The following is a 56,689-nucleotide window of genomic DNA, read 5'->3' on the forward strand; positions in this document are numbered from 1 at the left end:
CGGGCTGCTGGTTGGCACCACGTCGGGCTATTTCGGCGGCTGGCTCGATATCGTCCTGATGCGGATCACAGATATTTTCCTGGCCTTTCCGAGACTGATCCTGGCGCTGGCCTTTGTCGCAGCCCTTGGACCAGGCATCGAAAACGCCATCATCGCAATTGCCATCACGTCGTGGCCGCCCTACGCCCGGCTGGCGCGCGCCGAAACGCTGACCATCCGCAATGCCGAGCACATTGATGCGATCCGGCTTCAGGGCGCCTCGCCGGCGCGGATCATCTGGGGTCATGTCACGCCGCTGTGCCTGTCATCGGTGATCATCCGGGTTACGCTCGACATGGCAGGCATCATCCTGACCGCCGCCGGGCTCGGCTTCCTCGGTCTGGGGGCGCAACCGCCGCAACCTGAATGGGGTGCGATGATTGCCGGCGGACGCCGCTTCCTCATCGATTACTGGTGGGTCGCCACCATGCCCGGTGCTGCGATTTTCCTGGTTTCGCTCGGCTTCAACCTGCTCGGCGACGGCTTGCGCGATGTGCTCGATCCGAAGGCCGCGAAATGAAGCCGCTGCTGTCCGTCGAGAACCTGCGTATCGCATTTCCCTCGCGGCAGGGCCCGGTCGAGGTGGTGCGCGGCGTTTCCTTCAACCTCGGCCGCGAGCGGCTGGGCATTGTCGGTGAAAGCGGCTCCGGCAAATCCCAGACCGGACGCGCCCTGCTTGGCCTCACGCCCGTCTCGGGAACCGCGACGGCGGACCGGCTGGAGTTCGACGGCGTGGATCTCCGCAATGCGACTGCGAAACAGTGGCGAAGCTTGCGCGGCGCCCGCATGTCGATGGTGATGCAGGATCCCAAATTCTCGCTCAATCCGGTGATGACCATCGGCAAACAGCTGATGGAGGCGGTCAAGCTGCATGGCGGCAAGTCGGAAGCGCGCGACAAATCGCTGGCCATGCTCGAGGCGGTCCAGATCCGTGATCCCGACCGCGTGATGGCGGCCTATCCGCACGAACTCTCCGGTGGCATGGGCCAGCGCGCCATGATCGCCATGATGCTGGTGACCGAGCCTGACCTGCTGATCGCCGACGAACCCACCTCGGCGCTCGATGTGACCGTGCAGATCGAGGTGCTGCGCATTCTGGACAATCTGGTCACCCAGCGTGGCATGAGCCTGATTTTCATCAGCCATGATCTCAAGCTGGTTTCGACCTTCTGTGACCGGGTGCTGGTCATGTATGCCGGACGGGTGGTCGAGGAGCTTGATGCCAGCAGAATGAGTGAGGCCAGCCACCCCTACACCCGCGGCCTGCTCAACTGTCTTCCCACAATCACAGGCGACTCCCGCCCGCTGCCGGTTCTGGCGCGCGATGACGCCTGGCTGGAGTAAACATCGAGATGGCGCTCATCGAAATCGAGGATCTCGAAGTCACCTTTGGCAGCGGCGGACGGGTGGTGCAGGCTCTGCGCAACGTCTCGCTTTCGGTCTGCGAAGAGGAGAGTTTTGGCATTGTCGGCGAGAGCGGCTCCGGCAAGTCGACGGTGCTGCGGGCGCTGTGCGGACTTGCGCCCGTCACCGGCGGCCGTATGCGTATTGCCGGCAAGGCAGTGCCATCGCCGAGAGACCCGGAGTTCTATCGCCGTGTGCAGATGGTGTTCCAGGACCCTTATGCTTCGCTGCATCCGCGCCACACCATCGATCGGGTGCTCTCCGAGCCGCTCGCCATTCACGGTTTTGACCGCCGTGAGCAACGTGTCGAACAGGCGCTTGATGAAGTCGGTCTTGGGGCAGGGTTCCGCTTTCGCTATCCGCATCAACTTTCCGGCGGCCAGCGCCAGCGCGTCGCCATTGCCCGCGCCTTGATCCTTGAACCCAGTGTGATCCTGCTTGACGAGCCAACATCCGCACTCGATGCCTCGATTCAGGCCGAAGTGCTCAACCTGCTCGACCGGTTGCGCGCCGAACGCGGCCTGACCTATGTGCTGGTCAGTCATGATCTTGCAGTGGTATCGCATATGTGCGACCGGCTGGTGGTGATGCAGTCGGGCGAAGTGGTCGAGCACTTGACCCGTGAAGCCCTCAAGGACCACGTCACGAAAAACGACTACACGAGCAACCTGTTGACGGCGAGTGAGGGTTTTACCCGCGATCCCGCGCCGCAACGCTGATGGAGCCTGCCATGGCGACCACGCCATTCATTGACGGCCACAATGATTTTCTGCTGCGCCTGCTGCGCGAGCCCGAGCGACGGGAAGCCCTGTGGCTTGAGCAGGGCCAGGAGGGCCACCTTGACTTGCCGCGGATGAAGAAGGCCGGTTTTGCCGGCGGCTTTTTCGCCATTTACATCCCGTCGCCGGAAGTCGACGGGGCGCCGGATTATCAGGCGATGATGGATGCACCGCCCTATGATCTGCCGCTGCCGGAGCTGATGAACGCCGACCAGACCCAGGCCACGGCTTTGGCAATGGCGGGACATCTGATGTGGATGGAGCGGGCATCGGCCGGGGCATTGAAAATCTGCCGCACCAGCGCTGATCTGGGCGCCTGCCTGGAGGACGGCACCATTGCCGCGATCATGCACATGGAGGGCGCGGAAGCCATCGGCCCGGATCTCGACGCGCTTTACGCCTTTCACGCCATGGGTCTGCGCTCGCTCGGTCCGGTATGGAGCCGGCCAACGGTGTTCGGCCACGGTGTGCCGTTCCGCTTCCCCGGCGATCCCGACACCGGGCCCGGTCTGACCGATGCCGGCAGGAATCTGGTCAGGGCCTGCAACGAGCTGAAAATCATGATCGACCTGTCGCACCTGAACGCGAAGGGTTTCGACGATGTCGCAAGTCTCTCGGACGCGCCGCTGGTCGCCACCCATTCCAACGCCCATGCGGTCACCCCCTCGACCCGCAACCTGACCGACCGGCAGCTTGCGATGATCCGCGAGTCGGGCGGCATGGTCGGCCTCAACTACGCCACCGTGTTCCTGCGCGAGGACGGGCGCAAGGCGACCGATTGCGGCTGGGACCCGGTGATGCGCCATCTCGATCACCTGCTCGAAAAGCTCGGCGAGGACCACATCGGCTTCGGTTCCGATTTCGATGGAGCAGAACTGCCTGATGTGATCGGCGATGTGACTGGCGTGCAGGCGCTGATCGGGCAGATGCGCAAGCAACAATACGGCGAAGCCCTGATCGAAAAGATCGCCCGCAACAACTGGGTCGCACTGCTGGAGCGGACCTGGGGGGATTAATGCCAAAAATCTATCTGCAAGACAATTTGTGTCGTAGATCTAGGTGTTCAGATTCTCTGCATATATAAAATTTGCATTTGGAAATATTGGAGTTGCATCATGGACGATCATACCAAGGAACGATTGTCTCGACTTGAGAACGCCTCGATCGATGCGTCGACTCAGGGAATTAAAGCGTTACTCCTTCTTAACGGCGGAGCAAGTGTTGCGCTACTTGGCTTCATCGCTAGCGTATTTTCCATAGACATGGATGCGGAAAGGTCGAAGTTGTTTGATGGCGCGGTGTCTTCCCTTGTGTTCTTTGCTGTAGGTGCGGGTCTGTCCGTAATTACTAGTCTAATTTCGTACTTGTCCAACCAAACCTACGTAAGTGCTCTATTGCAGGTAGATCGAATAAAACACGATCAGATTTGGAGCAAAGCGGTTTGGTGGAATCACGCAGCAGTGTTTACCACCCTGCTTTCGATTGGCCTATTTGGTGCGGGTGTTTACAAAATTTGGTCTTCGACAGGCTGATTTGACGAGCCCATCACACGTTCCGCTTCAGCCCCGAAATCCGTGCCAGCACGGCATTGGCCGCATCCAGCACATTCGAGCCCGGGCCGAAGATTTCGGCCACGCCGGCTTCGCGCAGAAACGCGTAGTCCTGTTCGGGGATGACGCCGCCGACCACCACCTGGATATCGGCGCGGCCCTTGTCCTTGAGCCGGGTGATCAGGTCCGGCACCAGCGATTTGTGACCCGCTGCGAGCGATGAGACGCCGACCACGTCGACGCCAAGCGCAATCGCCTTGTCGGTGACTTCGGCAGGCGTTTCGAACATGTCGGTCAGATCGACCTTGAAACCCATGTCGGCAAATGCCGTGGCGATCACCTTGGCGCCGCGATCATGGCCGTCCTGGCCCATCTTGGCCACCAGCACATGCGGCGCGCGGCCCTTGTCGGCGGTGTAGTCGGCGATGCGCGAGCGGATTGCCAGATACTCGGGATCATCGTGATAGATGTCCTCATAGACGCCGCCGATCACCTTGGTCAGCGCATGATGGCGGCCGCCGAAGCCGCGTTCCATCGCATCGGAAATCTCGCCCAGCGAAGCCCGTGCCCGCGCCGCCTCGACGGCGGCAGCCAGCAGGTTTCTCTTGCCGGACGCGGCAATCTTCTCCAGCTCCAGAAGTGCGGCCTGATGCACCTTGCCGTCGCGGCTGTCGCGCATTTTCTTCAGCCGCGCCACCTGGTCGGCGCGCACCTTGTCAGTGTCGATGTTCAAGATATCGACCTGCGGCTCGTCATCAAGCCGGAACCGGTTGACCCCGACGATCACATCCTCGCCGCGATCGATCCGCGCCTGCCGCCGGGCCGCTGCTTCCTCGATGCGCAGCTTCGGCAGGCCCTGTTCGACCGCCTTGGTCATGCCGCCGAGCGCCTCGACCTCGCCGATCAGCTCCCAGGCCTTTTCAGCCAGGTCGGCGGTCAGCTTCTCGACATAATAGGAGCCGCCAAGCGGGTCGACGACATTGGTGATTCCGGTCTCGTGCGCCAGAATGAGCTGGGTGTTGCGGGCAATGCGGGCAGAGAATTCCGTCGGCAGCGCGATGGCCTCGTCAAACGAATTGGTGTGCAGCGACTGGGTGCCGCCAAGCACGGCCGCCATGGCTTCAAACGCGGTGCGGACCACATTGTTGTAAGGGTCCTGTTCGGTCAGCGACACACCCGATGTCTGGCAATGGGTTCTGAGCATTTTCGAGCGTTCGGATTTGGCGCCGAAATCAGTCATGATTTTCGACCACATCTGCCGCGCTGCGCGGAGTTTCGCCGCTTCCATGAACACATTCATGCCGATGCAGAAGAAGAACGACAGCCGCCCGGCAAAGGCGTCGACATCGAGCCCCTTGCTCTGGGCAGCGCGGACATATTCCATGCCGTCTGCCAGCGTGTAGGCCAGCTCCTGCGCCAGCGTCGCACCGGCTTCCTGCATGTGGTAGCCGGAAATCGAGATCGAGTTGAACTTCGGCATTTGCTTCGACGTGAACTCGATGATGTCGGCAACGATCCGCATCGAGGGTTCGGGCGGATAGATATAGGTGTTGCGGACCATGAACTCCTTGAGGATGTCGTTCTGCACCGTGCCTGTCAGTGCCGCGCGCGCGACACCCTGCTCCTCGCCGGCCACGATGAACATCGCCAGCACCGGAAGGATTGCACCGTTCATGGTCATCGACACGCTCATTTCGCCAAGCGGTATGCCATCGAACAGGATCTTCATGTCCTCGACCGAATCGATCGCCACGCCGGCCTTGCCGACGTCGCCGGTGACCCGCGGATGGTCGGAATCATAGCCCCGGTGGGTGGCCAGATCGAAGGCCACCGACAGGCCCTTCTGGCCGGCTGCGAGGTTCTTGCGGTAAAACGCGTTCGATTCCTCAGCCGTTGAAAACCCGGCATATTGCCGGATCGTCCAGGGCTGGCCGGTATACATTGTCGCCCGCACGCCACGGGTGAACGGGGCAAAGCCCGGCAGCTCGGCGGCAGCACTTTCGGGCAGGTCTTCCGCCGTGTAGAGCGGCTTGAGCGTGATGCCTTCCGGCGTCTCGGTGTTGAGGCTCTCGATCGGCCTGCCCTTGAGATCCCTGGTGGCAAGCTCGAGCCAGTCGCGGGTGGTCCTGCTCATTTCGCAAACTCCATGATGATCTCGTCGACGGCCAGGCTGTCGCCGGCCTTCACCGGGATGCGCGCGACGATGCCCTTGCGCTCGGCCTTGAGCACATTCTCCATCTTCATCGCCTCGACAATCGCCAGCGTCTGGCCTTCCTGTACCTCATCGCCCTCGCTGACGGCGATCGAGACGATCAGGCCCGGCATCGGGCACAGCAGCAGGCCCGAAGTGTCCGGCGCGGCCTTCTCCTTCATCAGCCGGGCAAGCTCGGCCACCCGGGGAGAGAACACCTGCACCCGGACATCGACGCCCAGTTGTCTCAGCCGCCACCCTGCGTCCGCCGGTTCAATCTTGATGGCATGGCTCTCACCATTAATGTTGAAAATCGCCAGTCTCGCCCCCGGCGTCCAGTCGGTTGACACCTGCATCGCCTCGCGGCCAGGCAACCGCACCAGGTAGCCGTCAGCAGCATCGTCGATATGGCCGATGATTTCCTCACCGGCGATGCGCACCACCCTGTCTTCATGGCTGCGCCTTTCTGCCTGGCTGAAGCGGGCGCCGGAGATCTGAGCGTTGCGCGCGCCCAGAATGTGGCTGAGCAGAAGCGCTGCGATGGCGAAGCGCTCGACCGTTGCATCGGTCGGTGGGACCGGGCCGAACCCGTCGGGATACGCCTCGGCGATAAAACCGGTCGACAGCCGCCCTTCGCGCCAGCGCGGATGCTGCATCAGCGCCGACAGGAACGGCAGATTGTGGCCAATGCCCTCGATCTCGAACCGGTCCAGCGCGTCGGCCATGGCGTCGATCGCCTCCAGCCGGGTTGGTGCATAGGTGCAGAGTTTCGCCACCATGGGATCGTAGAACATCGAGATCTCCGAACCTTCGGTGACGCCGGTATCGTTGCGAATGGTGATGCCATCGGCCGTGCCCTCCTGTGGCGGCCGGTAGCGGGTCAGCCGGCCGATCGAGGGCAGAAAATTGCGATAGGGGTCTTCGGCATAGATCCGGCTTTCCACTGCCCAGCCGGTGAGCGTCACATCGTCCTGCGAGAAGCCGAGCGTCTCGCCGGCGGCCACGCGGATCATCTGTTCGACCAGATCGACGCCGGTGATCAGCTCGGTGACCGGATGTTCGACCTGCAGCCGCGTGTTCATTTCAAGAAAGAAGAACTCGCGGTTCTTGTCGACGATGAATTCCACCGTACCGGCCGACTGGTAATCGACCGCTTTGGCCAGCGCCACCGATTGCTCACCCATGGCCTTGCGGGTCGCCGCATCAAGGAAAGGCGAGGGGGCTTCCTCCACCACCTTCTGGTTTCGCCGCTGGATCGAGCATTCGCGTTCGCCCAGATAGACAATGTTGCCGTGACTGTCGCCGATCAGCTGGATTTCGATATGGCGCGGCTCCTCGATGAATTTCTCGATGAAAATCCGGTCGTCGCCAAACGAGCTTGCCGCTTCCGATTTCGAGCGGGTGAAACCTTCGCGCGCCTCGGCGTCGTTCCAGGCGATCCGCATGCCCTTGCCGCCACCGCCGGCCGACGCCTTGATCATCACCGGATAGCCGATCTCGGCTGCAATCCTGGCTGCGTGCGCCTCGTCGTCGATCAGGCCCATATGGCCGGGGACTGTGGAGACGCCGGCTTCGGCGGCAATCTTCTTCGAGGTGATCTTGTCGCCCATCGCTTCGATGGCTTTGACCTTCGGCCCGATGAAGGCGATGCCTTCGCCTTCCAGCGCCGCGCAGAACGAGGCCCGTTCGGACAAGAACCCGTAACCCGGATGCACCGCCTGCGCGCCGGTCTGCTTGCAGGCGGCGATGATTTTCTCGGCGATCAGGTAGGACTGGTTGGCGGGCGAGGGGCCAATGTGCACGGCCTCATCAGCCATTTCCACATGCTCCGCATTGCGGTCAGCATCGGAATAGACGGCAACCGTTGCAATGCCCATGGCCCGTGCCGACCTGATCACCCGGCAAGCAATTTCGCCACGATTGGCGATCAGGATCTTGGAAAACATCATAGCTCCTCTCCCCCCTGGAGGGGGAGAAAGCCTTTTCCTGCATTTGCGCGGGCTGTGCCCAAGCAAGTGCTTGGAAAAAGCAAGAGAGGGGGTCTAGCGTCCCGCTGCTGCTTGAATGATCTGCTCTGCGACCCCATCGATATTCTCCTGTATGACCTCGTTCCAGAACCGTAGGGTCCTGTAGCCCTTCATTTCAAAGTATCGATCCCGGTCAGCATCGCGCTTCGATCTCATGTGCTGCGATCCATCCGCTTCCACGATCAGCAACCGCTCGTGACAGACGAAATCGCAGATGTAGGGGCCGAGAGGTTCCTGCCTCTTGAACTTCATGCCGCCCAGTCTGCGCGCTCGCAGCAACTGCCAGAGCACGTATTCAGCCTCCGTCGGATCGTGCCGCATGGCTTTTGCAAATTTGCGCAGCCTGTCCTCGGTCAACCCAACCCCCTCTCTTGCAATTTCTGGCGTTTAGCCTGCGGCTAAGCCACCGAAATTGCTTTCTCCCCTTATGGGGGGAGAGGTTCTCATGCCACCTCACACTTCCAGCACGTCCTCGAATGCGGCGGGATAACTCGCCCGCCCCACGCGCTCATCGATCCGCAGCATGGCCACGTAGGATTGCGGATCGAACGGCTCTTCTGCGGGCACGATCTCGCGCCCGAACAGCCAGCTGATCCGCCCCGCATCAAGATTGCCGCGCTCGAACGGTTCGTCGCCGAACCGGTGCCAGAGCGCGTGCAGAAACGCCGTGTCGGCAAGCTTTTCCGTCGCCGTCCGGTCGGCCATCCGCCGCCGGGTGATGATCGCGGTCACGCCGCGCGGATTGGCGCGACGGATGGTGAACTGGAACCCCGTGCCGGGCAGGCCGGACGGGATTCCGCGATGTTTGGTCATTTCAGGCAGTTTTGCCATCAGGCCTTGCCTTCCTTCTGTGCGTCCAGCTTGTCCTGGGTGCGCAGGGCAAAATCGCTGGCGTCATGACGCTCGTGCAATTGTTCCGACAGCTCGCCACTGGTCTTGTTGACCATGCGCCCGCGCTTGACTGCCGGGCGTTCGCCGATTTGGTCGGTCCAGCGATTGACGTTTGTGTAGGAGGTTACGTCGAGGAAGTCGCCGGCTTCATAGGCTCCGCCTTTGACGAGGCGTCCATACCAGGGCCAGATCGCCATATCGGCGATCGAGTATTCGTCACCTGCCATGTACTCATGATCCTTGAGGTGGCGCTCGAGCACGTCGAGCTGGCGCTTGACCTCCATGGCGAAGCGGTCGATGGCATATTCGATCTTCATCGGCGCATAGGCATAGAAGTGGCCGAAGCCGCCTCCGAGGAACGGTCCGGACCCCATCTGCCAGAACAGCCAGTTGAGCGCTTGCGTGCGTGCATGATGCTGCTTGGGCAGGAATGCGTCGAATTTTTCCGCGAGATAGAGCAGGATCGAGCCGCTTTCGAACACCCGCGTCGGCTGCGGCGTCGAATGATCGACCATTGCCGGGATCTTCGAGTTCGGATTGATATCGACAAAGCCGGAGCCGAACTGGTCGCCGTCGCCGATATTGATCAGCCAGGCGTCATATTCCGCGCCGGAATGGCCGGCCGCCAGAAGCTCCTCGAGCATCACCGTCACCTTGACGCCGTTGGGCGTTGCCAGCGAATAAAGCTGCAACGGATGCTTGCCGACCTGCAAGGCCTTGTCATGCGTCGGTCCGGCAATCGGCCGGTTGATATTGGCAAACTGGCCGCCATGGCCCTTTTTCCATTCCCACACTTTCGCTGGCACATAACCGGCAGGCAGGTTGTTTTCAGGCGGGAACTTGTTGTCTTCAGTCATAAAATCTGATCCTTTCTGGCGAGAAATGTCTCACCCTGATCATATAGGCCGAAAGGCCAACGATTGCAGCCGCTCTCCGCCCCGGCCCCCCGGTCAAAATGCCGTGAGCGTGTGCGCGGCAAGGCTTCAGCCGAGATAATCCGCATCTTCCACCTTTTCGAGCCACTCCACCGCCACACCGTCAAGCGCTTCCTGAATCGCAATATGGGTCATCGCCACATCGGGCGCGGCGCCATGCCAGTGCTTTTCGCCCGCCGCGAACCAGACCACATCACCCGGCCGGATTTCCTCCACCGGCCCGCCCTCGCGTTGTGCCCGCCCGAGCCCCGAGGTGACGATGATCGTCTGCCCCAGCGGATGCGTGTGCCACGCCGTCCGCGCCCCCGGCTCGAACGTCACCGCCGCGCCCTGAACCCGGCCCGGCGCGTCGGCTGCAAACAGCCTGTCGAGCCGGACGGCGCCGGTGAAATAATTCTCCGGCCCCCCGGCCGATGCCGTCGATCCGGCACGTGTGATCTTCATTTTCAGTTCCTTACTCTGCGGCTTCGGCTGGCGGGGTAGCGCCTTGCGCCTTGCGCCCCTCGATCAGTCCGGTGACACTGAGATCCTCGTCGATGGCTGGCCAGTGGATGCCGTAGGGAGACAGCTCCACCTGGCGCAACTGTTCCGGCGTAGCCGCCAGAAGCCTTGGGTACCACCACAGCGGCGTGGTGATGATCACTCCGTCGCCGAGCGTCACATGCAGATGCGTCGCATCACAAGCGACACTCACCGGCTCCAGCCGCTCCAGATCAATTTCCAAAGTGTTCATGCCATTTCTCCAGAAAATCTGTACTGTTCTTTTCAGTCACCCGCAGCAAAGCTGCCAGTTCGTGATCGGTGCAGCGCCGGTTGCGGGCCAGCTCCACGCGATCGAGCCATATCTTAGCTTCTTTCCGGTCCTTTCGCACATGCACATGCGGCGGTTCGGCGTAGTCGAGGCTGTAGAACAGAAATTTCCAGCCTTTCCATTCAAACACCGTTGGCAAAGTGCTGGCTCCTCACAACGGAATGTTGTTGTGCTTGCGCAGCGGCTGCGTCACCTTCTTGGTCTTGAGCATTTCGAACGCCCGCACCACGCGGCGGCGGGTTGAGTGCGGCATGATCACCTCGTCGATGAAACCGCGCTGGGCGGCGACGAAGGGGTTGGCGAAACGGTCCTCATAGTCGGCGGTGCGCTTGACGATCTTGTCCGGGTCGCCAAGCTCGGAGCGGTAGAGGATCTCGGTCGCGCCCTTGGCCCCCATTACCGCAATCTGCGCCGTTGGCCAGGCGTAGTTGACATCGGCGCGGATGTGCTTGGATGCCATCACGTCGTAGGCGCCGCCATAGGCCTTGCGGGTGATCACCGTGACCTTCGGCACAGTGGCTTCGGCATAGGCGAACAAGAGCTTGGCGCCATGCTTGATGATGCCGTTATATTCCTGGCTGACGCCGGGCAGGAAGCCCGGCACGTCGACCAGGGTGAGGATCGGGATGTTGAAGGCGTCGCAGAAGCGCACGAACCGCGCGGCCTTCTTCGAGGAATCGATGTCGAGACAGCCGGCCAGCACCATCGGCTGGTTGGCGACGACACCGACGGTCGAGCCATTCAGGCGGATGAAGCCGCAGAGGATGTTTCTGGCGTGGTTGGCCTGGATTTCGAAGAAATCGCCCTCGTCGCCAACCCGGGCGATCACCTCGCGCATGTCATAGGGCTTGTTCGGATTGTCCGGAATCAGCGTATCAAGCGCGTTCTCGATCCGGTCGGGCGCGTCCGCCGTCGGGATTACCGGCGGGGTTTCGCGGCTCGACAGCGGCAGGAAATCGAACATCCGGCGGATTTCGATCAGCGCCTCGACATCATTGTCGTAAGCCCCGTCGGCGACCGAGGATTTCTTCGTATGGGTCGAGGCGCCGCCGAGTTCTTCCGCGGTGACGATCTCGTTGGTCACGGTCTTGACCACGTCCGGGCCGGTCACGAACATGTAGCTCGTGTCCTTGACCATGAAGATGAAGTCGGTCATCGCCGGCGAGTAGACCGCACCGCCCGCGCAGGGACCCATGATCACCGAGATCTGCGGGATCACGCCCGAGGCCTGCACGTTGCGCCAGAACACCTCGGCATAGCCGCCGAGCGAGGCCACACCTTCCTGGATGCGGGCACCGCCGGAATCATTCAGCCCGATCAGCGGCGCGCCGTTCTGGACCGCCAGATCCATCACCTTGCAGATTTTTTCCGCGTGCGTCTCCGACAGCGAGCCGCCGAAGACAGTGAAATCCTGAGAGAACACATAGACCGGGCGGCCATTGATGGTGCCCCAGCCGGTGATCACGCCGTCGCCGGGAAACATCTGGGCTTCCATGCCGAAATCGGTGCAGCGGTGGGTCTTGTACATGTCGTATTCCTCGAACGATCCCTCGTCGAGAAGCACGTCGAGCCGCTCGCGCGCCGTCAGCTTGCCCTTGGCATGCTGCGCATCGATCCGGTGCTGGCCGCCGCCAAGCCGGGCCTGGTCGCGTCTGTGTTCAACCTCTTCGATAACATCGCGCATCACAGGCCTCCTTCCCTTGTCAGGCATTACCGGTTGCCTGACACAATGAAGACTCAGTGATAGCCTGATTGACGGGTGTGCAACAGGGTTGAAAACGTAAGCATGTTGCACTAGCAATGTTTGCAACTGCAGTTTTGCAAAGTTGCGAATATTCATGCGAACCCGTAAGCTCTTCGTCGGCGGAAAGATCCGCACCATTCGCGGCGAGCATGGCCTGACCCAGGCCGGCTTCGCCCAGAAGCTCGGCATTTCGACCAGCTATCTCAATCAGATCGAGAACAATCAGCGCCATGTCAGCGCAACGGTCTTGCTGGCCCTGGCCGAAGCGTTCTCCATCGACATCACCACACTGTCCGATCAGGATACCGACCGCCTGCTCGCCGATGTCGCTGAAGCGCTGGCCGATCCAGTGTCCGGCGGCGCGCAGCCATCGCTGACCGACGTCAAGCTGGTGGTGCAGAATGCCCCCTCCTTTGCCCGTGCCTTCCTGTCATTGCATCAGGCCATGCGCCGGTCCGGCGATCAGCTGGCCGAACTTGATGAAACGCTGGAACGCTCCGGCGCGCTCACCGACCCCACCCCCTATGAAGAGGTGCGGGACTTTTTCCATTATGTCGACAACTACATCCACGAGCTTGATCTCGCAGGCGAGGCGCTGAGCCATGAACTGGCCAAAAGCCGAGGCGTCAGTCTCAAGGCGCTGGCCGATCACATCGAGCGCCGCCACCGGGTGCGGGTGGTGATCGGGGGTGGCGATGAGCCGGGCGGCAGCCACAGCGATGGGGATGGCGGGCTGCGCCGCTTTGACCCGGTTTCGCGCGTGCTCTGGCTCAATCCGCGCACCCCGGCTGCCACGCAGGCGTTTCAGATTGCCTGTCAGATCGCCCTCATCCAACACGATGCGGTGATCGGGCGGATCATCGAGCAGGCGCGCTTTCGCTCGGCCGACGCCGCCGGCATCTGCCGCATCGGACTGGCCAATTACTTCGCCGGCGCCGCGCTGCTGCCCTATGGCGCCTTCAGTGGTGCGGCACGGGAACTGCGTCACGATCTGGTGCTCTTGGCCGACCGGTTTTCGACCAGCCTCGAGCAGGTGGCGCACCGGCTCTCGACCCTGCAACGACCCGGCCAGAAGGGTGTGCCGTTCTTCTTTGCGCGGGTCGACAAGGCCGGCAACATCACCAAGCGCCATTCCGCCACCAAGCTGCAATTTGCCCGCTTCGGCTCCGCCTGCCCGTTGTGGAATGCCCACTCGGCCTTCGAGACACCCAACCGCATCATCAGGCAATTGGCCGAAACGCCTGATGGCGTGCGCTATCTCTGTCTCGCCACCGCGGTCTCCAAGCCTTTCGGCGGCTGGCGTGATCCGGTTCAATCCTATGCCCTGGCGCTTGGCTGCGAGGTCGCGCATGCCGGTGAACTGGTCTATGCCGATGATCTCGATCTCGCCCGCGCCGAAGCTTTCGAACCGATCGGCGTGTCCTGCCGGATTTGTGAACGGCGCAATTGCCACCAGCGCGCCGTGCCGCCGCTCAAGCGCCGCCTGATTGTCGACCCCAATATTCGCAAGACCATACCCTACGGGCTGGAATGAGGCTTGCCGTCAAATACAGGCCGCGCCGCAAGGCTTGCCGCGGCCATCGGCGCAGGCTAGGAATTTGCACCGCCCTCGCAAGGGGGTTTTCAACGAAAGGCTGACCCGGTGGCAGGCACGATCTATGTCCTCAACGGACCCAATCTCAATCTCCTTGGCAAGCGCCAGCCGGAAATTTACGGCAGTGAAACCCTGGCCGATGTCGAGGCGGCCACCGCGAGCCAGGCCCGAGAGCATGGTCTCGCCGTTCGCTTCCTGCAATCCAACGCTGAGCATCAGCTGATCGACTGGATCCATGAGGCCCGCGAACAGGCGGTTGCAATCGTCATCAATCCCGCCGCCTACTCCCACACTTCGGTGGCGATCCTCGATGCGCTCAATACCTTTGAGGGGCCGGTGATCGAGGTGCATATCTCCAACGTGCACAAGCGCGAGGATTTCCGCCATCACTCCTATGTCTCGCTGCGCGCTGACGGCGTCATTGCCGGCTGCGGCACACAAGGCTACCGGATGGCGGTTGACCGGGTTGCCCATCTGGTGAAATCCCTGAACTAGACACATTCTTGTCCGGCCGAGTCGCGCGCCTGGTCCATCCAATTGCGGAGCACATCCTTGCCTGTTTCGATGATTTCCGCGGCGCTGGTGGCCGCTCTTGTCGGGTACGGCTCGACCATTGCGCTGGTGCTCGCCGCCGCTGCCGCCGTCGGTGCGGATGCCGGGCAGACCGCATCATGGGTGGCGGCGATCTGTTTTTCCAAGGCCATCGGCTCGGCCTTGCTGAGCAGTTGGAAAAAAGTGCCGATGGTTCTGGCCTGGTCGACACCGGGCGCAGCGTTAATCGCAGCCTCCACTGGCGTCGATATTCATCAGGCGGCCGGCGCGTTCATCTTCGCCGGGGGGCTGATAACCCTGACCGCTGCCATTCGACCACTCAACCGTGCCGTCAATGCCATCCCCACAGGTGTCGCCTCGGGCATGCTGGCGGGTGTACTGCTGCCTTTCACCATGGCAGTGGCGCTTCACGCCGCCAGCGCGCCGGTGCTGGTGTTGCCGCTGATCGCGGTGTTTCTGCTGGTGCGGCTGGTCAATCCGCTGATGGCGGTCCTTGCGGCTCTTGTGGCCGGGCTTGTCATTGCCTTCAGCTATGGCGGCGCGCCGCCTCCCTCCATCGGCGTTGAGTGGACATTGCTGACATTCATCGCACCGCATTTCGATCCCGCAACCCTGTTGGGCCTTGGACTGCCGCTCTATCTGGTGACCATGGCGTCGCAGAATCTTCCGGGCTTTGCCGTGCTGCGCGCCAATGGCTATGAACCGCCGGTGACCGAAGCGCTCAGCGTGACCGGCGTCTTGTCGTCGTTTTTCGCCTTGTTTGGCGCTCATACGATCAACATGGCGGCCATCACTGCAGCAATCTGCCTCGGTGATGACGTTCATCCCGATCGCAGCCAGCGCTGGAAGGTCGGTGTGGTGTATGCGCTGGTCTGGACGACGCTGGGGCTGTCGGGCCCGGTCATCGTTCCGGCCATTCTGGCGATGCCGCCGGAAATCATCGCGGTGGTGGCGGGTCTGGCCCTGATCCCGCCGCTGATCGGCGCCCTGGTGTCGGCCTTCGAGGCGCAGGCGACCCGGTTCGCAGCAGCCGCCACCTTTGCCGTCACTGCCTCGGGCGTTGCAGCCTTCGGCATCGGCGCTGCGTTCTGGGGGCTGCTTGCCGGCCTGCTGGTCCATGTCCTCGACCAGCGCAAACGCATCTGACCCGCGACAGTTCGCGAAAATCCTGTTTTGTGCCGTCACTTGACGCCGGTGATGGCCGTCGGCGCGCATTTGAGGCACAATGATTTTCTGAAGTGGAGAGACTGAATGGACGACACAACCAGCCAACGGGACGCGAAAACCAATGGCGTAAACGCCACGCCTGACGCCGCCGCTGATGGTGGTGGACCGCATCCATCGGCCAAACCGGCACAGTTGAGCGCCGTCGAGATCCGCAAGGACGAAGCCGCGATCGCGCGATTGTTCGAGCAGGGCGTCTACCCCTACAAGTCCAAGATGCGCCGTATGGCCTATGAACAAGACAAGGCAAAGCTGCAGGTCGAGTTGCTCAAGGCCCAGCGCTGGATCGAGGACACCGGCCAGAAAGTGGTGATGTTGTTTGAGGGCCGCGACGCGGCGGGCAAGGGCGGCACCATCAAGCGCTTCATGGAGCATCTCAATCCGCGCACGGCGGGTGTCGTGGCGCTGGCCAAACCGACGGACAGGGAGCGCACCCAATGGTATTTCCAGCGCTATGTCGAGCATCTGCCGGCGGCTGGTGAAATGGTGCTGTTCGACCGCTCCTGGTACAACCGTGCCGGTGTCGAGCGCGTCATGGGGTTTTGTTCGCAGACCGAATATCTTGAGTTCATGCGCGAAGCGCCCGAGATCGAGCGGATGCTGTCGCGCTCCGGGATCCTGTTGTTCAAGTACTGGTTTTCGGTCACCCAGGGCGAGCAGCTCCGGCGCTTTAAGCGGCGCGAGAAGGATCCGCTCAAGCAGTGGAAGCTGTCGCCCATCGACAAGGCATCGGTTGACAAGTGGGACGATTACACCGACGCCAAGGAAGCGATGTTCTTCCATACCGATACAGCCGACGCCCCCTGGACCGTCGTCAAGTCGGATTGCAAGAAACGCGCCCGGATCAATTGCATGAAGCACTTCCTGTCAAGCCTGCCCTATCCCAACAAGGATCATACCATCGTGCACGCGCCGGACCGGCTGATCGTGAGATCGAGCAGTCATGTCATCGGCTCCGGTGATCACACCCCGGACTAGGCCCTGCATCCCGATGTCCGCAAGCCGGAGCCTGAAAATGAGCCGGCAATCCCGATTGCCGGCTGGCTTGATGCGGAAGCAGGCCGCCGCAGGGTGGCGCTTTTGTCGTTGCCAATGGCTGATACATAAAAGGTCTTGAATATGGGGATTCGCTTATATATATAGGGCGTGGCGCAACGCCGCCGCATGCAGAACGCCATTCGCAAGGGATAGCTTTATGGAAACAGAATTCACGCCGTGGATGTCGCTGGCCGGCGGTATCCTGATAGGCATTGCATCGACATTGTTAATGGCGATGAATGGCCGCATTGCCGGCATGACCGGCATTCTGGCCGGCATCGTCCCGCCCTTTTCGAGCGATTGGGCCTGGCGCATGGCTTTTCTCGCAGGCGCGATCCTAAGCCCGGTGCTGTTTCTCGCGGCCGGTGGAGAGATTGCCTACGCGGTTCCGGTGTCGCTGCCGCTCCTGGTGTTTGGCGGTGTGATCGTCGGTGTCGGCGTCTATTATGGCGCCGGCTGCACCTCGGGTCACGGTGTCTGCGGCATGGCCCGGCTGTCGCCACGATCAATCGCAGCCACCGTCACATTCATGATGGCGGCAGGCCTGACAGTCTATCTCGTCCGTCATGTTGCGGGGATCTGAACCATGCGCAAACTGATAGTTTCTGGCATCATCGGCGCGATTTTTGGTGTCGGCATCGCAATATCCGGCATGGCCAATCCGGCCAAGGTGCTCAATTTCTTCGACGTTGCCGGAAGCTGGGATCCGAGCCTGATCTTCGTCATGGCCGGCGCACTGGTCACCACCGCTCTCGGCTACATCCTGGTATTCGGGACCCGCAAGCGGCCGATGTTCGATGCGGAGTTCCACCTGCCGGTCAACAAGACCATCGATGCGCGGCTCATTGCCGGATCGGCCACCTTCGGCATTGGTTGGGGCATCGCCGGTTTCTGTCCGGGTGGCGCCATTCCCGCCCTCGGGTTTGGCGGCGTCGCGGCGATCGCCTTTGTCGGTGCCATGATCATCGGCATCGTTCTGGCCCGCACTCTGGACACGTTGCGGCACAAGCCGGCCAAGGCATTTTAACCGCGCCTCCAGGTCGCCTTGGCGGCGCCCCGGTCTCACGCGCTGCATCAAGCGGCAAGACAAACAGACGACATGAACAGAGGAGATGCTGCAATGTCGAATTACCCAGTGGACATGTCGGTCACCCCCGAGGTGAAAGCTTTCTTTGATCCCGACACCAACACCATCAGCTATGTGGTCAAGGACCCGGCGTCGAACGCTTGCGCGGTCGTCGATTCCGTCATGGACATCGATTATGCCGCCGGCCGGATCACCTATGGTCATGCCGACAAGATGATTGCCTGGATCGAGGATAATGGCCTCGAGCTCGAATGGATCATCGAAACCCACGTCCATGCTGATCATCTTTCGGCTGCCCCCTATATTCAGCAGAAGCTTGGCGGCAAGATCGGCATTGGTGACAAGATCATGGTCGTGCAGGACACCTTCGGCAAGATTTTCAACGAAGGCACAGAGTTCCAGCGTGACGGCTCGCAATTCGATGCCCTGTTTGAGGATGGTGACACCTATCAGATCGGCAAGATGATGGCTTTTGCCATCTACACGCCGGGTCACACGCCGGCTTGCATGGTGCATGTGATAGGCGATGTGGCCTTTACCGGCGATACCCTGTTCATGCCCGACGGTGGCTCGGCGCGGGCCGACTTTCCCGGCGGCGATGCCGGCGTTCTGTACGATTCGATTCAGAAAGTTCTGGCTCTGCCGGACGAGATGCGGTTGTTCATGTGCCATGACTACGGCCCGAATGGCCGTGACATCGCATGGGAAACCACGGTTGGCGACGAGAAGGCTCACAACATCCACGTCGGCGGCGGCAAGAGCCGCGAGGAGTTCATCAAGTTCCGCACCGAGCGGGACAGCCAGTTGGCCATGCCGCGACTGATCATCCCGTCGCTGCAGATCAACATGCGCGCCGGCGAAATTCCCACCGACGGGGATGGTCAAGCCATGCTTAAAGTACCCATCAACAAGCTCTGAGCGTGGCTGGAAGCAATTGACACGGGCGCGAGAGGAACCCGCGCGCGCGGCCAGGCGTTGGCAGTTTTGACGCTGCTGCCTGAACCGGATCCCGGACCGCAAAATCCTGATCCGACACCTACCGGCGCTGTCATTTGACGGTCGCTGCCTAAACCCCGATAGCCGGCTGCAGCCAAGGACACTTATGTTGGACAAATCCGCCATTGTTGATCGCCTGGCGCGGTATGTGCCGGTTCTGGATTGGGGCCGCCGCTATGACCGCGATGCGCTTGGCAATGATCTGGTCGCTGCGGTGATCGTCACCATCATGCTGATCCCGCAATCCCTGGCCTATGCCCTGCTTGCCGGACTGCCTGCCGAGACCGGGATCTACGCTTCGATCGCCCCCATCATTCTTTATGCGATCTTCGGCACCAGCCGGGCGCTGGCCGTCGGGCCGGTTGCCGTGGTTTCGCTGATGACCGCGGCGGCAATCGGCAAACTGGCTGAACCCGGCTCGCCCGAGTTGCTGGTCGCCGCGGTGACACTTGCCTTCCTGTCGGGCGTTTTCCTGATCCTGCTGGGTGTGTTCCGGCTCGGCTTTCTCGCCAATTTTCTCTCGCACCCGGTGATTGCGGGGTTCATCACCGCCACTGGAATTCTCATCGCCATGAGCCAGTTGCGGCATTTACTCGGTATCTCTGCCGGTGGCGCCAATCTGCCGGAGCTGCTGATGTCGCTGTTTGAGCATATCGGCGAGGTCAACTGGACTACATTGGGTATCGGCGCCATCGCCACGGCCTTCCTGTTCTGGGTGAGAAAGGGATTGTTGCCGCTGCTTTTGGCAACCGGCATGAACCCCAAGCTGGCAGGGGTTCTGGCCAAGGCCGGGCCGGTGGCAGCCGTGGTTCTGACCACTCTTGTCACCTGGGCTTTCGATCTGAGCGAAACTGCCGGTGTACGGGTGGTTGGCGACGTACCGCAAGGTCTGCCGCCGCTGACCCTGCCGTCCTTCTCGCTCGACCTCTGGGCCACACTTGCTGGATCTGCGGTCCTGATCTCGATTATCGGCTTTGTTGAATCGGTTTCGGTCGCCCAGACCCTGGCCGCCCGCAAACGCCAGCGCATCGTTCCTGATCAGGAGCTGATTGGCCTTGGCGCGGCCAATGTTGGCGCGGCCCTGACCGGGGGCTACCCGGTCACCGGCGGCTTTGCCCGGTCGGTGGTCAATTTCGATGCTGGTGCGCAGACCCCGGCTGCCGGCGCCTACACCGCTGTCGGCCTGATGGTGGCGGCGCTCTTGCTCACGCCATTGATCTACCATCTGCCTCAGGCAACGCTCGCCGCCACCATCATTGTCGCGGTTCTGTCCCTGGTGGATTTCTCGATCCTGAAAAAGACATGGCTCTATTCGCGCGCCGATTTTACCGCCGTCAGCGTCACCATCCTGCTGACCCTCGGCTTCGGAGTCGAGATCGGCGTCACGGCCGGTGTGTTGATCTCCATTCTCATTCATCTTTACAAATCGTCGCGGCCGCACATGGCCGTGGTTGGCCGTGTGCCGGGGACCGAGCATTTCCGCAACATCAATCGGCACAAGGTCGAGATCGATGACACGATTCTCACGCTGCGGGTTGATGAAAGCCTGTACTTTGCCAACGCCCGTTATCTCGAGGACAGTCTCTACGACATGGTTGCCGCCCGCCCGCATCTCAGGCACGTGGTGCTGATGTGCCCGGCGGTCAATGAGATCGACATGAGCGCGCTGGAATCGCTGGAGGCAATCAACGCGCGTCTCCGGGCGTTGGGCGTCAGCTTCAATCTGAGCGAGGTCAAGGGCCCAGTGATGGACAGGCTTCGCCGCGGTGACTTTCTCGACCATCTCAGCGGCAAGGTTTTCTTGAGTCAGCACCAGGCGATAATTGAAATCACTGCAGAAAATGCACACATAACTGAGACAGATCCCCACCCCCAAGAAAGGACATCACCATGAGCGTTCGCATTGGCGACACTGCGCCGAACTTCAAAGCCGACACCACCAACGGACCAATTGATTTTCACGAATGGATCGGCTCGTCCTGGGCGTTCTTCTTCAGCCACCCGGCTGATTTTACGCCCGTCTGCACCACGGAAATGGGGCGCACGGCACAGCTCTCGGATCAGTTCGCTGACCGCAATGTCAAGCCGATAGGTCTGTCGACCGATGGCGTCGAGGAGCACATGGCCTGGATCGAGGATGTCAACGACACCCAGGATACCACGCTGACCTTCCCGATTGTCGCCGACAAGGCTCTCAAGGTGGCCCAGCTTTACGACATGATCCATCCCAATGAGAGCACCACGGCGGCCGTCCGCTCGGTGTTCATCATCGATCCGGACAAGAAGGTTCGCCTGACCCTGACTTACCCGATGAATGTCGGCCGCAATTTCGATGAGATCCTGCGCGTCATCGACGCCTTGCAACTGGCTGATGCCAGCAAGGTCGCGACGCCGGCGGACTGGCGTCCGGGCGGCAAGGTGATCATTCCGCCATCGATTTCCAATGCGGACGCCAAGGACATTTTCCCCCAGGGCTGGGACGAGATCCGGCCTTATCTGCGTGTCACCGACGTCAACTGACCGGCTCGCTGATGCAAAGAACCGCCTGCTGGAAAGCGGGCGGTTTTTGGTAAGGTGAATGTTTGAAAAATCCAGCGACCTTGATCGATCTGGCCGGATCAGCTGAGCGGCTTGATCCGTACCGCCAGCAAATCGATCCCCTTGCCGCCGCCGGAGATGTCGCTGTTGATCACCAGATTGCCAGCCTCGTTGGGCGCCAGCGCCCGGTCGTAGTCGAGGCTGAACAGGATATCGATGGTGTCGTAGGTGACATCAAAACGGCGCCGTCCGCAGTCGCCGAGAACCGAAAACGCGCATTTGACATAGATCTGGGTCGGCTCCGGCGTCGCCGCGCGCACGGTCAAAGCCAGCACCGACTGACGACCGGCGAGTGCCTGCATGACCTCGGCGCCGAGCGGAATCAGCACTTCCCCATCTTCGTCGCCTGATCCGGACACGATTCTGAGCACAGTGCCCTCGGCTTCGTCGATCAGCTCGGCACGGGCATCGCTGCGAGCCAGCGCCTCACCGTCACGACCGGGTGTGAAGACGTTGGCCCATTCGCCGGAAAAGCCTGCACCCGGATTGAGCTGCTGAGGTCCACCGGCAAAATCGTCACGGCTGAGCGAGGGGGGCGGGTTGGGAACCCCGGTGTCGCGTTCCGCTGCGCTCTTCATCGCCCCGCTTTCGATCAGCCACCAGACACCGATGCCGAGAAACGACAACATCACCGCCGCCGAAAAAATCGAGGCAAACACCGGCCGCCGCCGCTTTTGCTTGAGCGGCCCGGGAATCTTGACTTTGTTTGCGGATGCGGATCGCTTGGCTGAACCGAAATCCGCAGCCTCGATATGTGGCGCAAGATTGCCGGCCAGGCCGCGTGCAGGGATCGCCGCTGCCCCATGGTCGCTCGCGTCGGGCACAAAATCCAGATTGGCGTCGCCAGGCGCCGCATCCGGCCGCGGAGCTTGATGCGAAACGGCATCGACAGCCGGCGCTGGCTGGTGCGGAATCTCTGCCGATGGCTCAACATTGCCCCAGGAACCGGCAAGCTGATCCGGTCCGTTATGCTCCGGTCCGAGGGCTTCCGATGTATCATACACCGGCCGGTATGATGTGGCTTGATCCGTCTCTGTCGAGTCCGGGGCTGGTTCATGCCAGTCCCGAACCGAGGACGTAGTGGCAGCCGGCGCAGCAGCTTCGCCCGGTGGTGTCCACTCGGCCTCGATGCTGGCGATGAGCATTTCCAGTTTCTGCCGGTGATCATCAATCCGCTGCGGATCTGAAATCTCCTGGCGCTCGAGACTGCGATCAAGCGCCGCCCGGGCGGAATCATAAATCCGGCGGCGCGCTTGCGCGCCCGGTATGCCGGCCTTGTCCAAGGCTCCGCGAATTGCCGCTTCCATGCCGGTCAAACTCTGTCTCCGTGCCGCGTGGTCTGGCTGCAGCCAGGCCGGATCATTCACGCCCGGCTTGTTCCGTTCCGGGCAAACTCAAATCGGGATCGGACGGGACGGGGTCGCACGGACACGATCCGCCGGCCCCTTCCGCTATGCTGTGCGTATCTGCTAACCCGGCAAAACTCAAGCGTGGCCTGAACCGACAGGCCGGTGCCGCCGGGGCGTTCGGGTCCAAGTCAAGCCTTTTCAGGTTCAGTCGGCTCTGCTATGCAAATTGACGTTTGCGTAAACGTCACTTTGATTTGCGAGGCCTCATGACCCTTCCCGCCGTCCTCAAGGACAGTTTCCGGCTTCCGGTTGTCGCCGCTCCCCTGTTCATCATTTCGCATCCACCGCTTGTCATGGCCCAGTGCAAGGCCGGTGTCATGGGCTCGTTCCCCGCGCTCAATGCCAGGCCCGAAGCCCAGCTTGACGAGTGGCTTGCCGAAATCACCGAAGGCCTCGCCGATCACAACGCAAAAAACCCAGGCCGGCCGGCAGCTCCCTTCGCCGTCAACCAGATCGTGCACCGGTCCAATGCCCGGCTCGAGCACGACCTGACGATGTGCGTCAAATACAAGGTGCCGGTGGTGATCTCCTCGCTTGGCGCCGTGCCGGAGGTCAATGATGCCATTCACTCTTATGGCGGCATCGTGCTGCACGACATCATCAACAATCGCCACGCCCATTCGGCCATCAACAAGGGCGCCGACGGCCTGATTGCTGTCGCCGCTGGTGCTGGTGGCCATGCCGGACCGCTGTCGCCGTTTGCGCTGGTGCAGGAAATCCGTGAATGGTTTGACGGGCCGCTGCTGTTGTCAGGCGCGATTTCGACTGGCGGTGCCGTGCTTGCCGCCGAGGCCATGGGCGCCGACATGGCCTATATCGGTTCGCCTTTCATTGCCACCGACGAGGCTCGCGCCGCCGATGACTACAAGCAGATGATCGTCGAAAGTGCTGCCAAGGATATCGTCTACTCCAATTATTTCACCGGCATTCCCGGCAATTATCTCAAGCCCTCGATCGCGGCATCCGGCCTGGATCCGGACAATCTGCCTGTAGCCGATCCGAGCAAGATGGATTTCGACAGCGCCACATCCGGCCCCAAGGCCTGGAAGGAAATCTGGGGCTGCGGTCAGGGTATCGGTGCCGTCAAGAAGATTGGTCCGGTGGCTGATCTCGTTGACCGGCTCGAAACGGAATACAAGGCCACGCGCGACCGCTTGGCGCTGTAGCGGCGCCGGCGGCCTCTTCATGTGAAGGGGCTCCAACTGGCGGTGCGCCGCCGCCGCGACAACTTGTCGGCTCGCCGACAAGGGCCCTGCAAACTGGACATATGCCCCACTTTGGTGTCAAGTTTTCGGATTGAGACGCAGGAAGGGGATTCACCATGGACTTTCAAACGGCGGTCAGAACCTGTTTCCAGAAATACGCGACGGTCGAGGGGCGTGCGCGGCGGTCGGAATACTGGTGGTTCTTTTTGTTTGCCTTTGTTGCAAATGTTATTCTGAGCCTGATTGACGGGGTCTTGTTTGGAAATGCGCAGGTGCTGTCCGGGATTTTTGGCCTGGCTATTCTCCTCCCGTCAATCGCCGTTGGCGCGCGCCGGTTGCACGATACAGACCGCTCCGCCTGGTGGCTGCTGCTGATCCTGATCCCGCTGATCGGTTTTCTGGTGCTGCTCTGGTGGTTCGTGCACAAAGGGACCGACGGCGCCAATCAATACGGCCCCGACCCGCTTGGCAATCAAGCAACCACCGTCTGAGGGACGGTCCGGCACAGGATGCGTGAGAAGGGCGGAGTCAGCGGGCAAGGCGGAACTGCGGGAGTTGTCCGCCTGATCCAGAAAAGCCCGATGTATTTGCTGACTTGAAATCGGCCGGCAATCGCGGTATTTGCCCTCATCCCGAGGGTGCGGCCTCAACCGCCAAGCCTGCGCATCAATGGGAACGGACGCCGCTTTAGCTCAGGTGGTAGAGCACATCATTCGTAATGATGGGGTCGCAGGTTCGAGTCCTGCAAGCGGCACCACTTCTGCCCCATGCTTTTCTCCCAAATTAGACCGCAGCGGGCTTGGTCCTTGAGCGGTTTTCGCCGCGCAGGTTGATCCAGTTTGCGACAATGATGACGCTGCCGCCAAGCAGGATCAGTGTGTCGGCGGGCTCGGCAAACAGCCACATGCCAACCAGCACGATCAGCGGCAACCGGGTGAAGTCGATCGGCATCACGAAGCTCGCCGGTGCCAAGGACAAGGCCGTGGTCAGGCAGTAATGCGCCATCAGGCCGCAAACGCTGATGATCAGCAGCCAGGGCAGTGTCTGCGCCGTCGGCCAGGCGACCGTAGCTTGCAACGACACGGCAATAACGCCGAAACAGAGTTGAAGCCCGGTCAGCCAGAACAGGATCGAGACGATGCTCTCCTGCCGCGTCAGCGCTTTGGTCATGATGATGGTCGCGGCAAAGAAGATCGCCGAGGCAGCGGCTGTCATCAGTCCCGGTTCGAGGGTGGAGAAATCGGGCCGGGCGACAATCAGAATGCCGGCGAATCCAAGCCCGGCCGCCAGCATGCGGGCTCCGGTCAACCGTTCGCCCAGAAAGGCAAAGCTGAGCACGATCACCCAGATCGGCGTGGTGAACTCAAGCGCAAACACCTGGGCCAGCGGTATGCTCGCCAGCGCGAAAAACCAGAGGTTTTGTCCGGAGAAATGAAACAGGTTGCGGAAGAAGTGCTGTTTCAGCCGCTCGCTGCGGATCTCCCCAAGCCTGCGGCTGGCCAACCCCAGCGCCAGCACAATGACAAGGCCGAAAAAGGAGCGGGACGCCATGATCTCGAAGGTCGTGTGCACCGAGGAGACGTAGCGGCCGGCAACGGCCATGGCCGAAAATGACACAATCGATCCGGCCATCCACAGAGCAGCCAGGACCGGCTGGTAGGTTTGCGACACGTGGGGGCTCTCCCTGGTTCAGGCAGACTGAATCCTGCGTAAATTCTGACGGGTGACAAGTGGGTCGCCACGACAGCGACGGCGAAGGCCGTCCCGGAATGCCACTGAAGGGGATTCGTGGCAGCAAGGCAACCACAGAGTGAAAGAGCGGCGCACGAGATGTGCCTTGCGCCGGTGCATGGTCAACACTTCACTGATGGCGGCGTCAGGCCACCTGCGCTGTGACTTCGATCTCGATCAGCATTTCCGGCCGGATCAGCTGGCAGACAATCATCGTGGCGGCCGGATCGATACCACCCAGATGCTCGGCCAGCACCGGTGCCACGGCCTCGAAATACTCCGGCTTGGTGACGTAATACCGGACCCGGACGATGTCGGCGAGGCTTGCGTCGAGCGCAGCCAGCGAGGCGGCAATCGTGGTGAAGCAGTTGCGCGCCTGGTCGGCAACATCAGCCGGCATTTGCATGGCGTCGTAATCATAGCCGGTGGTTCCCGCGACATGCACGAACGGGCCTTGCCGCACGGCGCGCGAATAGGCCGCCGCCTTCTCGAACGGGGATCCGGTGGAATGTTTGCGTCTGTTGCTCATCTTCAGTGGCCTCCGCAGCCGCCTGGCCACTCAGCCATGGGCCCAATCCATATAGAGTTTCCGCGTGGCGCGGCCGACCGGTCCGGCCTGCAATTCACGATCCTCAATGCGGATCACCGGCACCACCTTGGAATGATTGCCGGTCGAAAAAATCTCGTCGGCATCCATGAACTCGGCCACCGAGAGGGATCTTTCCACGACTTCGGTACCGGACTCGCGCAGCAGCTTGATGGCGCGCGAGCGGGTGATGCCCGACAGGAATGTGCCGTTCGGTGCCGGCGTGAACACCACGCCGTCCTTGACCATGAAAATGTTCGACGTCGCGGTTTCGGCCACATTGCCCAGCATGTCGAGCACCAGCGCATTGTCGAAGCCGCGCGACTTGGCTTCCATCACCGCCCGGCCATTGTTGGGGTAAAGGCAGCCGGCCTTGGCGTTTGTGGGTGCAGTTTCGTAACTCGGCCGCCGGAACGGTGAAACGCTGACGGAGAACCCGGACGAGGCGATCATCGGGCTTTCGAACAGGCACAGGCAAAAGCGGGTGGAGTCGGGATCGGCGGGCACCGACATGTAGCCGCCATGCTCGGCCCAGTACATCGGCTTGATGTAGACTGCGGTCTTGCCATCGAATTTCTTCAATCCCTCCTGGGCCAAACCTTCAATCTCGCTCGCCTGCATGGTGGCGCGCATTCCAAGCGCGTCTGCCGAACGGTTGACCCGCTGGCAATGCAGATCGAGATCCGGCGCCACCCCGTCAAACCAGCGCGCGCCGTCAAACACGGTGGAACCCAGCCACATGGCATGGCTGACCGGGCCGATCAGCGGCGGATTGCCTTCCAGCCAATCACCGTCGACATAGGTCCATGTCTTGGTGCGGGCTTGTGTGTTGACGGCCATGATGTCCTCCTGCCGGTGTGATGCTCTGCGTCGTCGACTGTGTTGACTGGACAATCGAACGGGTCGGGGTTCCCGTCAAGTCATGCCGCCAGCCCCGCCAACGAGACGATGGCAATCGCACGATCCTTGCGCCGCTGTGCGCTGTGGCGACACAATTGGACCCGAGTGCGCTCCGCTGCGCCACCAATCACGGTTTGCCGGCCATTGAACCCGGAGTCATTGTGGCTTGACTATTGCGTTGCAGCAGAGTCATCGTAGGGCTTCCCAGGAAGGAATGCTGAAATGGCTTACGCCGCTTATGTCTTTGACGCCTATGGCACATTGTTCGACGTGCATGCCGCGGTACGCCGTCACGCCGATGCGGTCGGACCCGAGGGGCAGCAGCTTTCGGAACTCTGGCGCAGCAAGCAGCTTGAATATTCCTGGACCCGTGCCCTGATGGGGCAATGGCGTGATTTCTGGGCCTTGACCGAAGAGGCGCTTGACCACGCATTCGAGCGGGTGCCGAGTGCTGACAAGAGCCAGCGGGCAAACCTTCTCGACGCCTATTTCAAACTGGATTGCTACCCGGAAGTGCCTGCCGTGCTCAAGGCCCTGAAGGCGACCGGGGCGCGGGTGGCGATCCTCTCCAACGGATCGGTCGCCATGCTTGACTCGGCGGTCAGGAATGCAGCGCTCGACAGCGTGATTGACGATGTTTTTTCCGTCGATTCGCTGCAAACATTCAAGACCGATCCGGCCGTCTATGACCTGGTCACCACCCGTTACCGGCTCTATCCCGACGCGGTCTCGTTTCAGTCGTCCAACCGCTGGGATGTGGCGGGAGCGACGAAGTTCGGCTTCCGCACGATCTGGATCAACCGCGCCCGCATGCCCGACGAGTACAGTGACCTGTCTCCGTCGCTGATCTTGCCGGATCTCAACGGGGTGGCATAGGCAGGCACGCAGGTCTGCTGTTCACGCCAGCTTCACAGTTAAGTCATTGTAAAATGGGTCACTGTGGCAAGTTAGCCACAAGCTCGGCGTAGGATAGTCGCATTCGGAACCCAATTGTGTCCATGCGCGTTGAGTCGGGTCGGGGGAACTTCCGGCCAGATATCGATGACGGTATCTATTCCATCAGACTTGAGGACCCTCCGCGACATGACCGGAATCAAACACAAGGACTTCGCCATCGACGGCGCAGCGGCAAGCGGCAAGAAGTTCGGCACGCTCTCCCGCCGTCACTTTCTCGCTCTCGGCGGCGCAGCCACGGCGACATTGGCTGGATGCGCCGGGCCCCAGACCACCGAGCAATTTGCGGCTGACACCGCGCCGGTCTACCGTGCATCGGACAATCGCCGCAGCGGACTGGCGCGCACTTCGCCGCTCTATGACGGAATGTATGGGCCGAAGCTTGACGAGCCGTTTCCGCTGCCTGCCATTCCCTACTACGAAATCGACCCGGCCTATCTCCGCCAGGAGGTCGCTGACCCGACCGGCGAACGCCCCGGAACCATTGTCGTTGACACCTCTCAGCGCTTTCTGTTTCTGGTCCGTGAGAACGGCCGGGCCATGCGCTATGGCGTCGGCATCGGCCGCGACGGATTTTCCTGGTCCGGCCGCGCGGTGGTGCAATGGAAGCAGAAATGGCCAAAGTGGACTCCGCCGGCCGAAATGATTGCACGCCAGCCGGAACTCGAGCGCTGGTCTGCGGACAATGGCGGCATGCCTCCCGGGCTTGACAATCCTCTGGGCGCCCGTGCGCTCTACATATTCCAGAATGGCGAAGACACGCTCTACCGCCTGCATGGCAGCCCCGAATACAAATCCATCGGCAAGGCTGTCTCCTCGGGCTGCGTCCGCTTGCTGAACCAGGATATCTGCGACCTGTATGACCGGGTTCCGACCCGCTCGCCGATCCTGGTGATTTGACCCGGCAGCGGCCCGTGTCCGCTTGAGGCTGTTTGGTATTGTGTGCTACGAGCAGCCAAGGGGGCTGGAAGTCCGGGTCAGCAAATCCGGGCTGTGCTGGCCGCAGGGGCACAGATGAAACCAACCCAGCGCTTGATTGCAACTCTGGCCGGCCTGGCGCCTTTGCTGCTGGCGTCGGGGTGCGTGCCGCAGGATCACGGCTGGGCGTCCGTCTACAAACCGGCCCAGTCAATGAAGATCCGGGTGCTAATGCCGGCCGAAGCCCCGTCGATTTCGCAGCAATTCCTGTTCACCACCAATGACGCCAAACACATCGGCATCGACGTGATCGGAAAGGCTGGAGATCCGGTGATAGCCGCCGCCGATGGTCACGTTACCGGTTCCTTCTCCGAGCCTGCCTATGGCAATCGCGTTGAGATCACCCATGGGCCGGATGCAAATGGCAAACGCTCGGTAACTGTCTACAAGCACTTGCAGCAGCGGCTTGTGAACACGGGTGATGGTGTGGTGCGTGGTCAGCAGGTTGGCCTGCTCGGGACCACCGGAATGCTTGGCGGTGGACATCCGCATCTGCATTTCGAACTCTTCCGCGGCGCCGGAGCGGTCGGGAAAACCCCGTCCGATCCACACCTCTATTGGGCCAATGGGATCGGACAGGTGACATGCTTTGATCCGGCCAGGATCTATGACAACACGGTGTTCACCATCACCTATCCCGTCCGCTGTCGCGGCATCTGACAGGTGTGCCGACGCCGGCGGCCCCGGGGCGCAGTGGCCCTGTTGTCTTGATCAGCCGACTGTGGACTCGTGGGATATTCCTGCCGAGGATCAAAAGCCCTTCTTCAGCGATCCCAGAATGCCGCGCACCAGAGCCCGGCCCAGTGAGGTGGCTGCAGACCGCGCCACCGATTTGATCACCGCTTCGGTTACGGTCTGGCGTTGATAGCCCGGCCGTGACCGGCTCGACCTCTTTCTGCGCCGCGACGACTTGCTGCGACCCCGGTCATCCTCGTCGTCATCATCGCCATAGCCGGGCAGGGTCCAGCGGCGGCTTTCCGGCCGCTCCTCTTCCTTCTCCTCCTCGCGGTCGCGTTCCTGCTCTTCTGCCTTGGCAGCCTCGGCGGCCCGCCGCTGCAGCATTTCAAAGGCGCTGTCGCGATCAAGATCGGTATCATACTGCCCGGCCACGGGGCTGACCGCCATCACCTTCGCCCGTTCGGGTTCGGTGATCGGGCCGAGCCGCGACGACGGCGGGCGGATCAATGTGCGCTCGACCATCGATGGCACACCCTTGGCGCCCAGCGTCGAGACCAGCGCCTCGCCGACGCCGAGTTGCGTGATCGCTTCGAAACAATCGAAAGCCGGGTTTGGTCGGAAGGTTTCGGCAGCCACTTTCACTGCCTTCTGCTCTCGCGGTGTATAGGCTCTGAGCGCGTGCTGGATCCGGTTGCCAAGCTGTGACAGGACGGTTTCCGGCACATCCAGCGGGTTCTGGGTGACAAAAAAGACGCCGATGCCTTTCGAGCGGATCAGCCGGACCACCTGCTCGACCCTGTCGACAAGAACTTTGGGCGCTTCGTCAAAAAGCAGATGTGCCTCGTCGAAAAAGAACACCAGGCGCGGCTTGTCGGCATCGCCGACCTCCGGAAGTTCCTCAAACAGCTCAGACAACAGCCACAGCAGGAAGGTGGCGTAAAGCCGCGGGTTCATCATCAGCTTGTCGGCAGCCAGCACGGAAATCGCGCCGCGCCCGTCATTTGTGGTGCGCATGATGTCGGCGATCTTGAGTGCAGGTTCGCCAAAGAAGTTTTCCGCACCCTGCTGCTCAAGCACCAGCAACCCGCGCTGGATGGTGGACAGCGACTGCTTGGTGATGTTGCCATACATGGCGGAAAGTTTCTCGGTTTCGCCAGCCATATAAGAGAGCAGCGAGCGCAGATCCTTCATGTCGAGAAGCGGCAGACCGTTTTCGTCGGCCAGCTTGAAAGCGATGTTGAGAACGCCTTCCTGGGCCTCCGACATGTCCATCAGCCGCGCCAGCAGCAGCGGCCCCATCTCCGAAATGGTGGTGCGGACCCGGTGACCCTTGTCGCCGAACAGATCCCAGAAGATCACCGGAAATTCCTGGTATTCATAGGGATCGAGACCGATTGTCCTGGCGCGCTTTTCCAAGAAATCCTTGTGTTCGCCGATCGCGGCGATGCCAGACAAGTCGCCTTTGACATCGGCGCAAAACACCGGCACGCCGGCATTGGAAAAGCTTTCGGCCAGGATCTGCAGCGTCACGGTCTTGCCGGTGCCGGTGGCGCCGGTGATCAACCCGTGGCGGTTGGCGTAGCCAAGATCGAGATACTCGCCCTTGTTGATGCTGTCGTCGGGATTGCGGCTGGTGCCGAGATAGAGTTTGCCGTCTTCGATCATGGCGTCCTCGTGCTGCGCCAGTTTTGGCGAAAGGGCGTTCACATGCGCACCGCGCAGGCATCGTCGTGCACTTATAGGCAAGCTATCGGGTCTGAACAATGCTTGTTGCTTTGACGACATTGGTTAATTGGGGCACAGCGCAGACTTGGGAGTGCTTGCTTGCCTGGCTTGAAAAGGCTGATCGCAGAGGGCACCCGCTATAAAAACCTCTTGGCGGCGGGCGTGATTTTCTGGCATGAGAATGACTGTTACACGCAAGGGGATGGCGATGCGCACTGTCTATGTCAACGGAAACTACGTGCCGGAGAACGAGGCCAAGGTCTCGGTCTTTGACCGCGGGTTCCTGTTTGGTGATGGGATTTACGAGGTCGCCTCGGTGCTCGGCGGCAAGCTGATCGATTTTTCAGCCCATATCGCACGGCTGCACCGTTCGGCAGGCGAGCTGGGCATGCGCATTGATGTCAGCGACGATGAGGTGCTTGCCATTCACCGCGAGCTTGTCAGCCGCAATGGTGTGGAGGAAGGTGTCGTCTATCTGCAAATGACCCGTGGCGCCACCGACCGGGATTTTGCGTTCGACACCGACAAGCTGACCCCGACACTGGTGCTGTTTACCCAGTCCCGTGCGCTGATCGAAACGGCTACATCCAGGAACGGCATGAAGATCGTCTCGATCCCGGATCTGCGCTGGGGCCGCTGCGACATCAAGACGGTGCAACTGCTCTACCCCTCGCTGGCCAAGATGGAAGCCAAGGCGCGCGGGGCCGATGATGCGTGGTTGGTGCGCGATGGCGTTGTCACCGAAGGCACCTCCAACAATGCCTTCATTGTCACCCGCCAGGGCGCGATCGTCACGCGGCCCCTGTCTCATTCGATCCTGCCGGGCATTACCCGCGCGGCGTTGATGGCCTATGCGGAAGCCAACGGCACGAAGATCGAGGAGCGCGAGTTCACCATCGAGGAAGCCAGGAACGCCGCAGAGGCATTCATTACCTCGGCCTCCGTCTTTGTCGGACCGGTGATCTCGATTGACGGCGTGGACCTGTCGGGCGGCAAGCCCGGGCCGGTTACGCAAAGCTTGCGCAAGATCTATATCGAGGAAAGCCTCAAGCGTGCCGTTTGACCAGGGTTGCCATCACCAGCTACCGGGCCGCCGGGACCCGGTAACTGGCAGAAGTCATACCGATTTTATCGCGCCGCCGTCGCAGCGGATCATCGATCCGTTGATGTAGCTCGCCCGCTCACTGACGAGAAACGCCGCCGTTGCCCCGAATTCATCGACCGCGCCATAGCGGCCGACCGGGATCTGCGCCTGGGCAGCCTTGGCAATCGCTGCCACATCCTTGCCGGAGCGTTCTGCATTGTTGGCGTCGAGCTCCTGAAGCCGGGCGGTATTGATCCGTCCGGGCAGCAGCATGTTGAACGTAACGCCATCGCCGGCGGTCTCGTTGGCCATGGATTTCGACCAGCCGACCAGTGTTGCCCGCAAGGCATTGGAGAGCCCCAGATTGGGAATCGGCTGGATCACCCCGGACGAGGCCACGGTCAACACCCGTCCCCAACCCTGCTCGCGCATTGCCGGCAGGAACCGCGCGGTGATGTCCATCACGCTCATCACCATGATTTCGAACTGGCGCCGAACCACCGACAGGTCGGCCTCACTCATCGATCCTGGCGGCGGACCGCCGGTGTTGTTGACCAGAATGTCGAGGCGGCCGAATTCGGCCTTTACCGCCTCCTCGAGCAGGTGCGGCGTGCCCTGGTCCGAAAGGTCGGAGGTCACGAAGCTGGCCTTTCCCGCACCGCGCTCATTTATGGCCTTGACGGCGGCTTCCAGTCGCCCGCCATCGCGTCCTGTGATCAGCACGTTGGCGCCTTCGGCCGCCAGCGCTTCGGCAATGCCAAGCCCCAATCCGCGCGACGACGCCAGCACCAAGGCCTGTTTTCCTGTCAATCCGAGATCCATGAAGTCTTTCCCTGTCTGCCTGTTGCCTGCTAAAGGCTTGCGGTATCAGTTGCCGCCCGCTGCCGAAAGGTCAACCCCGCAAGCCGGAGAAGCAGGCGGCCTCATCAAGGGAGAGTCCCAGCGTGGTCGAAATTACTATTCCGAAGCCCGATGATTGGCATCTGCATTTGCGCGACGGCGCCATGCTCGAAGGCGTGCTGCCCTATAGCGCGCGGCACTTCGCCCGCGCCATCATCATGCCCAACCTGATGCCGCCGGTGGTGACAGGTGCCGATGCACAGGCCTATCGGGATCGCATCATGGCAGCCTTGCCAAAGGGGATGCAGTTCAAGCCCCTGATGACCTTGTATCTGACTGAAGGCACCGATGCGGCTGATGTGGCACGCGCCCATACTTCAGGTCTGGTGACGGCAGTGAAGCTCTATCCCGCCGGCGCCACCACCAATTCCAACTCCGGTGTCCGCGATCTCGCCAAGGTCATGCCGGTGCTGGAGAAGATGGCCGAGATCGGCATGCCTTTGTGCATCCACGGTGAGGTCGCCGATCCGTCGGTTGATATCTTCGACCGCGAAGCCGTCTTCATCGACACCGTGCTTGATCCGCTGCGCCGCACGCTTCCTCAGCTGAAGATGACGTTGGAGCATGTCACCACATCCAATGGCGTTGATTACGTCATGGCCGCGGATGCCAATCTCGCGGCCAGCATCACCACCCATCATCTGATGATCAACCGCAACGCCATCCTCGCCGGCGGCATCAAGCCGCATTATTATTGCCTGCCGGTCGCCAAGCGTGAAAGCCATCGACTGGCACTGCGCAAAGCGGCGACATCGGGTGACAGCCGCTTCTTCCTCGGCACCGATTCCGCCCCGCATGTCGATCCGCTGAAGGAATGTGCCTGTGGCTGCGCCGGAATATTTACCTCGATCAACACGCTATCCTGCCTTGCCCATGTCTTCGAAGAAGACAATGCGCTCGACAGACTGGAAAAATTTGCCGGTCTCAACGGCCCGGCCTGGTACGGATTGCCGGTCAACGGCGAGACTGTCACGCTGATCAAGCGCGACCAACCGGTGTCCTTTCCATCACGGATCGAAACCGGCGACGGCCCGGTGACGGTGTTTGATCCACGTGTTCCCATTCACTGGGAAGTTGTCTGAGCTGCCTTTCAACCATCGACCCGAACTGATATTCGGATCGCGAATGTTTGCTGGACCTGCTGTCCGGCCCTGACCCTGGAGACGACGCCGATGTTTTCCAACACTTTTCCCGACAAGGCGAAAATGGCGGAGCTTGTCGCCAATCAGCTTCTGGAAATCAAGGCCGTGCATTTCAATGCCGTCGAGCCCTACAAGTTTGCCTCCGGGATGATGAGTCCGGTCTATATCGATTGCCGCAAACTGATTTCCTATCCGCGCATTCGCTCCGCAGTGATGGATTTCGCCGCTGCCACCATCCTGTCCGAAGCCGGCTTCGAGCAGTTCGATTGCATCGCCGGCGGCGAAACTGCCGGTATTCCCTTTGCAGCCTTCCTCGCCGAACGTCTCGGCCTGCCGATGATCTATGTGCGCAAGAAGCCCAAGGGCCATGGTCGCAATGCCCAGATCGAGGGCAATTTGCCCGAGGGCTCGCGCGTGCTGGTGATTGAAGACCTGACCACCGCCGGGGGCTCGATGTTCACCTTCATCGACGCCATCCGCGCTGCCGGATGCACCGTCGATCATGGCATCGCTCTGTTCTACTACGGTATCTTTGCCGAAGCCGAGCAGCGTTTTGGCAACGGCAATGTGACCTTGCATTATCTCGCCACCTGGCGTGATGTGCTGGCCGCAGCGACGAAAAAGCAGGCTTTCGATGCAGCCACCCTGACCTCTGTCGAAGCCTTTCTCGATGCGCCGCTGGACTGGTCAGCCAGACATGGCGGTGTCTCCGAGCTTCCGGGGCAGTGATGACAACAGGCTGTTGTGAGCGGCCAGGGGGAGTAATCCGATGATCATGTGCTGTGGTGAGGCCCTCATCGACATGCTGCCGCGGACCACGACAGCAGGCGAAGATGCTTTCTCGCCCTATGCCGGCGGGGCGGTGTTCAACACGGCCCTGGCGCTTGGCCGGCTTGGACTGGACACCAGCTTCTTCACCGGGCTGTCGAGCGACATGTTCGGCGATATCCTGCGCGAGGCACTGACTGCAAGTGGCGTCGATCACAGCCCGTGCGCAACGCTTGACCTGAACACGACTCTTGCCTTCGTCCGGCTCATCAACGGTCAGGCGAGCTATGCGTTCTTCGACGAAAACACCGCAGGCCGGATGATCACCGAAGCGCATCTGCCTAAGCTCGGCGACGAGGTCGAGGCCTTGCACTTCGGCGCCATCAGCCTGATCCCGGATCCCTGCGGCGCTACCTATGAGAGCCTGATGCGGCGTGAGCATGGAGCGCGGGTGATCTCGCTCGATCCCAATATCCGTCCCGGCTTTATCTCCGACCCGGCAAAGCACCGGTCCCGCATCGACCGGATGATCGCCATGAGTGACATCGTCAAGATGTCGGACGAGGATCTTGAATGGTTCGGTCAGCCCGACATGGCGACCGCCGCAAAGCTCTGGCTCGGGCAGGGCCCCAGCCTGGTTGTGTTCACCCGTGGTCCCGATGGCGCCATCGGCTTTACCACCGAACACACGGTGGAGGTTGAGGGCGTGGCTGTCAGGGTCGCCGATACGGTCGGCGCAGGCGACACCTTCAATGCCGGCATTCTCGCTTCGCTGAAATGGGACCATGTGCTGACCAAAAAGGCGATGAAGACATTGTCGGCCGAGGCGGTCGGCAATGCGCTGCGGCTTGGCGCCAAGGCCGCCGCCGTCACCGTCTCTCGGCCCGGCGCCAATCCGCCCTGGGCCAGTGAGATCGGCTTCTAGTCAGCTCCGGCTGCGCATCTGCCGGATGGTGTCTGCCAGCAGCAGCGTCGAACTGTCATGGCCGTCGCCCGTGCTTTCGCCCTTGACCACCGGCAGCAGCGCAGTGGCCAGTTCCTTGCCGAGTTCGACACCCCATTGGTCAAACGCATTGATGCCGAAGATCTGCGCCTCGACAAACACCCGGTGCTCGTAAAGGGCGATCAGGCGTCCGAGCGCGAACGGCGTCAGTTTGTCATAGACGAAGGTGATCGAGGGCCGGTTGCCCGGAAATGTCTTGTGCGGCGCAAGCCTGTCAGCGTCGCTTTCTGAAGCGCCACCGGCACGCAGTTGCGCGCGGGCTTCATCGCTGGACCGGCCGCGCATCAGGGCTTCCGATTGGGCGAGGCAATTGGCGATCAGCAATTGATGCTGGTGTGCAAGCTGCGGCTCATGTCCGTTGGCGGCAATCATGAATTCCACCGGGATCACATCGGTTCCCTGATGCAGCAACTGGAAAAACGCATGCTGGCCGTTGGTGCCCGGTTCGCCCCAGACGATCGGCCCGGATTCGGTTTCGAGCGGTCGGCCATTCATACCGACGGATTTGCCGTTCGATTCCATGTCGAGCTGCTGCAGATAGGCAGGAAACCGCGACAACCGCTGCTCATAGGGAATGATTGCGCGGCTTGGATAGCCACACACCAGGCGGTGCCAGATGCCGATCAGCCCGAGCAGCATCGGCAGGTTCTCGCCCACGGGTGCGGTCTGGAAATGGGTATCCATGGCCCGCGCGCCGGCAAGAAAATCGGTAAAATTCTGTCTGCCGATGGCGAGCATCAGCGGCAGGCCGATGGCCGACCAGAGCGAGTAGCGGCCGCCCACCCAATCCCAGAACCCAAACACCCGGGCCTCGTCGAGACCGAATTTGGCCACCTTGTCGAGTGCGGTCGATACCGCTGCGAAATGCTGCGCCACAGCAGCTTCCCCCAGCTTCGAAACGATGAAGTCCCGCGCCGTGGCCGCATTGGTCATGGTTTCGATCGTGGTGAAGGTCTTCGAGGCTACGATAATCAGTGTTGTTTCCGGATCGAGGCCCGCCAGCGTATCTGAGATGTGTGCGCCATCGACATTGGAGACGAAGTGCAGGTTCGGGCCGTCATGGTAAGGCGCCAGCGCCAGCGTCGCCATCACCGGCCCGAGGTCCGAGCCGCCGATGCCGATATTGACCACATCGGTGAAAGCCTTGCCGGTCGCGCCGCACAGCGAACCGTCGCGCACGCCGTTTGAAAACACAGCCATGGCCTCCAGCACGGCATGGACCTGCGGCACCACGTTCTCACCATCGACGCGAATGTCTGTGCTGGCGGCAGCCCGCAAGGCCGTGTGCAGCACTGCGCGGCCTTCGGTGGTGTTGATCGGCTCGCCAGAAAACATCCTGTCGCGCTGCGACTCGACGCCGGCGGCTTTTGCCAGCCCGGCAAGCAGCGCCAGCGTGTCGTCATTGACTGCGCATTTGGAGAAATCCATTCGCAGATCATCGAGCCCGGCGCTAAAGCGCCGCGCCCGGCTCGGATCGGCGGCAAAGGCAGCACGGACATCGCTCACCGCACCGCTAACGTGATGTGATTTGAGATCGGACAAAGCCTGATGAACAGTCTTGGGCAAAGCATGGCCTCCATTCTGGAATGCCACACCTATGCGGCGAGGCCCGCAGGAAATCAAGGTTCCTGCGGGCCTCTTGTCGTTCGCGGTCGCTGTCACCGCTTCTTTCTCTCAGCTGGTGCAATGCCAGCCGAGCTGAACAATCAGCTGTCGCGCAATTCACGCCGCAGGATCTTGCCGACATTGGTCTTCGGCAGATCATCTTTGAACACGATGATCTTGGGCCGTTTGTAATTGGTCAGCCCCTTGGCGCAATGTGCCTTGACGTCGGCTTCGCTCAGATTGGGATCCTTGCGGACGACGAAAAGCTTCACCGCTTCTCCCGAGGTCTCGTCCGGAACCGAGACCGCGGCGGCTTCGAGGATCCCCGGATGTGACGCAGCAACCTCTTCGACTTCGTTCGGGTAGACGTTGAAGCCTGACACAAGGATCATGTCCTTCTTGCGGTCGACAATCTTGGTGTAGCCGGCCTCGTCCATGATGCCCATGTCGCCTGAGCGGAAATACCCGTCGCTGGTCATCACCTTTTCGGTCTCGTCGGGCCGGTTCCAGTAGCCCGCCATCACCTGCGGCCCCTTGATGCAGATTTCGCCGATTTCGCCGAGCGGCACCGATTTGCCGTCATCGTCGCGGATGTCGATATAGGTCGAGGGAAGCGGCAGACCGATGGTTCCGGTAAAGTCGTCCGCGTCAAAGCGGTTGGCGGTTGCCACCGGTGATGTCTCGGACAGGCCATATCCCTCCGAAATCATACAGCCGGTCAACTCCTTCCAGCGTTCCGCCACCGGACGCTGCACTGCCATGCCGCCGCCCAGTGTCAGCAGCAGTGGCTTGAAATTGAGCTTCTGGAAATCATCATTGTTCAACAGCGCGTTGAACAGCGTGTTGAGACCCGGGAACACGTGGAATTCGTATTTGCCCAGTTCCTTGACGAAGCCCGGAATGTCGCGTGGATTGGGGATCAGAATATTGTGCGCGCCCTGCGCCATCCCCATCAGCGCGTTCACCGTCAGCGCAAAGATGTGGTAGAGCGGCAGCGCGCAGACATAGACCAATACTTCCGGCCTCTTCTTCTTGATGAAAGCCGCCGGCAGCCACAGATCGTTCTGCGCCGCATTGGCAAGCACATTCGAATTGAGAAGCGTGGCGCCTTTCGAGACCCCGGTTGTGCCGCCGGTATATTGCAAAAACGCCACATCGGTGGGTTGCGGATCGGCCGGCGTGAAGGTCTTGCCCCTGCCGGACGACAGCGCCGCCTTGAAGCTGACATGGCCGGGCAAGGACCAGGCCGGAACCAGCTTCTTGACCTTGCGGACGACAAAATTGACCAGATGCCCCTTCAAACCCAGCAGATCCCCCATGCTCGCCACGCAGACATGCTTGACGTCGGTCCGGCTGATGACCTGCTCCAGGGTGACGGCAAAATTCTCGAGAATGACAATCGCCTTGGCCCCTGAATCCTTGAGCTGATGCTCAAGTTCGCGGGGCGTGTAGAGCGGATTGACGTTGACCACCGTATAGCCGGCGCGCAGCACGGCTGCCATCGCCACCGGCATCTGCAGGACGTTCGGCATCATCACCGCGACCCTGTCGCCCTTCTGCAGGCCGAGTGACTGCAACCACGCGCCAAGCGACGACGACATCCGTTCCATATCGGCATAGGTAATCGTCTTGCCCATACAGGTATAGGCCGGCCGGTCGGCATATCGCTTGAAGGAATCCTCAATGAGCGCTGCAACCGAAGCGTAGGCCAGCGGTGCGATGTCGGCTGCTGTATTGGGCGGATAAGATGCCAGCCAGAAACGGTCTTTGGCAGAGGTATTTGTCATAATGTTTCACTCCCTCTTGTACCCGGATGCGAACGCATGCCTTGATTGACTGCTGGGGCTCCTCTCCCCGCATACCGGCTTTGATCCAGATTTAGATTGCTCCGGTGCGGGTTGCAATGGCTTCCCTTGACGTAAACGTCAAAAACCCTCCTGAAAGTCATGGCTTTCCTTTGTCGATGAGCTGTTTCCAGGCAATTGCACCCGTTGCAAGCATCTCAGCGGCGAACTGCATCATATCCTTCACCCACTATCGCATCGTCAATCTCGCCGATCGCGCCCTTGTCCTTTCCGGCATAGGGCAGTCCTTTCAGGATGGTTCGAACGACATTGATTCGTGCCCGGCGCTTGTCGTTGGCGCGCACCACCGTCCACGGCGCATGCTCGGTATGGGTTTCCTTCAGCATCAGATTGCGTTTTTCAGTGTAATCGTCCCATTTGTTCAGGCTGGCGATGTCCATCGGCGACAGCTTCCACGCCTTGAGCTTGCTGTGGCGGCGGTCATGAAACCGCTTGAGCTGCATCTCGCGGCCGATATTGAGCCAGAATTTGAACAGGTGGATCCCGGCTTTCACCGGCATGCGCTCGAAATGCGGGGTTTCCTCGAGAAAATGTGCATGTTGCTCAGGCGTGCAAAACCCCATCACCGGCTCGACGCCGGCGCGGTTGTACCAGGAGCGGTCGAACAGCACGAATTCACCGGAGGTGGGAAAATGATCGACATAACGCTGATAGTACCACTGTCCGCGTTCCGTTTCCGTTGGCTTGGGCAGCGCCACGATGCGCGCCGAACGCGGGTTCATATAGGCGCGGGTCGCTCCGATGGAGCCACCCTTGCCGGCGGCATCCCTGCCTTCAAACACTGAAATCACACGATTGCCGGTCTCGCCGAGCCAGCTCTGAACCTTGACCAGCTCGATCTGCAACGCCTCCAGCGTGTCCTCATAATCGTCCCGGTCGAGTTTCTTCTTGTACGGGTAATCGTCAGAGGAGAATGCGTGGTCATCCACCCAGTCCGGCAGTTTCGGGTCATCGATGTCGAAAATCCGCGTCTTGCCATCAATCTCAAGCTCGACAGCCCGGCTGGTCATATCAGTGCCCATAATCGTTCCTTTGGATGCTGTCTTCATGCCCCTGAGGCTCATGGCCGGCAAGTTCATCCCGGATGGGTCATGTCCTCAGGTCGGACAATACGGTCGTAATCCTCGGCTGTCACGAGGCCGGTGAGCAGAGCTTCCTCACGCAAGGTGGTGCCATTGCTGTGGGCGGCCTTGGCAATCTGTGCCGCATTGTCATAACCGATGGTCGGCGCGAGAGCGGTGACAAGCATCAGCGACCGGTCCAGTGCCGCCTTGATGTTGTCTTCCCGTGCCTCGATACCGGTAACGCAATTGTCGGTGAACGAGACGGAGGCGTCGCTCAGCAATTGCACTGACTGCAGGAAGTTGTAGGCCATCACCGGATTGTAGACGTTGAGTTCGAAATGGCCCTGGCTGCCGGCGAACGTGACAGCGGCGTGATTGCCGAACACCTGCACGCAAACCTGTGTCAGCGCCTCGCATTGGGTCGGATTGACCTTTCCCGGCATGATCGAGGAGCCCGGTTCGTTTTCCGGCAGCGCCAGTTCACCCAGGCCGGAGCGCGGGCCCGAGCCCAAAAAGCGAATGTCATTGGCAATCTTGAACAGCGCGGCCGCAGCCGAGTTGATGGCCCCGTGCGAGAACACCATTGCGTCGTGGGCGGCAAGCGCCTCGAACTTGTTGGGAGCCGTGACAAAGTCAAGCTTGGTGATCGCAGCGATGCGGGTGGCAACCTTTTCAGCAAATCCAACCGGCGCGTTGAGGCCGGTGCCGACAGCAGTGCCGCCTTGTGCCAGCTCATAGAGGCCGGGCAATGTCAGTTCGATCCGCCGGATCGATGAGGCGACCTGCGCGGCATATCCGCCGAATTCCTGGCCCAGCGTCAGCGGCGTTGCATCCTGGGTATGGGTCCGGCCGATCTTGACGATTCCGGCAAAGGATTCCGCCTTCATCTCGAGCGCCGCCTGCAAGTGCTTCAGCGCCGGCAGCAGGTGATGGAAGATCTGTTCGGCGCAGGCGATGTGCATGGCCGTTGGATAGGTGTCGTTCGACGACTGGCTCATATTGACGTGATCATTCGGGTGAACCGGTTTTTTGGAACCCATGTCGCCGCCCATCATTTCGATGGCGCGGTTGGAGATCACTTCATTGGCGTTCATGTTCGACTGGGTGCCCGACCCTGTCTGCCAGACCACCAGTGGAAAATGCGCGTCGAGTTGGCCGTCGATCACCTCCTGGGCAGCCTTGACGACGAAAGCGCCGATGTCCGGATCGAGGCGCTTCAGCTCCATATTGGCTTCCGCCGCAGCGCGTTTGACGATGCCGAGGGCGCGCACGATGGAAAGCGGCTGTTTCTCCCAGCCGATCTTGAAATTCCGCAGCGATCGCTGCGCCTGCGCGCCCCAATATTTATCCGCCTGCACCTCGATCGGGCCAAAGCTGTCGGTTTCGGTTCGGCTGTCGGACATCTCGTCACCCTCGCTCAATCACGTATCAGGCTTGCCAGCCTTTCCGGTGAAAGGCCACAATGTCTATGTGATTTCAAGTTGCGCGATTAAACAAGTGCCAGCATCTGCAAACCAATGATTTCGGAGGAAAGTTGAAGCGGAAAATGCCGATGGCAGGCAATGTCGCGAGTGTGGTCACCGAGCAATCTGGATGGTTAAGCGGGCAAACCAAAAAGCCCGGATCTTGCGACCCGGGCTTGATGTCTTGTCGGCAGTGACAGTTGTCTATCGGGCGCGTCTGCGCTCGCTTGCGGGCTGGAACGCCAGTTTGGCGTGGTAGCCGCAATAGGGTGATGCTTCGCCTGAATCATTGCCGCAGAAATGAAAGCCCTCCTGCAGCGGATCGCCAATCGGCCATTTGCAGGTGCGCTCTGACAGCTCAGCAAGTGTCAACCGGCGGGAAATCGGCACCACCACATCATCCACCGGTCGCGTGTCGAGTTCTTCCGCTGCAACGACATTCAGGTCCTGCTTGAGCGCCGCTCCGGCTCCACCACTCGTGCGATTGATGGTTCGCGTCGCCTGGGTTGCCGCCCGGTTCGCGTATGTCGGTGCCCGCGGTGCAGCCGTGGTGCGTTTTGTCCGCACCGAAGCCTGGCCGCCGCTCTTGGCTCGACCGGGAAGATTGAGGCGATGCACCTTGCCGATCACTGCGTTGCGGCTGACGCCGCCCAGTTGCGCAGCAATCTGGCTCGCGCTGAGCCCGTCCGCCCAGAGTTTAGTCAGTCTTTCGACCCGTTCATCAGTCCAGCTCATGCAATGCTCTCCCTGTCTCCCGTGGCTCGGGATGGCAGAATCCCTCGCCGAGGCCCCGGACGACCGGAGCAGGAAACTCGGTTGGTGTGAGGTGAATAGTGTTCGCCGCGAACGTCTATTTCATGACCTTAACTTAGTGGTCGGAGGACTCCATGACAAGAGTCAGCGGAATCATCGAGATTCCTTTTTGCGGTTTTCCCCAACTTACGGTGGATATTTGTCAATGTGCCCGTTACGGCTCGCTCATGGCTGATCCGGCGCGGCCGTCAGGGTCGAAGAAGAGCGTGGACCCGGGCTTGAGGGCTAATCGGCCTGTCGCATTGACAGGCCATATTTAAACGTAAATAGTGCCCTCGCCGCCCCGCAAAAGGGCGGCATTTTGGTTTCCGGCATGCTTGGTGCCCGGCGGATTGCAACTGAGGTCGTCAGGCGCGGGTTACTGCTACATTGTCTGATCTCGACTGGGGGAGAGAAGCGCCATGGCCGACGCCAAGCCGCTTTATGATACATACAATCGCATTCCGATCGTGTTCGAGCGCGGCCACGGCATGTGGCTGGAAACGCCGGACGGCGAGCGCTATCTGGATTTTGCCGCTGGCATTGCCGTCAATTCACTGGGGCACACCCACCCACACCTTGTTGAAGCGCTCAAGGCGCAGGCTGACAAGCTCTGGCACCTGTCGAATCTGCACGAGATCCCGGCGCAGAACCGGCTTGCCGAACGCCTCACCGAGGTGACATTTGCGGACAAGGTGTTTTTCACCAATTCGGGTGCGGAGGCGCTCGAGTGCGCCATCAAGACCGCGCGCCGGCATTTTTTCGTCAATGGGCAACCCGAGCGCTACCGCATCATTACCTTTGAAGGCGCCTTTCACGGCCGCACCCTGGCAACCATCGCCGCTGGCGGACAGCCGAAATATCTCGAAGGATTTGGGCCGACGGTCGAGGGCTTTGACCAGGTGCCGTTCGGCGATTTCGATGCGGTGAAAGCTGCAATCCGCGACGACACTGCAGCCATTCTGATTGAACCGGTGCAGGGCGAGGGCGGTGTCCGGCCGCTGGAGAACGACACACTGCGGGCCCTGCGTGACTTGTGCGATGAGCACGGAATGCTGATGATCCTGGATGAGGTTCAGTCCGGTGTCGGGCGCACCGGAAAGCTTTTTGCTCATGAATGGGCCGGCATCGAGCCCGACATCATGGCGATTGCCAAGGGCATCGGTGGCGGCTTCCCGTTTGGCGCCTGCCTGGCCACTGCAGAGGCCGCCGATGGCATGACTGTCGGCACCCATGGCACCACCTATGGCGGCAATCCGCTTGCCATGGCAGTGGGCAATGCAGTGCTCGATGTCATCCTCGAAGCCGATTTTCTGGCCCACGTCAATGACAGTGCCCTGGTGCTTCGCCAGGGGCTGGCTTCGCTCAAGGACCGTTACCCCGATCTGATCTCTGACGTGCGCGGCACGGGCCTGATACTCGGCATCAAATGCGCCAGATCCAATGCTGATCTGGTGCTGGCGATGCGCAATGAGCATCTGCTCGCAGTGCCGGCGGGCGACAATGTTGTTCGCCTGCTGCCGCCCCTGATCGTGACCGCCGAAGAAGCCCGTGACGCCCTTTCCAGAATTGAGGCAGCGCTCGAGATGTTGTCCCTCAAGGGCGCAGCCAAAGAACCGGACAGGATTCCATGACACAGAGCACATCATCCGTCGGCAGCCGCCATTTCCTCGATCTATCAACCGTCAGCGCTTCCGATCTGCGCACCATTCTCGACGCAGCGCGATCGGCCAAGACCGGCGGCGACACCGATCGTCCCCTTGCCGGCAAGATGCTGGCGATGATTTTCGAAAAGCCATCTACCCGGACACGGGTCTCGTTTGATGTTGGCATGCGTCAACTTGGCGGCGAGACCTTGTTTCTCTCGGGAACCGAGATGCAGCTTGGCCGCGCCGAGACCATCGCCGACACCGCCAAGGTGCTGTCACGCTACGTCGACATCATCATGATCCGCACGCTCGATCACTCGCGCATGCTTGAGCTTGCCGAGCATGCCACTGTCCCGGTGATCAATGCGCTTACCGATGACACCCACCCCTGCCAGATCATGGCCGACATCCTGACTTTCGAAGAGCATCGTGGCCCGATCAAAGGCAAGACCCTTGCCTGGACCGGTGATGGCAACAATGTTCTGCATTCCCTCGTCGAGGGCGCCGCGCAGTTCGGCTACCGGATGCAGATCGCCACGCCGGCGGGGTCCGAGCCCGACAGCAAATTCGTCGAATGGGCCCGCAAACAGGGTGCGGAGATCGACATCAGCGCCGATCCGGACCGGGCAGTCACCGGTGCCGATTGCGTCATCACCGACACCTGGATCTCGATGAATCAGGAGCACCGCGCCCGCGGCCACAACACCTTTCTGCCCTATCAGGTCAATGAAAACCTGATGGCGAAGGCAAATCCCGACGCCCTGTTCATGCATTGTCTTCCGGCCCACCGTGGCGAGGAAGTCACCAATGAGGTGATGGATGGCCCGCAATCGGTGGTCTTTGACGAGGCTGAAAACCGCCTGCATGCCCAGAAGGCAGTCATGCGCTGGTGCATGGGGGTTTTGTAACACCACTGGCGCTGCCCGCATTCAATGCCTATATGCGCGGTTTGGAAACGGTGTCGGACCTCGCCTCGCTGCACTGAGGGCGGGTCGCACGAAGCTAAACAACCGGGATTGAGTATGCAAACCGATATCCAACCCAGCGGTGAACCTGGTTTCGCCGGTGATGACCGCGTTCTGCCCTTTGACGTGGATGGCCTCGATGTGCGCGGCCGCACCGTGCAGCTTGGACCCATGATCGATGCAATCCTTGCGCGGCACGCCTATCCGGAGGACGTGGCGCGGCTGCTCGCCGAAACCATTGCTCTGACGGTGCTGTTGGGGACTTCGCTCAAGTTTGAGGGCAAGCTGATCGTCCAGACCAAGGGCGACGGGCCCGTCGATCTCGTCGTCGCGGATTTCTCCACGCCGGGAAACCTGCGTGCCTACGCCCGTTTTGACGAGGACCGCCTGGCCGCTGCCCAGGCCGCCGGAGCGACGAGCCCCGCCGAACTTCTCGGCAAGGGCATCCTGGCCTTTACCATTGACCAGGGCGCCTACATGCAGCGCTACCAGGGCATCGTCGAAATGAACGGCGAGACGCTGGAAGCCATGGCGGAAACCTATTTTCGCCAGTCCGAACAGATCCCGACCATTGTCCGTCTGGCCGTTGCCGAGCTGATTGACCGTGATGATGACGGCAATCCGCGTCACAGCTGGCGGGCTGGCGGGATTGTCGTCCAGTTCTTGCCGCAGGCGCCGGAACGGATGCGCCAACCCGACCTTCCCGGCGGTGACGTGCCCGAAGGTGACGCAGGCGATATTCACAATGATGATGACAGCTGGGCCGAAGCCAAGGCGCTTGTCAGCACCGTGCAGCCGGGCGAACTGACTGATCCGGAAGTCGGTGCCGAACGTCTGCTCTACCGGCTGTTTCATGAGAGTGGCGCGAGAATCTATCAACCGGTGCCGGTTTATGACAGATGCAGTTGCTCGCGAGAGCGCCTCGGCGAAGTGCTGAGCGGTTTTTCGGATGAAGATATCCAGGATAGTGTCGAGGATGGCGCTATCACTGTGCAATGCGAATTCTGCTCGACAGCCTATCGCTTTGATCCGTCCGAGATCAAACGCTGAACCCGCTACAGCGCAAACACACGGATCAGTCTCGGTGGTGCGAACTTCGTCCAGGGGCCTGGGCTGCCGGCTGATCCCGCTGCCCGGGCTTCCCGGTCGGCGATGAAATTGCCGGTATTTTTCGATCTTCCACGACCGCCGGTCAGCCGGGCGGCGCGCCTGATCGGTTCAGGACCGCCAGAACCGGGGCAGGAACAGCACCAGAACAGTGAACAGCTCCAGCCGTCCGAGCAGCATTCCGGCAGAGAGCAACCACTTTTGAACATCGCTCAACGGCTGGAAATTTCCGGACGGGCCGATGATCTCACCCAACCCGGGACCGACATTGGACAGGGCGGTTCCGGCGCCTGACAGCGCCGATAGCGTATCAAGACCTGTGAGTCTGAGCAGGATCGACAACACCACGAAGGCCGCCATGAACAGGAAGAAAAAGCTCATCACCGAGGCCACGACACGGTCCTGGATCGGCTTGCCGTTGAAATGGGTGCGAAACACCCCGTTCGGATACATCACCTGTGAGATATGTTGTCTGACAGCCTCCAGCAGCACCTGAAAACGGAAGATCTTGATCCCGCAGGACGTCGACCCTGCGCAGCCGCCGACAAACATGATGATGAAGAAAAACGCCACTGCATGCGGTCCCCACAAACCGTAGTCGGTGGAGGCGTATCCGGTGCCGGTGGCGATCGAGACCACATTGAAGGCTGAATGCCGCAACGCCTCCAGCCCGACATGGTTCTCGCTGAAATGCGCCATCACCCAGCCGGCAAGGATCGCCGCGCCAAGAAAGCTCAGGAACGCCTTGACTTGCTCATCCCTGAAGACCGGCCGGAACCGGCCTTGCAGCATCTGGACATAGAGGATGAACGGGATCGAGCCGAGTATCATGAAAACCACTGCGATCCATTCGACGGCCGGATTGTTGAAGTAGCCGATAGAGGCGTCCTTGGTCGAGAACCCGCCGGTGGCAACCGTCGTCATGGCGTGCACAACGGCGTCATCCGCTGCCATGCCGACCGCCATATAGGCGACGGCGCAGATCCCCGTCATGCCGATAAAGACGAGCGTGATCGAGGTCGAGATTTGCGCGGCGCGAGGCAGAATCTTCTCCGCCGTATCGAAAGCCTCAGCCTTGAACAGCTGCATGCCGCCGATCTGCAGCATCGGCAGCACGGCTATGGCCATGACGATGATACCAAGGCCGCCGAGCCATTGCAGCAGGCCGCGCCAGAACAAGAGACCGGGCGGGACATTGTCGAGACCCGTGATCACCGTGGCGCCGGTGGTGGTCAGCCCCGACATGGATTCAAAGAAGGCGTCCGTGTAGCTTGGCACGATCCCGGACCAGTGAAACGGCAGGGCGCCAAAGCCGACCAGCGCAACCCAGGACACGACTGTCATCAGCATCGCCTGCCTGGTTGACAGCCCCTTCGGCGCGCCACGATTGGCGGCGAAAAGCCCCAGCCCGACAAGCATCGTCATCATGGATGCGCTGGTAAAGATCATCCAGTCGTCATTGGCGGCGGCCAGATCAACCAGCGCCGGCAACAACATGGCGGCCCCGAGAGTTGCGACAAGCAGCCCGGTGACCAGCAAGACCGGCCGTAAATCGGACAGAGCGTTCAATTCAGTGTTCTTGCCATGCCCGGCAGGTCCAGCGAAAAGGCCGGGATCTCGACATCGAAAAGCTCGCCGGCCTCTGATTGCATCTGGTAGCTACCGACCATGACGCCCGAGGGCGTGTCCAGGGGGCATCCTGAAGAGTATTCATAAGTGTCGCCTGGTCCGAGCACCGGCTGTTCGCCGACGACCCCGGGGCCGCGCACTTCATCGACAAGCCCGTTTTCGTCGGTGATCTTCCAATGCCGGCTTGTGAGCTGAACCTTCTGGTCGGAATGGTTGGCGATGATGATGCGGTATCCCCACACATAGCGTCCGTCCTCGGGGTCCGATTGGTCCTCGAGATAATACGGCTCCACGGTCACTTCAATGTCATGTGTTAGCGCGCGATACATGTGCCACTCCTTGCCACACTCATTGTACAGTGAGGTGCTTGCGTCAAGCATTTCAGCGCCTCACCCGGCGCAACGACGGCTGTATCTGTTGACCTTATCGTGATGTTGCGCGGGCGGGTCGCAGCGTGACGCGTGGCTGCCACCGCGCTAACACAATGGACAGGACGAAGGAGATCCCGGCATGATGGATGGAACTGCACGCAAAATGATTCAGCCGGGGCTTGACCGGATCGGGTGCTGGCTCGCTCGCCAAGGTGTAAACGCCAATCATGTGACAATTCTTGCCTGCCTGTTGGGACTCGCCGCCGCCGGGCTGATCGCTCTGGGGTATCCGGGGGTGGCGCTGGTGCTGATCGTGATCAGCCGCATTGGTGACGGTCTGGATGGATCGGTGGCGCGCGCATCCAGAAAGACCGATTTTGGCGGTTTTCTCGATATCACGCTGGACTTTGTCTTCTATGGCGCCATCCCATTGGGTTTTGTCTTGCTTGATCCCGAGGCGAACGGGCTGGCAGGGGCGGCTTTGATCTTTGCATTCTATGTCAATGGTGCAAGCTTCCTCGCTTATGCGGTGGTGGCGGAGAAGCGGGGACTGAGCACCGCCGCGCGTGGTGTCAAATCGATCTATTTCACCACCGGGCTGGCTGAAGCCACCGAAACCTTTGTCGTCTTTGCGCTGTTTTGCCTCTGGCCGGCCTGGTTCAGCCACGTAGCCTGGGTGTTTGCCGCGATCTGCCTCTACACCGCGCTGTCGCGGATCATACAGGCGCGCGCCATGTTTCCCGATGCGCCGTCAGAGCCCTGACAGCGCATGGTCGAAATCCTCGATCAGGTCCTGCCCATCTTCAATCCCCAGCGAAAGCCTGACCATACCCGGTGAAATGCCCAGTTGGTCGCGCACCTCGTCGGAGAGGTTCTTGTGCGTTGTCGTCGCCGGGTGGGTGATCAGGCTCTTGGTATCGCCAAGATTGTTGGAGATCTCGACCACTTCAAGTGCATTCTGCAGCGAAAACGCAGCTGATTTTCCACCCTTGAGCTCGAACGCCACCAGGGTCGATCCGCCTTTCATCTGCCGGGCGCAGATGTCGGCCTGCGGATGATCGGCGCGGCCGGGGTAAATCACCCGGGCAACCGCAGGATGGTCGGCGAGGAAATCTGCGATCCGTCCGGCATTTTCACTCTGCTGGCGAACTCTGAGCGGCAGGGTTTCGAGGCCCTTGAGCAGGGTCCAGGCATTGAACGGTGACAAGGACGGGCCGGTATGGCGGAAGAAATCGTGCAAATGCTCGTCGATCCAGCCCTTGTCGGAAAGGATTACACCGCCCAGGCAACGGCCCTGACCGTCGATGTGCTTGGTTGCCGAATAGGCCACCACATGGGCGCCAAGTTCCAAAGGCTTCTGCAACAGCGGTGTGGCAAACACATTGTCGACCACCAGCTTTGCGCCGATCTGGTTGGCGAGCTTCGCCACCCCGGCAATATCGACCACTTCAAGCGTGGGGTTGGTTGGGCTTTCGAGGAAGAACACCTTGGTATTGGGCCGGATCGCGGCTTCGAAATTGGCGAGATCGCGGCCATCGACCAGTGTGGAGTCGATGCCGTATTTTGGCAGCAGCGTTTCCACCACCCAGCGGCAGGAGCCAAACAGCGCCCGGGCCGAAACGACATGGTCACCCGCCTTGAGCTGGCACAGAAGCGCAGCCGAAACCGCCGCCATGCCTGAAGCTGTCGCGCGGGCATCTTCCGCCCCCTCCATCAGGCACATGCGTTTTTCGAACATGTCGTTGGTCGGGTTGGCGTAACGGGAATAGATAAAGCCCGGCTCTTCACCCTTGAAGCGCGCTTCGGCGGCTTCGGCGCTGTCATAGACAAACCCCTGCGTCAGGTAGATTGCCTCTGAAGTCTCGCCATGTTGGGAGCGGGTGGTTCCGCCATGCACCAATTGGGTGGCGGGGCGGAGGTGTCGGTTGCTTGTCATCGGTTCCGTCCAAAACACAAAAAACCGGCTTGCGAGTCGCCAGCCGGTCTTGCAACCCGACCTTTTTAGCGACTTGTTTAACGTGGCTGCAAGCCGGTCGGCCAAATCACCACGGGATAACCCTGCTTTTAATGCCTGCTGGCGCTTGCGTCAATCGTCCCGCCTTGCGATCAAGGCTGCAGATGAACAAAAGAGGCCGATCTTGGTAGCAGGCATACTTTCAGACCGCGCGATTCAGGCGCTCTTTGACGCTGGCAAACTTGTGTCCAGTCGTGCGCTGGATACTGACCAGGTCCAGCCGGCCAGCCTTGATCTCAGGCTTGGCTCGCGCGCCTACCGGGTCCGGGCCAGCTTCATGCCTGGCCCGTTTGCAAAGGTCGAAGACAAGCTTGCGCGGCTGAGCATGCACGAAATCGATCTTTCGGCGGGCGCGGTGCTGGAAACCGGCTGTGTCTACATCGTTCCGCTGCTTGAAGCCCTCGCGCTGCCGCCCGAGATTTCAGCTTCGGCAAATCCCAAGAGCTCAACCGGGCGGCTCGACATCTTTACAAGGGTGATGACGGATTACGGTCAGGAATTCGACAAGATCGCGCCGGGTTACAACGGGCCGCTGTGGTTGGAAGTCAGCCCGCGCACCTTTCCCATTGTCGCACGCACCGGATCACGCCTGTCGCAAATCCGGTTCCGTCAGGGCTACGCGCTGCTTGGCGAAGACGAGCTGTCGGCGCTCCATCGGCGCGAGACGCTGGTTGCGTCCGACACGCCCAATGTCTCCGGCGGCGGAATCGCGCTTTCGATCGACCTGATGGGGCAGGGGGATGATGGTCTCATCGGCTATCGCGGCAAGCACCACACGGCCGTCATCGATGTCGACAAGCGTGCAGCACAGGACGTTTTCGATTTCTGGGAGCCGTTGCACAACCGCGGCTCAGCCGACCTGATCCTGGATCCGGATGAGTTCTACATCCTTGCCAGCCAGGAATCGGTGCATGTTCCGCCCTTGTATGCAGCCGAGATGACGCCGTTTGATCCGCTGGTCGGCGAGTTCCGCGTGCATTATGCCGGTTTCTTTGATCCCGGCTTTGGCCATACCGAGGCCGGCGGTGCCGGAAGCAGGGCCGTACTCGAGGTACGTAGCCATGAGGTGCCGTTCATTCTCGAGCATGGCCAGATCGTCGGCCGGCTGATCTATGAACGGATGCTCGAACATCCTGCAGCGCTCTACGGGACGGGTCTGGGATCAAATTATCAGGCGCAGGGTCTGAAACTGTCCAAGCATTTCCGCACTGAATAGGAACCCGGACCTTGCATCTGGCCTGGCCTGATCTGGCTTGATCAGGACTGCTGGACGCGGTCAGTCTGTGCAGCCCGCAGTTCAGCGAGATCCTTGCGGATTGCCTTGAGTTCCTCCAGCATCGCACTCTGGTCTGACACCATAGACTCCCGGTCCGCTGTGACTTCGGCTTCATGTTCTTCCTGCATGGCCGAAACGATGATGCCGATGAACAGGTTGAGCACGGTAAAGGTCGTGCAGGCGATAAACGGAATGAAAAACGCCCAGGCCAGGGGATAGACCTCCATCACCGGGCGAACAATGCCCATTGACCAGCTTTCCAGCGTCATCACCTGGAACAGCGAATAGGCCGAAGCCGGGATCGAGCCGAACCACTCGGGAAAGCTGTCGCCGTAGAGCTTGGTCGCCATCACCGAAAACACATAGAAAACCAGGGTCAGCAGCAGCATGATCGATCCCATTCCGGGCAGGGCGCTGACAAGTCCACCGACAACCCGTTTGAGCGACGGCACCAGGCTGATAATCCGCAGTACCCTGAGTATGCGCAGCGCCCGGAGCACCGAAAGCGCACCGGTGGCCGGCATCAGCGCCACACCAACGACCAGAAGATCGAACACGCGCCAGGGATCACGGAAGAAATCCAGCCGCCAGGCGACCAGCCGCGCCGCCACTTCGAGCACAAAGACCCCGAGTATGGTCCGGTCGAGTACATGCAACAGCCAGCCGAACCGCTCCATCGCCGCAGGCACGGTTTCGAGCCCGAGCGTCAGGGCATTGAGGATGATCAGAGCCGTGATGAAGAATTCAAAACGTCGGGATGACAGGAAGGTTTTGAGCTGGTGCATGGGATGCTTTTGGGTTGGAGCAGGGCGCTCTTCATATGCGGTCGGCCCGGCAGCCAGTCAAGCGCTGGCCTGATCCATCGATGCGACTTGACACCACCGGAGAACAGCGCCAAGGATCGGGCGGCTTTTGCGGGTGTAGCTCAATGGCAGAGCAGAAGCTTCCCAAGCTTAAGACGAGGGTTCGATTCCCTTCACCCGCTCCACCACTTCAGATCCGCCCGCGATCCCCGATCCCTTCGCGGCAGCCACCCATTCCGGTGGTGCGTGATGCGGCGTTTTTTCCCACAGATGCGCGTTGGAGGCTAATTGGCCGAGCGCCCGCCAGCCGGCATAGGACATCAGCAGCCAGTAGACCGGGGTCATGCACAGCCATCGGCTACTGAGCCTGGCCCGTTCATGCAGGGTGAATCCGCGCCAGCCCATGGCAAAAAAGGTCAGGTAACTGCCGCCGATATTGCCCAGGTCAATCCACATAAGGGTGCGCTGCAGCGTCGAGATTTCGGCTCCCGGATCGCTGGCAAGCCAGGCGATGGTAAATCCGATGAAAGCAAACATCAAAGGGTGCGCCAGCGCGGAGACGAGCATCCCGGCGATCATCAACTGAAAGATGACGAAGCCGCCGGCTCCCAGTGCGCGGCCGGTGTGCAGCGGCCGTCGCATGGCCACCAGCCAGGTCTGCGCCCAGCCTTTTAGCCAGCGGGTTCGTTGCCGAATCCAGGTATTCAGCGAGGACGGGGCGACTTCGACCGTGGCGCGGCTCAGCGTGCCGGTATGATAGCCATGGGCATACAGCCGCAGTCCCAGATCGGCGTCCTCGGTGACGTTGTGCGGGTCCCAGCCACCCGCTTTTTCGAGGGCGGAGCGCAGGAAATGATTGGACGTGCCGCCCAGCGGAATCGGCATCCGGAGGCGGGCGAGAAAGGGGATGAGCACGCGGAACAAGCCGCTGTACTCCAGCGCGAACAATCCTGTGATCCAGTTCGAGCGCAGGTTTGCGATCGCCAGGGGCGATTGCAGGCAACCAAGGCTTGGATCGCTGTTACGGAAAACTGTCCAGGCCTCAAGCAATTGTCCGGGCGCGGGCTTGTCCTCTGCGTCATAGACGGCAATCAGCGAACCGCGCGCGCCCTGCAAGGCATATTGCAGGGCCTTCGGTTTGGTGCGCGGACCGAAATCGGGTATCCGGACGATCTCGCTCTCCGGCCCGAGATTTTGTGATTGCAAGGCGGAAATTGTTGCCGTGTCACTGATCTCGCAAATGTATTTGATGTCGAGACGGCTTTTCGGCCAGCGCAAGGCCGAGATCCGCGACACGATGGCTGGCACCATCTCGGCTTCGTTGCGCAAAGCGATCAGCAGCGTGTAGACCGGCAGTCCGGTATCGACTGCCGGTCTTTCCGGAAGCGGCTTGGGTGTGTTGACCAAGGATGCGACGAGCGCACTCAGACGCAACAGCACGACACCTGAGAAAAATGCTGTAAGACACAGGTGCATTGCGGCAAATGCCCCGGCTGGCCACAATAAAAACGCGGTTGCAAATCCATAGGTTGCTGTTCCCAGCACAAAGCCTTGCGGACCGGTCATCACCCGCCGAGCGCTGGCGTCAAGATGGTCCTGATCAAGTTCGAAGGTGATTTTTCTGACCCGGTCAGCGGCACCTGCCCGCCACACCGCGGTGCGAATGGTTGCGGGTGAGGCGACCGCCAGACGGTCGCGCAATCGCGGCCGTTGAGCCAGTTGCGCCCTGTGCATATCCAGATAACGGGCTTCAGGGACGATCACCGTAATCTGGCCTTTGGCGCGCGAGACCCTGAGCGGGCCGTCGCGGGTAAGCAGCACATCCGTTGAGTCCAGCCGGACCACCTCGCTTGGCTCGATCCGCTCGAGATAGGCAAGGCCCAGCTGCTCCGCCAGCCAGCGATAATAGAGGTCGGGCTCGATCAGCCCCTCCGCCAGCAGTTCCTTCTCGATGCTTGTGGCGTTGGTTTGCGCGGCCTTTGCCGCAGCATGGACATGCGGTTTGCCGATGCCGCAGCCCAGAAACAACAATGCCTCGGACGCATACGCCCGAGGCACCTGGTGAGATAGCTCCGGCTGCACCGGGACCTGTCCGTGCCCGGCCCCCCTCTTCAGCCGCAAATGCGCACGAAAGCCGGCGTGTGCATGCTGACGGAAGGTTTTGCCTGGGGCCATGACTCTGATAAACACATGACGGTTGAAGCGGAGAGTGAAATCTATGGTAGTGAATGCGGGCGCAATTGCACCCCTGAAATTTGCGGGCATATTGCGCATTCTGTGCGCTTTTATCGCCTTTTTAGCCGCGGCACTCCCGGTTTTGGCCACCGACAGGTTGGCCACTGATGAAATTCTCGTGCCCAACTACACGGATCCGCGAGAGCGCATCCCGGTGCCCGACCTGAGCACCTACAACCGCATCCGTTTTGTCACCACTGTGGACTTTCCCCCCTTCAACTTTCTGGATCAGACCGGCCGCCTTGCCGGTTTTCACATTGATCTGGCCCGCGCCATCTGTGACGAACTCGAGATATTGCCGCGGTGCCAGATCCAGGCGCTCCCCTGGGCCGAACTGGAGGGTGCCTTGTCGACCGGCCAGGCGGAAGCATTGATAGCTGGCTTGGCAATCACCGCCGACAGCCGCGCTGCGCACCATTTCACCCGGACCTATCTGGCCCTGCCGGCGCGCTTCGCCATCCGTGCCGACAAGCTCCCCACCCAGAACAGCGCCAAGGCGCTTGCGGGACAGCGGGTCGGCGTCCTGGCCGGCACGGCGCATGAAGCGATGGTGCGGGACTGGTTTGGCGGCGTGAAGCCGGTCACCTTTTCAAGGCCGGGCTGGATGTTTGACGCGCTCAAGGCGGGCAGCATCGATGCGGTGTTCGGCAACGGGCTGCAACTGTCCTTCTGGCTTTCGAGCCAGTCTGCCGAAGGTTGCTGCCGTTTTTTCGATGGTCCCTATTTCTCGCAAGCGCATCTTGGCGAGGGCCTGGCAATCGCGGTCAGCCCGCGAAGGGCTGCGCTTGCCGAGGCGTTTGATCATGCGCTCGCAGAACTCAACCGGAATGGCCGCTTTTCCGAGCTCTATCTGCGCTGGTTTCCCAACGGGCTTTATTGATCCGGCTTTGGCGGTGTTTTCGCACCCGGCGTTGACGCGAAGGGCAGCGCGAGCGCCCAGCCAAGACCAGATGCGCGGCGGCCGTCACGCCATTCCGACAGGCCGATTTCGATGCCGGTGTCGCCGCGCCGTGGCGTCTGGGTGTAAGTCGAGAACATCCGGTCCCAGATCGCCAGGTTGAAGCCGTAATTGGAATCGGTTTCGCGCCGGTCGGTGGAATGATGGATCCGGTGCATGTCGGGCGTCACCACCACAAGCCGCAGCACGGCATCAACCGCCCTGGGAAGCTTGATGTTGGCGTGATTGAACATTGCCGCGCCATTGAGCACGATTTCAAACACCAGTACCGCCACCGCCGGCGCGCCGAGCGCGATGATGACCGCGGCCTTCCATAGCATCGACAGCACGATTTCGAGCGGATGGAATCTGAGCGCGGTGGTCAGGTCAA

General features: G+C 61.0%; 55 protein-coding genes, 2 tRNA genes and 1 riboswitch (2 of these 58 only partly in view). Of the genes, 31 read left to right on the forward strand and 26 right to left on the reverse strand.

The window, feature by feature from the left end:
* The 5 genes from PZ897_RS11080 to PZ897_RS11100 all read left to right on the forward strand — a co-directional run.
* Positions 1-559, forward strand: partial view of an ABC transporter permease gene (locus PZ897_RS11080; RefSeq protein ID WP_275752348.1) — the 3' portion only. 365 nt of this gene lie to the left of the window's left edge; 559 of the gene's 924 nt are visible here — the last part of the coding sequence; the start codon falls outside the window, past its left edge; it ends in the stop codon at positions 557-559.
* Positions 556-1,383, forward strand: coding sequence for an ABC transporter ATP-binding protein (locus PZ897_RS11085; protein WP_275752349.1), 828 nt, complete (start codon positions 556-558; stop codon positions 1,381-1,383). The genes PZ897_RS11080 and PZ897_RS11085 overlap by 4 nt, the downstream gene beginning before the upstream one ends.
* 8 nt (positions 1,384-1,391) lie before the next feature.
* Positions 1,392-2,162, forward strand: a complete 771-nt coding sequence (locus PZ897_RS11090; protein WP_275752350.1) for an ABC transporter ATP-binding protein — start codon at positions 1,392-1,394, stop codon at positions 2,160-2,162.
* 11 nt (positions 2,163-2,173) lie between these two features.
* Positions 2,174-3,238, forward strand: coding sequence for a dipeptidase (locus tag PZ897_RS11095; protein ID WP_275752351.1), 1,065 nt, complete (start codon positions 2,174-2,176; stop codon positions 3,236-3,238).
* Positions 3,239-3,337: 99 nt separating this feature from the next.
* Entirely contained in the window at positions 3,338-3,754 is a 417-nt protein-coding gene (locus tag PZ897_RS11100; protein WP_275752352.1) for a hypothetical protein, read from the forward strand.
* A gap of 13 nt (positions 3,755-3,767) precedes the next feature.
* Here PZ897_RS11100 and scpA read toward each other — a convergent pair whose 3' ends face one another.
* The 9 genes from scpA to PZ897_RS11145 form a co-directional block, all read right to left on the reverse strand.
* Positions 3,768-5,906: a methylmalonyl-CoA mutase gene (gene scpA / locus PZ897_RS11105; protein WP_275752353.1), complete on the reverse strand. Its 2,139-nt coding sequence runs from the start codon at positions 5,904-5,906 to the stop codon at positions 3,768-3,770.
* On the reverse strand, positions 5,903-7,909 hold the full coding sequence (locus tag PZ897_RS11110) for an acetyl/propionyl/methylcrotonyl-CoA carboxylase subunit alpha (protein ID WP_275752488.1): 2,007 nt from the start codon (positions 7,907-7,909) through the stop codon (positions 5,903-5,905). The genes scpA and PZ897_RS11110 overlap by 4 nt, the downstream gene beginning before the upstream one ends.
* Positions 7,910-8,005: 96 nt before the next feature.
* On the reverse strand, positions 8,006-8,347 hold the full coding sequence (locus PZ897_RS11115; protein WP_275752354.1) for a DUF559 domain-containing protein: 342 nt from the start codon (positions 8,345-8,347) through the stop codon (positions 8,006-8,008).
* Positions 8,348-8,443: 96 nt separating this feature from the next.
* Positions 8,444-8,821, reverse strand: a complete 378-nt coding sequence (locus tag PZ897_RS11120; RefSeq protein WP_275752355.1) for a hypothetical protein — start codon at positions 8,819-8,821, stop codon at positions 8,444-8,446.
* A complete protein-coding gene (gene yghU, locus PZ897_RS11125; protein WP_275752356.1) occupies positions 8,821-9,738 on the reverse strand; it encodes a glutathione-dependent disulfide-bond oxidoreductase in 918 nt (305 codons plus the stop codon). The genes PZ897_RS11120 and yghU overlap by 1 nt, the downstream gene beginning before the upstream one ends.
* Positions 9,739-9,864: 126 nt before the next feature.
* Positions 9,865-10,260, reverse strand: a complete 396-nt coding sequence (locus tag PZ897_RS11130) for a cupin domain-containing protein (RefSeq protein WP_275752357.1) — start codon at positions 10,258-10,260, stop codon at positions 9,865-9,867.
* 10 nt (positions 10,261-10,270) lie between these two features.
* Positions 10,271-10,549, reverse strand: coding sequence for a DUF2442 domain-containing protein (locus PZ897_RS11135; RefSeq protein WP_275752358.1), 279 nt, complete (start codon positions 10,547-10,549; stop codon positions 10,271-10,273).
* Positions 10,530-10,757: a DUF4160 domain-containing protein gene (locus tag PZ897_RS11140; protein ID WP_275752489.1), complete on the reverse strand. Its 228-nt coding sequence runs from the start codon at positions 10,755-10,757 to the stop codon at positions 10,530-10,532. Before PZ897_RS11140 ends, PZ897_RS11135 begins: the two co-directional genes overlap by 20 nt.
* Positions 10,758-10,778: 21 nt before the next feature.
* Positions 10,779-12,311: an acyl-CoA carboxylase subunit beta gene (locus PZ897_RS11145; RefSeq protein ID WP_275752359.1), complete on the reverse strand. Its 1,533-nt coding sequence runs from the start codon at positions 12,309-12,311 to the stop codon at positions 10,779-10,781.
* Between the two features lie 154 nt (positions 12,312-12,465).
* On the opposite strand from PZ897_RS11145, the gene PZ897_RS11150 reads away from it, so the two are divergent.
* The 9 genes from PZ897_RS11150 (at position 12,466) to PZ897_RS11190 (ending at position 21,382) form a co-directional block, all read left to right on the forward strand.
* Positions 12,466-13,905 (forward strand): short-chain fatty acyl-CoA regulator family protein, encoded by a 1,440-nt coding sequence (locus tag PZ897_RS11150; RefSeq protein WP_275752360.1) that lies wholly within the window; start codon positions 12,466-12,468, stop codon positions 13,903-13,905.
* 108 nt (positions 13,906-14,013) lie between these two features.
* On the forward strand, positions 14,014-14,460 hold the full coding sequence (aroQ, locus tag PZ897_RS11155; protein WP_275752361.1) for a type II 3-dehydroquinate dehydratase: 447 nt from the start codon (positions 14,014-14,016) through the stop codon (positions 14,458-14,460).
* Between the two features lie 42 nt (positions 14,461-14,502).
* Positions 14,503-15,663 (forward strand): benzoate/H(+) symporter BenE family transporter, encoded by a 1,161-nt coding sequence (locus PZ897_RS11160; RefSeq protein WP_275752362.1) that lies wholly within the window; start codon positions 14,503-14,505, stop codon positions 15,661-15,663.
* Between the two features lie 105 nt (positions 15,664-15,768).
* Positions 15,769-16,719, forward strand: a complete 951-nt coding sequence (gene ppk2, locus PZ897_RS11165; RefSeq protein ID WP_275752363.1) for a polyphosphate kinase 2 — start codon at positions 15,769-15,771, stop codon at positions 16,717-16,719.
* Positions 16,720-16,876: 157 nt separating this feature from the next.
* On the forward strand, positions 16,877-17,362 hold the full coding sequence (locus PZ897_RS11170; protein WP_275752490.1) for a YeeE/YedE thiosulfate transporter family protein: 486 nt from the start codon (positions 16,877-16,879) through the stop codon (positions 17,360-17,362).
* Between the two features lie 3 nt (positions 17,363-17,365).
* On the forward strand, positions 17,366-17,806 hold the full coding sequence (locus tag PZ897_RS11175) for a DUF6691 family protein (RefSeq protein ID WP_275752364.1): 441 nt from the start codon (positions 17,366-17,368) through the stop codon (positions 17,804-17,806).
* 93 nt (positions 17,807-17,899) lie between these two features.
* Positions 17,900-18,784 carry an MBL fold metallo-hydrolase gene (locus PZ897_RS11180; RefSeq protein WP_275752365.1) on the forward strand — a complete coding sequence of 295 codons (885 nt, stop codon included), beginning with the start codon at positions 17,900-17,902 and terminating at the stop codon, positions 18,782-18,784.
* A 184-nt stretch (positions 18,785-18,968) separates the two neighbouring features.
* A complete protein-coding gene (gene sulP, locus PZ897_RS11185) occupies positions 18,969-20,756 on the forward strand; it encodes a sulfate permease (protein ID WP_275752366.1) in 1,788 nt (595 codons plus the stop codon).
* The gene (locus PZ897_RS11190; protein ID WP_275752367.1) at positions 20,753-21,382 is read left to right on the forward strand and encodes a peroxiredoxin; all 630 of its coding nucleotides are present in this window, start codon (positions 20,753-20,755) and stop codon (positions 21,380-21,382) included. Before sulP ends, PZ897_RS11190 begins: the two co-directional genes overlap by 4 nt.
* 98 nt (positions 21,383-21,480) lie before the next feature.
* On the opposite strand, the gene PZ897_RS11195 is transcribed toward PZ897_RS11190, so the two are convergent.
* Positions 21,481-22,776, reverse strand: a complete 1,296-nt coding sequence (locus tag PZ897_RS11195; RefSeq protein ID WP_275752368.1) for a hypothetical protein — start codon at positions 22,774-22,776, stop codon at positions 21,481-21,483.
* 299 nt (positions 22,777-23,075) lie between these two features.
* On the opposite strand from PZ897_RS11195, the gene PZ897_RS11200 reads away from it, so the two are divergent.
* The 3 genes from PZ897_RS11200 (at position 23,076) to PZ897_RS11210 (ending at position 24,831) form a co-directional block, all read left to right on the forward strand.
* On the forward strand, positions 23,076-24,035 hold the full coding sequence (locus PZ897_RS11200) for a nitronate monooxygenase family protein (protein WP_275752369.1): 960 nt from the start codon (positions 23,076-23,078) through the stop codon (positions 24,033-24,035).
* A gap of 155 nt (positions 24,036-24,190) precedes the next feature.
* Positions 24,191-24,565: a DUF805 domain-containing protein gene (locus PZ897_RS11205; protein ID WP_275752370.1), complete on the forward strand. Its 375-nt coding sequence runs from the start codon at positions 24,191-24,193 to the stop codon at positions 24,563-24,565.
* Between the two features lie 190 nt (positions 24,566-24,755).
* Positions 24,756-24,831, forward strand: a tRNA-Thr gene (locus PZ897_RS11210).
* 26 nt (positions 24,832-24,857) lie between these two features.
* Here the strand turns inward: PZ897_RS11210 and PZ897_RS11215 are convergent.
* The 3 genes from PZ897_RS11215 to PZ897_RS11225 all read right to left on the reverse strand — a co-directional run bounded on the left by PZ897_RS11215 (position 24,858) and on the right by PZ897_RS11225 (position 27,231).
* The gene (locus PZ897_RS11215) at positions 24,858-25,745 is read right to left on the reverse strand and encodes a DMT family transporter (RefSeq protein WP_275752371.1); all 888 of its coding nucleotides are present in this window, start codon (positions 25,743-25,745) and stop codon (positions 24,858-24,860) included.
* A gap of 205 nt (positions 25,746-25,950) precedes the next feature.
* Positions 25,951-26,334 carry a RidA family protein gene (locus tag PZ897_RS11220; protein WP_275752372.1) on the reverse strand — a complete coding sequence of 128 codons (384 nt, stop codon included), beginning with the start codon at positions 26,332-26,334 and terminating at the stop codon, positions 25,951-25,953.
* Between the two features lie 30 nt (positions 26,335-26,364).
* A complete protein-coding gene (locus PZ897_RS11225; RefSeq protein WP_275752373.1) occupies positions 26,365-27,231 on the reverse strand; it encodes a branched-chain amino acid aminotransferase in 867 nt (288 codons plus the stop codon).
* A gap of 282 nt (positions 27,232-27,513) precedes the next feature.
* Here PZ897_RS11225 and PZ897_RS11230 point away from each other — a divergent pair, with 282 nt between their 5' ends.
* The 3 genes from PZ897_RS11230 (at position 27,514) to PZ897_RS11240 (ending at position 29,883) form a co-directional block, all read left to right on the forward strand.
* Entirely contained in the window at positions 27,514-28,167 is a 654-nt protein-coding gene (locus PZ897_RS11230; protein WP_275752374.1) for a haloacid dehalogenase type II, read from the forward strand.
* A 207-nt stretch (positions 28,168-28,374) separates the two neighbouring features.
* Entirely contained in the window at positions 28,375-29,145 is a 771-nt protein-coding gene (locus PZ897_RS11235) for a L,D-transpeptidase (protein WP_275752375.1), read from the forward strand.
* Between the two features lie 114 nt (positions 29,146-29,259).
* Positions 29,260-29,883, forward strand: a complete 624-nt coding sequence (locus PZ897_RS11240) for a M23 family metallopeptidase (RefSeq protein ID WP_275752376.1) — start codon at positions 29,260-29,262, stop codon at positions 29,881-29,883.
* Positions 29,884-29,973: 90 nt separating this feature from the next.
* Here the strand turns inward: PZ897_RS11240 and PZ897_RS11245 are convergent, their stop codons facing one another.
* Positions 29,974-31,566 (reverse strand): helicase HerA-like C-terminal domain-containing protein, encoded by a 1,593-nt coding sequence (locus tag PZ897_RS11245; protein ID WP_275752491.1) that lies wholly within the window; start codon positions 31,564-31,566, stop codon positions 29,974-29,976.
* Positions 31,567-31,801: 235 nt separating this feature from the next.
* On the opposite strand from PZ897_RS11245, the gene PZ897_RS11250 reads away from it, so the two are divergent.
* Positions 31,802-32,689 carry a D-amino-acid transaminase gene (locus PZ897_RS11250; protein ID WP_275752377.1) on the forward strand — a complete coding sequence of 296 codons (888 nt, stop codon included), beginning with the start codon at positions 31,802-31,804 and terminating at the stop codon, positions 32,687-32,689.
* A gap of 54 nt (positions 32,690-32,743) precedes the next feature.
* Here the strand turns inward: PZ897_RS11250 and PZ897_RS11255 are convergent, their stop codons facing one another.
* A complete protein-coding gene (locus PZ897_RS11255; RefSeq protein WP_275752378.1) occupies positions 32,744-33,532 on the reverse strand; it encodes an SDR family oxidoreductase in 789 nt (262 codons plus the stop codon).
* 122 nt (positions 33,533-33,654) lie between these two features.
* Here PZ897_RS11255 and pyrC point away from each other — a divergent pair, with 122 nt between their 5' ends.
* The 3 genes from pyrC to PZ897_RS11270 all read left to right on the forward strand — a co-directional run bounded on the left by pyrC (position 33,655) and on the right by PZ897_RS11270 (position 36,445).
* Positions 33,655-34,692: a dihydroorotase gene (pyrC, locus tag PZ897_RS11260; protein WP_275752379.1), complete on the forward strand. Its 1,038-nt coding sequence runs from the start codon at positions 33,655-33,657 to the stop codon at positions 34,690-34,692.
* A 90-nt stretch (positions 34,693-34,782) separates the two neighbouring features.
* Complete coding sequence (locus PZ897_RS11265; RefSeq protein WP_275752380.1) at positions 34,783-35,481, forward strand: orotate phosphoribosyltransferase; 699 nt, start codon at positions 34,783-34,785, stop codon at positions 35,479-35,481.
* Positions 35,482-35,521: 40 nt separating this feature from the next.
* A complete protein-coding gene (locus PZ897_RS11270) occupies positions 35,522-36,445 on the forward strand; it encodes a carbohydrate kinase (RefSeq protein WP_275752381.1) in 924 nt (307 codons plus the stop codon).
* Here PZ897_RS11270 and pgi read toward each other — a convergent pair whose 3' ends face one another.
* From pgi to PZ897_RS11295, 5 genes are all read right to left on the reverse strand, one after another.
* Positions 36,446-38,089, reverse strand: coding sequence for a glucose-6-phosphate isomerase (gene pgi, locus PZ897_RS11275; RefSeq protein WP_275752382.1), 1,644 nt, complete (start codon positions 38,087-38,089; stop codon positions 36,446-36,448).
* A gap of 140 nt (positions 38,090-38,229) precedes the next feature.
* The gene (locus tag PZ897_RS11280; RefSeq protein WP_275752383.1) at positions 38,230-39,915 is read right to left on the reverse strand and encodes a long-chain fatty acid--CoA ligase; all 1,686 of its coding nucleotides are present in this window, start codon (positions 39,913-39,915) and stop codon (positions 38,230-38,232) included.
* Between the two features lie 215 nt (positions 39,916-40,130).
* Entirely contained in the window at positions 40,131-41,015 is an 885-nt protein-coding gene (gene ppk2, locus PZ897_RS11285; RefSeq protein WP_275752384.1) for a polyphosphate kinase 2, read from the reverse strand.
* A gap of 53 nt (positions 41,016-41,068) precedes the next feature.
* Complete coding sequence (fumC, locus tag PZ897_RS11290; protein ID WP_275752492.1) at positions 41,069-42,460, reverse strand: class II fumarate hydratase; 1,392 nt, start codon at positions 42,458-42,460, stop codon at positions 41,069-41,071.
* Positions 42,461-42,724: 264 nt separating this feature from the next.
* A complete protein-coding gene (locus PZ897_RS11295; protein ID WP_275752385.1) occupies positions 42,725-43,255 on the reverse strand; it encodes a GcrA family cell cycle regulator in 531 nt (176 codons plus the stop codon).
* Positions 43,256-43,734: 479 nt separating this feature from the next.
* On the opposite strand from PZ897_RS11295, the gene PZ897_RS11300 reads away from it, so the two are divergent.
* The 3 genes from PZ897_RS11300 to PZ897_RS11310 all read left to right on the forward strand — a co-directional run bounded on the left by PZ897_RS11300 (position 43,735) and on the right by PZ897_RS11310 (position 46,976).
* Positions 43,735-44,946, forward strand: coding sequence for an aspartate aminotransferase family protein (locus tag PZ897_RS11300; RefSeq protein ID WP_275752386.1), 1,212 nt, complete (start codon positions 43,735-43,737; stop codon positions 44,944-44,946).
* The gene (gene argF, locus PZ897_RS11305) at positions 44,943-45,869 is read left to right on the forward strand and encodes an ornithine carbamoyltransferase (protein ID WP_275752387.1); all 927 of its coding nucleotides are present in this window, start codon (positions 44,943-44,945) and stop codon (positions 45,867-45,869) included. Before PZ897_RS11300 ends, argF begins: the two co-directional genes overlap by 4 nt.
* Before the next feature lie 114 nt (positions 45,870-45,983).
* Positions 45,984-46,976: an Hsp33 family molecular chaperone gene (locus PZ897_RS11310; RefSeq protein ID WP_275752389.1), complete on the forward strand. Its 993-nt coding sequence runs from the start codon at positions 45,984-45,986 to the stop codon at positions 46,974-46,976.
* Positions 46,977-47,144: 168 nt separating this feature from the next.
* Here the strand turns inward: PZ897_RS11310 and PZ897_RS11315 are convergent, their stop codons facing one another.
* Together PZ897_RS11315 and apaG are read right to left on the reverse strand one after the other, a co-directional pair.
* Positions 47,145-48,602: a TrkH family potassium uptake protein gene (locus PZ897_RS11315; RefSeq protein ID WP_275752390.1), complete on the reverse strand. Its 1,458-nt coding sequence runs from the start codon at positions 48,600-48,602 to the stop codon at positions 47,145-47,147.
* On the reverse strand, positions 48,599-48,991 hold the full coding sequence (gene apaG / locus PZ897_RS11320; protein WP_275752391.1) for a Co2+/Mg2+ efflux protein ApaG: 393 nt from the start codon (positions 48,989-48,991) through the stop codon (positions 48,599-48,601). The genes PZ897_RS11315 and apaG overlap by 4 nt, the downstream gene beginning before the upstream one ends.
* A 181-nt stretch (positions 48,992-49,172) precedes the next feature.
* On the opposite strand from apaG, the gene PZ897_RS11325 reads away from it, so the two are divergent.
* Positions 49,173-49,796: a CDP-alcohol phosphatidyltransferase family protein gene (locus PZ897_RS11325; protein WP_275752392.1), complete on the forward strand. Its 624-nt coding sequence runs from the start codon at positions 49,173-49,175 to the stop codon at positions 49,794-49,796.
* Here the strand turns inward: PZ897_RS11325 and PZ897_RS11330 are convergent.
* Complete coding sequence (locus tag PZ897_RS11330; RefSeq protein ID WP_275752393.1) at positions 49,785-50,969, reverse strand: O-succinylhomoserine sulfhydrylase; 1,185 nt, start codon at positions 50,967-50,969, stop codon at positions 49,785-49,787. The two genes, PZ897_RS11325 and PZ897_RS11330, sit on opposite strands and share 12 nt — an antisense overlap.
* Positions 50,970-51,013: 44 nt before the next feature.
* Positions 51,014-51,092: riboswitch (SAM riboswitch) on the reverse strand.
* Between the two features lie 79 nt (positions 51,093-51,171).
* Here PZ897_RS11330 and PZ897_RS11335 point away from each other — a divergent pair.
* Complete coding sequence (locus PZ897_RS11335; protein WP_275752394.1) at positions 51,172-52,263, forward strand: 2'-deoxycytidine 5'-triphosphate deaminase; 1,092 nt, start codon at positions 51,172-51,174, stop codon at positions 52,261-52,263.
* Between the two features lie 41 nt (positions 52,264-52,304).
* On the opposite strand, the gene PZ897_RS11340 is transcribed toward PZ897_RS11335, so the two are convergent.
* A complete protein-coding gene (locus tag PZ897_RS11340; protein WP_275752395.1) occupies positions 52,305-53,108 on the reverse strand; it encodes an ion transporter in 804 nt (267 codons plus the stop codon).
* A gap of 129 nt (positions 53,109-53,237) precedes the next feature.
* Between PZ897_RS11340 and PZ897_RS11345 the strand changes: the two genes are divergently transcribed.
* Positions 53,238-53,311: transfer RNA gene (locus PZ897_RS11345), tRNA-Gly, on the forward strand.
* Here the strand turns inward: PZ897_RS11345 and PZ897_RS11350 are convergent.
* The gene (locus PZ897_RS11350; protein WP_275752396.1) at positions 53,277-55,184 is read right to left on the reverse strand and encodes a glycosyltransferase family 2 protein; all 1,908 of its coding nucleotides are present in this window, start codon (positions 55,182-55,184) and stop codon (positions 53,277-53,279) included. The two genes, PZ897_RS11345 and PZ897_RS11350, sit on opposite strands and share 35 nt — an antisense overlap.
* Positions 55,185-55,479: 295 nt before the next feature.
* Here PZ897_RS11350 and PZ897_RS11355 point away from each other — a divergent pair, with 295 nt between their 5' ends.
* Positions 55,480-56,241, forward strand: a complete 762-nt coding sequence (locus tag PZ897_RS11355; protein ID WP_275752397.1) for a transporter substrate-binding domain-containing protein — start codon at positions 55,480-55,482, stop codon at positions 56,239-56,241.
* On the opposite strand, the gene PZ897_RS11360 is transcribed toward PZ897_RS11355, so the two are convergent.
* Positions 56,235-56,689 carry the 3' portion of a sterol desaturase family protein gene (locus tag PZ897_RS11360; protein WP_275752398.1) on the reverse strand. It continues 394 nt past the right edge of the window, so only the last 455 of its 849 coding nucleotides appear in the window; its start codon lies off the right edge, out of view; it ends in the stop codon at positions 56,235-56,237. The two genes, PZ897_RS11355 and PZ897_RS11360, sit on opposite strands and share 7 nt — an antisense overlap.

The organism is Hoeflea sp. YIM 152468, from assembly GCF_029210485.1.
Lineage (GTDB): Bacteria > Pseudomonadota > Alphaproteobacteria > Rhizobiales > Rhizobiaceae > Hoeflea.

What these genes read in the sequence shown, in the direction of transcription:
- PZ897_RS11085 (WP_275752349.1), top strand. Translation starts at nt 556, where the DNA reads ATGAAGCCGCTGCTGTCCGTCGAGAACCTGCGTATCGCATTTCCCTCG.
- PZ897_RS11090 (WP_275752350.1), top strand. Translation starts at nt 1,392, where the DNA reads ATGGCGCTCATCGAAATCGAGGATCTCGAAGTCACCTTTGGCAGCGGC.
- PZ897_RS11095 (WP_275752351.1), top strand. Translation starts at nt 2,174, where the DNA reads ATGGCGACCACGCCATTCATTGACGGCCACAATGATTTTCTGCTGCGC.
- PZ897_RS11100 (WP_275752352.1), top strand. Translation starts at nt 3,338, where the DNA reads ATGGACGATCATACCAAGGAACGATTGTCTCGACTTGAGAACGCCTCG.
- scpA (WP_275752353.1), bottom strand. Translation starts at nt 5,906, where the DNA reads ATGAGCAGGACCACCCGCGACTGGCTCGAGCTTGCCACCAGGGATCTC.
- PZ897_RS11110 (WP_275752488.1), bottom strand. Translation starts at nt 7,909, where the DNA reads ATGTTTTCCAAGATCCTGATCGCCAATCGTGGCGAAATTGCTTGCCGG.
- PZ897_RS11120 (WP_275752355.1), bottom strand. Translation starts at nt 8,821, where the DNA reads ATGGCAAAACTGCCTGAAATGACCAAACATCGCGGAATCCCGTCCGGC.
- yghU (WP_275752356.1), bottom strand. Translation starts at nt 9,738, where the DNA reads ATGACTGAAGACAACAAGTTCCCGCCTGAAAACAACCTGCCTGCCGGT.
- PZ897_RS11130 (WP_275752357.1), bottom strand. Translation starts at nt 10,260, where the DNA reads ATGAAGATCACACGTGCCGGATCGACGGCATCGGCCGGGGGGCCGGAG.
- PZ897_RS11135 (WP_275752358.1), bottom strand. Translation starts at nt 10,549, where the DNA reads ATGAACACTTTGGAAATTGATCTGGAGCGGCTGGAGCCGGTGAGTGTC.
- PZ897_RS11145 (WP_275752359.1), bottom strand. Translation starts at nt 12,311, where the DNA reads ATGCGCGATGTTATCGAAGAGGTTGAACACAGACGCGACCAGGCCCGG.
- PZ897_RS11150 (WP_275752360.1), top strand. Translation starts at nt 12,466, where the DNA reads ATGCGAACCCGTAAGCTCTTCGTCGGCGGAAAGATCCGCACCATTCGC.
- ppk2 (WP_275752363.1), top strand. Translation starts at nt 15,769, where the DNA reads ATGGACGACACAACCAGCCAACGGGACGCGAAAACCAATGGCGTAAAC.
- PZ897_RS11175 (WP_275752364.1), top strand. Translation starts at nt 17,366, where the DNA reads ATGCGCAAACTGATAGTTTCTGGCATCATCGGCGCGATTTTTGGTGTC.
- PZ897_RS11180 (WP_275752365.1), top strand. Translation starts at nt 17,900, where the DNA reads ATGTCGAATTACCCAGTGGACATGTCGGTCACCCCCGAGGTGAAAGCT.
- sulP (WP_275752366.1), top strand. Translation starts at nt 18,969, where the DNA reads ATGTTGGACAAATCCGCCATTGTTGATCGCCTGGCGCGGTATGTGCCG.
- PZ897_RS11190 (WP_275752367.1), top strand. Translation starts at nt 20,753, where the DNA reads ATGAGCGTTCGCATTGGCGACACTGCGCCGAACTTCAAAGCCGACACC.
- PZ897_RS11200 (WP_275752369.1), top strand. Translation starts at nt 23,076, where the DNA reads ATGACCCTTCCCGCCGTCCTCAAGGACAGTTTCCGGCTTCCGGTTGTC.
- PZ897_RS11205 (WP_275752370.1), top strand. Translation starts at nt 24,191, where the DNA reads ATGGACTTTCAAACGGCGGTCAGAACCTGTTTCCAGAAATACGCGACG.
- PZ897_RS11220 (WP_275752372.1), bottom strand. Translation starts at nt 26,334, where the DNA reads ATGAGCAACAGACGCAAACATTCCACCGGATCCCCGTTCGAGAAGGCG.
- PZ897_RS11225 (WP_275752373.1), bottom strand. Translation starts at nt 27,231, where the DNA reads ATGGCCGTCAACACACAAGCCCGCACCAAGACATGGACCTATGTCGAC.
- PZ897_RS11230 (WP_275752374.1), top strand. Translation starts at nt 27,514, where the DNA reads ATGGCTTACGCCGCTTATGTCTTTGACGCCTATGGCACATTGTTCGAC.
- PZ897_RS11235 (WP_275752375.1), top strand. Translation starts at nt 28,375, where the DNA reads ATGACCGGAATCAAACACAAGGACTTCGCCATCGACGGCGCAGCGGCA.
- PZ897_RS11240 (WP_275752376.1), top strand. Translation starts at nt 29,260, where the DNA reads ATGAAACCAACCCAGCGCTTGATTGCAACTCTGGCCGGCCTGGCGCCT.
- PZ897_RS11245 (WP_275752491.1), bottom strand. Translation starts at nt 31,566, where the DNA reads ATGATCGAAGACGGCAAACTCTATCTCGGCACCAGCCGCAATCCCGAC.
- PZ897_RS11250 (WP_275752377.1), top strand. Translation starts at nt 31,802, where the DNA reads ATGAGAATGACTGTTACACGCAAGGGGATGGCGATGCGCACTGTCTAT.
- PZ897_RS11255 (WP_275752378.1), bottom strand. Translation starts at nt 33,532, where the DNA reads ATGGATCTCGGATTGACAGGAAAACAGGCCTTGGTGCTGGCGTCGTCG.
- PZ897_RS11265 (WP_275752380.1), top strand. Translation starts at nt 34,783, where the DNA reads ATGTTTTCCAACACTTTTCCCGACAAGGCGAAAATGGCGGAGCTTGTC.
- PZ897_RS11270 (WP_275752381.1), top strand. Translation starts at nt 35,522, where the DNA reads ATGATCATGTGCTGTGGTGAGGCCCTCATCGACATGCTGCCGCGGACC.
- PZ897_RS11280 (WP_275752383.1), bottom strand. Translation starts at nt 39,915, where the DNA reads ATGACAAATACCTCTGCCAAAGACCGTTTCTGGCTGGCATCTTATCCG.
- ppk2 (WP_275752384.1), bottom strand. Translation starts at nt 41,015, where the DNA reads ATGGGCACTGATATGACCAGCCGGGCTGTCGAGCTTGAGATTGATGGC.
- fumC (WP_275752492.1), bottom strand. Translation starts at nt 42,460, where the DNA reads ATGTCCGACAGCCGAACCGAAACCGACAGCTTTGGCCCGATCGAGGTG.
- PZ897_RS11295 (WP_275752385.1), bottom strand. Translation starts at nt 43,255, where the DNA reads ATGAGCTGGACTGATGAACGGGTCGAAAGACTGACTAAACTCTGGGCG.
- PZ897_RS11300 (WP_275752386.1), top strand. Translation starts at nt 43,735, where the DNA reads ATGGCCGACGCCAAGCCGCTTTATGATACATACAATCGCATTCCGATC.
- argF (WP_275752387.1), top strand. Translation starts at nt 44,943, where the DNA reads ATGACACAGAGCACATCATCCGTCGGCAGCCGCCATTTCCTCGATCTA.
- PZ897_RS11310 (WP_275752389.1), top strand. Translation starts at nt 45,984, where the DNA reads ATGCAAACCGATATCCAACCCAGCGGTGAACCTGGTTTCGCCGGTGAT.
- apaG (WP_275752391.1), bottom strand. Translation starts at nt 48,991, where the DNA reads ATGTATCGCGCGCTAACACATGACATTGAAGTGACCGTGGAGCCGTAT.
- PZ897_RS11325 (WP_275752392.1), top strand. Translation starts at nt 49,173, where the DNA reads ATGATGGATGGAACTGCACGCAAAATGATTCAGCCGGGGCTTGACCGG.
- PZ897_RS11330 (WP_275752393.1), bottom strand. Translation starts at nt 50,969, where the DNA reads ATGACAAGCAACCGACACCTCCGCCCCGCCACCCAATTGGTGCATGGC.
- PZ897_RS11340 (WP_275752395.1), bottom strand. Translation starts at nt 53,108, where the DNA reads ATGCACCAGCTCAAAACCTTCCTGTCATCCCGACGTTTTGAATTCTTC.